The 48,254-nt window shown below is 65.2% G+C and carries 48 protein-coding genes and 1 riboswitch (1 of these 49 running past the window's edge); of the genes, 31 read left to right on the plus strand and 17 right to left on the minus strand.

The window, feature by feature from the left end; all coding sequences use genetic code 11:
• The 3 genes from dgoD to FVF58_RS22090 all read left to right on the plus strand — a co-directional run.
• Positions 1-306, plus strand: partial view of a galactonate dehydratase gene (gene dgoD / locus FVF58_RS22080; protein ID WP_149671965.1) — the end only. It extends 843 nt beyond the left edge of the window; only the last 306 of its 1,149 coding nucleotides appear in the window; its start codon lies off the left edge, out of view; it ends in the stop codon at positions 304-306.
• A gap of 285 nt (positions 307-591) precedes the next feature.
• Positions 592-894 carry a hypothetical protein gene (locus tag FVF58_RS22085; RefSeq protein WP_149671966.1) on the plus strand — a complete coding sequence of 101 codons (303 nt, stop codon included), beginning with the start codon at positions 592-594 and terminating at the stop codon, positions 892-894.
• A gap of 6 nt (positions 895-900) precedes the next feature.
• The gene (locus tag FVF58_RS22090; protein ID WP_149671967.1) at positions 901-1,140 is read left to right on the plus strand and encodes a YodC family protein; all 240 of its coding nucleotides are present in this window, start codon (positions 901-903) and stop codon (positions 1,138-1,140) included.
• A gap of 305 nt (positions 1,141-1,445) precedes the next feature.
• Here the strand turns inward: FVF58_RS22090 and FVF58_RS22095 are convergent, their stop codons facing one another.
• A complete protein-coding gene (locus FVF58_RS22095; protein WP_149671968.1) occupies positions 1,446-2,375 on the minus strand; it encodes a CopD family protein in 930 nt (309 codons plus the stop codon).
• On the minus strand, positions 2,372-2,749 hold the full coding sequence (gene copC, locus FVF58_RS22100) for a copper homeostasis periplasmic binding protein CopC (protein WP_149671969.1): 378 nt from the start codon (positions 2,747-2,749) through the stop codon (positions 2,372-2,374). Before copC ends, FVF58_RS22095 begins: the two co-directional genes overlap by 4 nt.
• A 382-nt stretch (positions 2,750-3,131) precedes the next feature.
• Between copC and FVF58_RS22105 the strand changes: the two genes are divergently transcribed.
• From FVF58_RS22105 to FVF58_RS22120, 4 genes are all read left to right on the plus strand, one after another.
• Positions 3,132-3,863 (plus strand): c-type cytochrome, encoded by a 732-nt coding sequence (locus tag FVF58_RS22105; RefSeq protein ID WP_149671970.1) that lies wholly within the window; start codon positions 3,132-3,134, stop codon positions 3,861-3,863.
• 21 nt (positions 3,864-3,884) lie between these two features.
• Positions 3,885-5,183, plus strand: coding sequence for a c-type cytochrome (locus tag FVF58_RS22110; protein WP_149671971.1), 1,299 nt, complete (start codon positions 3,885-3,887; stop codon positions 5,181-5,183).
• Between the two features lie 132 nt (positions 5,184-5,315).
• A complete protein-coding gene (gene trhA, locus FVF58_RS22115) occupies positions 5,316-5,936 on the plus strand; it encodes a PAQR family membrane homeostasis protein TrhA (RefSeq protein WP_149671972.1) in 621 nt (206 codons plus the stop codon).
• 211 nt (positions 5,937-6,147) lie between these two features.
• Positions 6,148-7,692 (plus strand): DEAD/DEAH box helicase, encoded by a 1,545-nt coding sequence (locus FVF58_RS22120; RefSeq protein ID WP_149671973.1) that lies wholly within the window; start codon positions 6,148-6,150, stop codon positions 7,690-7,692.
• Between the two features lie 45 nt (positions 7,693-7,737).
• On the opposite strand, the gene FVF58_RS22125 is transcribed toward FVF58_RS22120, so the two are convergent.
• The 4 genes from FVF58_RS22125 to FVF58_RS22140 form a co-directional block, all read right to left on the minus strand.
• On the minus strand, positions 7,738-8,274 hold the full coding sequence (locus tag FVF58_RS22125) for a hypothetical protein (protein WP_149671974.1): 537 nt from the start codon (positions 8,272-8,274) through the stop codon (positions 7,738-7,740).
• Between the two features lie 139 nt (positions 8,275-8,413).
• On the minus strand, positions 8,414-9,241 hold the full coding sequence (locus FVF58_RS22130; RefSeq protein WP_149671975.1) for a ferritin-like domain-containing protein: 828 nt from the start codon (positions 9,239-9,241) through the stop codon (positions 8,414-8,416).
• A gap of 321 nt (positions 9,242-9,562) precedes the next feature.
• Entirely contained in the window at positions 9,563-10,927 is a 1,365-nt protein-coding gene (locus tag FVF58_RS22135) for an MFS transporter (RefSeq protein WP_149671976.1), read from the minus strand.
• 308 nt (positions 10,928-11,235) lie between these two features.
• On the minus strand, positions 11,236-12,873 hold the full coding sequence (locus FVF58_RS22140; RefSeq protein ID WP_149671977.1) for a gamma-glutamyltransferase family protein: 1,638 nt from the start codon (positions 12,871-12,873) through the stop codon (positions 11,236-11,238).
• Between FVF58_RS22140 and FVF58_RS51560 the strand changes: the two genes are divergently transcribed.
• The 4 genes from FVF58_RS51560 to FVF58_RS22155 all read left to right on the plus strand — a co-directional run bounded on the left by FVF58_RS51560 (position 12,872) and on the right by FVF58_RS22155 (position 15,358).
• Positions 12,872-13,009: a hypothetical protein gene (locus tag FVF58_RS51560; RefSeq protein ID WP_188130892.1), complete on the plus strand. Its 138-nt coding sequence runs from the start codon at positions 12,872-12,874 to the stop codon at positions 13,007-13,009. The genes FVF58_RS22140 and FVF58_RS51560 overlap by 2 nt on opposite strands.
• 192 nt (positions 13,010-13,201) lie before the next feature.
• On the plus strand, positions 13,202-13,981 hold the full coding sequence (locus FVF58_RS22145; protein WP_149671978.1) for a DeoR/GlpR family DNA-binding transcription regulator: 780 nt from the start codon (positions 13,202-13,204) through the stop codon (positions 13,979-13,981).
• Positions 13,982-14,287: 306 nt separating this feature from the next.
• Positions 14,288-14,485 carry a hypothetical protein gene (locus tag FVF58_RS22150; RefSeq protein ID WP_188130893.1) on the plus strand — a complete coding sequence of 66 codons (198 nt, stop codon included), beginning with the start codon at positions 14,288-14,290 and terminating at the stop codon, positions 14,483-14,485.
• A 204-nt stretch (positions 14,486-14,689) separates the two neighbouring features.
• Complete coding sequence (locus FVF58_RS22155; RefSeq protein WP_149671979.1) at positions 14,690-15,358, plus strand: TetR/AcrR family transcriptional regulator; 669 nt, start codon at positions 14,690-14,692, stop codon at positions 15,356-15,358.
• Between the two features lie 87 nt (positions 15,359-15,445).
• Here FVF58_RS22155 and FVF58_RS22160 read toward each other — a convergent pair whose 3' ends face one another.
• Complete coding sequence (locus tag FVF58_RS22160) at positions 15,446-15,820, minus strand: hypothetical protein (RefSeq protein ID WP_188130894.1); 375 nt, start codon at positions 15,818-15,820, stop codon at positions 15,446-15,448.
• A gap of 213 nt (positions 15,821-16,033) precedes the next feature.
• On the opposite strand from FVF58_RS22160, the gene glpD reads away from it, so the two are divergent.
• The 3 genes from glpD (at position 16,034) to FVF58_RS22175 (ending at position 20,169) form a co-directional block, all read left to right on the plus strand.
• Complete coding sequence (gene glpD, locus FVF58_RS22165) at positions 16,034-17,572, plus strand: glycerol-3-phosphate dehydrogenase (protein ID WP_149671981.1); 1,539 nt, start codon at positions 16,034-16,036, stop codon at positions 17,570-17,572.
• 193 nt (positions 17,573-17,765) lie between these two features.
• Positions 17,766-19,268, plus strand: a complete 1,503-nt coding sequence (glpK, locus tag FVF58_RS22170) for a glycerol kinase GlpK (protein WP_149671982.1) — start codon at positions 17,766-17,768, stop codon at positions 19,266-19,268.
• 214 nt (positions 19,269-19,482) lie between these two features.
• Positions 19,483-20,169, plus strand: a complete 687-nt coding sequence (locus FVF58_RS22175) for an HAD family hydrolase (protein ID WP_149671983.1) — start codon at positions 19,483-19,485, stop codon at positions 20,167-20,169.
• 148 nt (positions 20,170-20,317) lie between these two features.
• Here FVF58_RS22175 and ribB read toward each other — a convergent pair whose 3' ends face one another.
• The 4 genes from ribB to FVF58_RS22195 form a co-directional block, all read right to left on the minus strand.
• Positions 20,318-21,037, minus strand: a complete 720-nt coding sequence (gene ribB, locus FVF58_RS22180; RefSeq protein WP_188130895.1) for a 3,4-dihydroxy-2-butanone-4-phosphate synthase — start codon at positions 21,035-21,037, stop codon at positions 20,318-20,320.
• A 146-nt stretch (positions 21,038-21,183) separates the two neighbouring features.
• Positions 21,184-21,366: riboswitch (FMN riboswitch) on the minus strand.
• 117 nt (positions 21,367-21,483) lie between these two features.
• The gene (locus FVF58_RS22185) at positions 21,484-22,197 is read right to left on the minus strand and encodes a helix-turn-helix domain-containing protein (protein ID WP_246217149.1); all 714 of its coding nucleotides are present in this window, start codon (positions 22,195-22,197) and stop codon (positions 21,484-21,486) included.
• Between the two features lie 313 nt (positions 22,198-22,510).
• On the minus strand, positions 22,511-23,695 hold the full coding sequence (locus tag FVF58_RS22190; protein ID WP_149671985.1) for an MFS transporter: 1,185 nt from the start codon (positions 23,693-23,695) through the stop codon (positions 22,511-22,513).
• 16 nt (positions 23,696-23,711) lie between these two features.
• On the minus strand, positions 23,712-24,110 hold the full coding sequence (locus FVF58_RS22195) for a VOC family protein (protein WP_149671986.1): 399 nt from the start codon (positions 24,108-24,110) through the stop codon (positions 23,712-23,714).
• A 126-nt stretch (positions 24,111-24,236) separates the two neighbouring features.
• Here FVF58_RS22195 and FVF58_RS22200 point away from each other — a divergent pair, with 126 nt between their 5' ends.
• The 7 genes from FVF58_RS22200 (at position 24,237) to lnt (ending at position 32,313) form a co-directional block, all read left to right on the plus strand.
• Complete coding sequence (locus FVF58_RS22200) at positions 24,237-25,211, plus strand: LysR family transcriptional regulator (RefSeq protein WP_149671987.1); 975 nt, start codon at positions 24,237-24,239, stop codon at positions 25,209-25,211.
• A 191-nt stretch (positions 25,212-25,402) separates the two neighbouring features.
• Positions 25,403-26,803, plus strand: a complete 1,401-nt coding sequence (gene miaB / locus FVF58_RS22205) for a tRNA (N6-isopentenyl adenosine(37)-C2)-methylthiotransferase MiaB (protein ID WP_149671988.1) — start codon at positions 25,403-25,405, stop codon at positions 26,801-26,803.
• Positions 26,804-26,849: 46 nt separating this feature from the next.
• A complete protein-coding gene (locus FVF58_RS22210) occupies positions 26,850-27,926 on the plus strand; it encodes a PhoH family protein (protein WP_149671989.1) in 1,077 nt (358 codons plus the stop codon).
• 69 nt (positions 27,927-27,995) lie between these two features.
• Positions 27,996-28,457 (plus strand): rRNA maturation RNase YbeY, encoded by a 462-nt coding sequence (gene ybeY, locus FVF58_RS22215; protein WP_149671990.1) that lies wholly within the window; start codon positions 27,996-27,998, stop codon positions 28,455-28,457.
• 70 nt (positions 28,458-28,527) lie between these two features.
• Entirely contained in the window at positions 28,528-29,244 is a 717-nt protein-coding gene (locus FVF58_RS22220; RefSeq protein WP_149671991.1) for a gamma-glutamylcyclotransferase, read from the plus strand.
• 353 nt (positions 29,245-29,597) lie between these two features.
• A complete protein-coding gene (locus tag FVF58_RS22225; RefSeq protein ID WP_149671992.1) occupies positions 29,598-30,491 on the plus strand; it encodes a CorC family transporter in 894 nt (297 codons plus the stop codon).
• 61 nt (positions 30,492-30,552) lie between these two features.
• A complete protein-coding gene (lnt, locus tag FVF58_RS22230; RefSeq protein WP_149671993.1) occupies positions 30,553-32,313 on the plus strand; it encodes an apolipoprotein N-acyltransferase in 1,761 nt (586 codons plus the stop codon).
• 254 nt (positions 32,314-32,567) lie between these two features.
• On the opposite strand, the gene FVF58_RS22235 is transcribed toward lnt, so the two are convergent.
• The gene (locus FVF58_RS22235) at positions 32,568-33,188 is read right to left on the minus strand and encodes a glutathione S-transferase C-terminal domain-containing protein (protein WP_149671994.1); all 621 of its coding nucleotides are present in this window, start codon (positions 33,186-33,188) and stop codon (positions 32,568-32,570) included.
• A 177-nt stretch (positions 33,189-33,365) separates the two neighbouring features.
• On the opposite strand from FVF58_RS22235, the gene FVF58_RS22240 reads away from it, so the two are divergent.
• The 5 genes from FVF58_RS22240 to purH all read left to right on the plus strand — a co-directional run bounded on the left by FVF58_RS22240 (position 33,366) and on the right by purH (position 39,199).
• The gene (locus FVF58_RS22240) at positions 33,366-34,772 is read left to right on the plus strand and encodes an aminopeptidase P N-terminal domain-containing protein (protein WP_149672017.1); all 1,407 of its coding nucleotides are present in this window, start codon (positions 33,366-33,368) and stop codon (positions 34,770-34,772) included.
• A 6-nt stretch (positions 34,773-34,778) separates the two neighbouring features.
• Positions 34,779-36,074 (plus strand): UbiH/UbiF/VisC/COQ6 family ubiquinone biosynthesis hydroxylase, encoded by a 1,296-nt coding sequence (locus tag FVF58_RS22245; RefSeq protein WP_149671995.1) that lies wholly within the window; start codon positions 34,779-34,781, stop codon positions 36,072-36,074.
• Positions 36,075-36,295: 221 nt separating this feature from the next.
• Positions 36,296-37,357 (plus strand): tRNA dihydrouridine synthase DusB, encoded by a 1,062-nt coding sequence (gene dusB / locus FVF58_RS22250; protein WP_149671996.1) that lies wholly within the window; start codon positions 36,296-36,298, stop codon positions 37,355-37,357.
• On the plus strand, positions 37,354-37,587 hold the full coding sequence (locus tag FVF58_RS22255) for a Fis family transcriptional regulator (protein WP_007180440.1): 234 nt from the start codon (positions 37,354-37,356) through the stop codon (positions 37,585-37,587). Before dusB ends, FVF58_RS22255 begins: the two co-directional genes overlap by 4 nt.
• Before the next feature lie 46 nt (positions 37,588-37,633).
• On the plus strand, positions 37,634-39,199 hold the full coding sequence (gene purH / locus FVF58_RS22260) for a bifunctional phosphoribosylaminoimidazolecarboxamide formyltransferase/IMP cyclohydrolase (RefSeq protein ID WP_149671997.1): 1,566 nt from the start codon (positions 37,634-37,636) through the stop codon (positions 39,197-39,199).
• Between the two features lie 172 nt (positions 39,200-39,371).
• Here the strand turns inward: purH and FVF58_RS22265 are convergent, their stop codons facing one another.
• Entirely contained in the window at positions 39,372-39,611 is a 240-nt protein-coding gene (locus tag FVF58_RS22265; protein ID WP_149671998.1) for a hypothetical protein, read from the minus strand.
• 128 nt (positions 39,612-39,739) lie between these two features.
• Here FVF58_RS22265 and ruvC point away from each other — a divergent pair, with 128 nt between their 5' ends.
• Positions 39,740-40,282 carry a crossover junction endodeoxyribonuclease RuvC gene (gene ruvC, locus FVF58_RS22270; protein WP_149671999.1) on the plus strand — a complete coding sequence of 181 codons (543 nt, stop codon included), beginning with the start codon at positions 39,740-39,742 and terminating at the stop codon, positions 40,280-40,282.
• Positions 40,283-40,488: 206 nt separating this feature from the next.
• Here the strand turns inward: ruvC and FVF58_RS22275 are convergent, their stop codons facing one another.
• Positions 40,489-41,121 carry a LysE family translocator gene (locus tag FVF58_RS22275; protein WP_149672000.1) on the minus strand — a complete coding sequence of 211 codons (633 nt, stop codon included), beginning with the start codon at positions 41,119-41,121 and terminating at the stop codon, positions 40,489-40,491.
• A 158-nt stretch (positions 41,122-41,279) separates the two neighbouring features.
• On the opposite strand from FVF58_RS22275, the gene ruvA reads away from it, so the two are divergent.
• From ruvA to FVF58_RS22290, 3 genes are all read left to right on the plus strand, one after another.
• On the plus strand, positions 41,280-41,861 hold the full coding sequence (gene ruvA / locus FVF58_RS22280; RefSeq protein WP_149672001.1) for a Holliday junction branch migration protein RuvA: 582 nt from the start codon (positions 41,280-41,282) through the stop codon (positions 41,859-41,861).
• A 120-nt stretch (positions 41,862-41,981) separates the two neighbouring features.
• Positions 41,982-43,046, plus strand: a complete 1,065-nt coding sequence (ruvB, locus tag FVF58_RS22285) for a Holliday junction branch migration DNA helicase RuvB (protein WP_149672002.1) — start codon at positions 41,982-41,984, stop codon at positions 43,044-43,046.
• Positions 43,047-43,071: 25 nt separating this feature from the next.
• Positions 43,072-44,013: an oxygenase MpaB family protein gene (locus FVF58_RS22290; protein WP_149672003.1), complete on the plus strand. Its 942-nt coding sequence runs from the start codon at positions 43,072-43,074 to the stop codon at positions 44,011-44,013.
• Positions 44,014-44,141: 128 nt separating this feature from the next.
• On the opposite strand, the gene FVF58_RS22295 is transcribed toward FVF58_RS22290, so the two are convergent.
• The 3 genes from FVF58_RS22295 to tyrS all read right to left on the minus strand — a co-directional run bounded on the left by FVF58_RS22295 (position 44,142) and on the right by tyrS (position 46,702).
• Entirely contained in the window at positions 44,142-44,813 is a 672-nt protein-coding gene (locus FVF58_RS22295) for a histidine phosphatase family protein (protein ID WP_149672004.1), read from the minus strand.
• A gap of 134 nt (positions 44,814-44,947) precedes the next feature.
• Positions 44,948-45,406: a D-aminoacyl-tRNA deacylase gene (gene dtd / locus FVF58_RS22300; RefSeq protein ID WP_149672005.1), complete on the minus strand. Its 459-nt coding sequence runs from the start codon at positions 45,404-45,406 to the stop codon at positions 44,948-44,950.
• Between the two features lie 45 nt (positions 45,407-45,451).
• Positions 45,452-46,702 carry a tyrosine--tRNA ligase gene (gene tyrS / locus FVF58_RS22305; protein ID WP_149672006.1) on the minus strand — a complete coding sequence of 417 codons (1,251 nt, stop codon included), beginning with the start codon at positions 46,700-46,702 and terminating at the stop codon, positions 45,452-45,454.
• Between the two features lie 249 nt (positions 46,703-46,951).
• On the opposite strand from tyrS, the gene FVF58_RS22310 reads away from it, so the two are divergent.
• On the plus strand, positions 46,952-48,082 hold the full coding sequence (locus FVF58_RS22310) for an anhydro-N-acetylmuramic acid kinase (protein ID WP_188130896.1): 1,131 nt from the start codon (positions 46,952-46,954) through the stop codon (positions 48,080-48,082).
• Positions 48,083-48,254 lie beyond the last annotated feature (172 nt).

Consider the following 48,254-nt stretch of genomic DNA (forward strand, 5'->3'; position numbering starts at 1 on the left):
CTTGCGCTGCATTGCCCGCTCGGCCCGATTGCTTTGGCAACCTGCCTGCAGATCGACGCGGTGAGCTACAACGCGTTCATCCAGGAACAGAGCCTCGGGATTCACTATAACCAGGGCAACGACCTGCTCGACTACATCAAGAATCCGGAAGTCTTCAAATACGAAGACGGCTTCGTGTCGATACCGCAAGGCCCCGGCCTCGGCATCGAGGTCAACGAAGAGAAGGTGCGCGAGATGGCGAAGGTCGGGCATCGCTGGCGCAACCCGGTGTGGCGCCACGAGGACGGCAGCGTCGCCGAATGGTAAGTGCGTGAATGCATGCCGCCTGCGGGCGGCATGTTTATTTGCGTTGCGACCGCTCGCCCGTCCACCCGGCTGTTACGGTGACGTCACGCGCGGGGCGTCGCAGTAACGAAACATCCCGGGCCAAACCGGCCGAAACACGCATTCCCCAGCCCTTTCCCCGCCTCGCCCATTCTCGCAGACAGCCTTATCCACCAAGGCTTTCAGGCCGTTGGTTCGGCATCAGACATACGCATGGCCCTCTCCTTGCTGAAATGCCTGCAAACAACACAGGCAGCGGGGAACATCATGGGCGAATTCCTGCCGGACTATCTGATCCGCGAGCAGGCCGCCGTCGGGGCGCTGGCGGCGTTCGGCGTGCTGCGCATCCTCGGCGCGGTGCTCGCGTTCGAACGGGGCTGGCGCATCGCGGTGGTCGAAAAATGCTTCATCGCCGCCGCGCTCGCCTATTGCCTGCCGCAGCTTTTCGACCTGCTGACGCATCTGTACAGTTCGCGCGCCGCCGGCGCCGAACTCGAAGGCAAGGCTGCGGGCTGCGCGATCGCGCTCTTCTGTGCGCCGATCGTCGGCCATCACCTCGGGCTGGAATAAGCGGGCATGCCGGGCGGCCTACTTCTCGCGCGGCTGGCAAAGCGACTCGCGAAGCCCGCGTATGGCCCGGGCGACGTGCTGAAGCTGCGCTCCGGCGGACGCCCGATGACCGCGATATGGAGCGGCCCGGTGCTATTCGCACCGGGCAACTGGCTGATCTGCCAATGGTTCAGCGACGCCGGCGATCTGCAGCAGGAGATGTTTGCGGAGGAGACCCTGCAACGGGCGGACCGCGCCGCGCCGTAATCGTCCACTAGAGAGCAGTAACGGATCTGCTGGCCACTGCCATGCGACCGTGTGTATTGCGCCGCACACTTTTTCTGTGCGGCGTTTTTTTATCTGGCGGGTGCCTGTTGCAAAGGTGAGCGATGTGCGTCGCGCACAGGCTGGCGAGGTAGGCGGTGAAGTACGGCCAGCACGGAAGCTTGCCGTACGAGCCTTCGCTCAGAACGCAAGCGTCCGATGCCCAGACGCTTGCGATTCGAACCCAGAGCCCTCGGCCTGCCGCAAGCCGCGCCCCTCACCCGACTCGATGCGCCACGCCGCCCGCTTCAACCCAGCGCCGCGAACCCCGGCACGCAATGCGACAGCACGGCCGCCGCGGCAAACGCACCGATCATCGCCAGTGCTTCCAGATACAGCACGTTGACGAACGTATGCGCATCCATCGTCGAGGCGGTGCGGCGCAGGCGCGGCAGCGCGAGGAACCGGTTGAGTCCGCCGAGCACCAGCGCCAGCGCGACGAGCACGAGCTTCAGCGTCAGCACATGGCCCCAGGTGCTCAACTGAATCGCTTCGAGCGAGCTGCCCGAGCCGCGCACCGCATTGAAGATGCCGGACAGCAGCACGAGCCCGACCGCCACCACCGACACACTCGACACCTGAGTCGCGGTGCGGATCAGCATCCCGCGCGCGGTCGAAGCGCCAAGCGCCGGCAGAACCGCAAGCCCCGCTGCCATCGCCAGCCCGCCCCAAACGGCGGTGACGAGCACGTGCAGCGTTTGCATGCCGATCGCTGCCGAGGCCACGCCGGCATCGGCCGCATGCCCGAGCGACGCCTTGCCCGCCGCGATCGCGATCACCGCGAGCCACAGCAGCGCATTGCGCAACATGCCCGGCTGACCGGTCAGCGCGGTGCCGAGCAACACCAGCGCGCCGCCGAACGCGACACTCCAGCCGTAGCCGACATGCGTTTGCGTCAGCACGGTCGGCACCACGCCGAACGCGGCGGGCAGCGCGACGCCGCTCATCGAGGCCGCCTGATACAGCAGCCAGCCGAGGTCCGCGAGCACCAGCACGACGCTGGCGGTCAGCATCGAACGATGCGCGCGCAGCCAGGCCGGGCGCGCCGGCGAGATCTGCTGCTGGGCGTCTTTCGCGAGCCACGCGCCGAGCAGCGCCGAACCGACGGCAAACGCAAACGCGACATTCATGAGCGCGGCCATCGCGACCTGCCCGATCCACAGTCCGTCGATGCTCATTTGACGTCGAACGCGAAGTCGCCTTGGGTACGGTGGCCGTCAGAGGCCACTGCGATCCAGTGCACCGCATAGCGGCCCGCGCTCAACTGCGGCAGCGCGAGGCGCATGACCTTGGGATCCTGCTGATCGACTTCCGCTGCAGCGGGCGCTGCGGCCTTGCCGCTCGCATCGGCAAGCGCGATCCTGCTGAAGGCCGGCTCGAGCGGCTCGGTGAAATGGATCGTGACGGCGGCGGGCGCCGCGACTTCGGCGTTGGCCGCCGGTTCGCTCGACGCCAGATGCGCATGCGCAAACGCCGTGGACGTCACAACCAGCGCCGCGGCGCCGAATATCAACGCACGCAGCGCCGGACGGGAAAATTGGATTAGCTTCATGTAAGGCCGATAGCGGATGAACAGGAAAACCATGGCTCGAACCGGGGCGCCCGGTTCGGGGCGCGCCCGGCTCCGGGAGCGGCCGGCAAGCCCGGAAGTGTACGCTTCGATGGTTCTCGCGGACATCGGTTCAACCTGCTTTGTCGATCGGCATGCCGCGAGTCGCGCTGACGGCGTGGAGCGCGTCGCTAATTTTGAGACGACGCAAAGAACCATGAAGGGCTATTCCGCGTCAAACTGTCGCATGGCCGTCACACCCCGGAACCTTCTCACCTGTGGCAAATAGTCACCATCACCCTTCGATGATAGAATGCTGCGTCGCCGCAGCGCCGGCTGCCCTTCACACCGAGCCGCTCGAAGTTCGGTCAGGTCCCCGATTTTGATGGAGTTACGCGTGTCTTCAAGACGCCTTTTCCGCCCGTTGCTCGCCCTTCTGCTGATCGGCTCCGCGGGTGTCTATAGCGCAGCGAAAGCGCAGACTCAACCGAAGGCCCCCGACACGATGGAAGCGCGCGTGCAAGGGTGCACGGCCTGCCACGGCACTCACGGGCAAGGCACCGACAACGACTACTTCCCACGCCTCGCGGGCAAGCCGGCCGACTACCTGTACAACCAGTTGCAGAACTTCCGCGAAGGGCGTCGCAAGTACCCGCCCATGAACTACCTCGTCACGTATCTTTCGGACGACTACCTTCACAAGATCGCCACCTACTTCTCGCAACAGCGTCCGCCGTATCCGACGCCGGCCAAGCCGACGGTGTCGTCGGCAACGCTCGCGCGCGGCCAGCAGCTGGTGCTCAACGGCGACACCTCGAAGCAGATTCCGGCTTGCGTGGCTTGCCACGGCAAGGCGTTGACGGGTATGGAACCGGCTATCCCCGGTCTCGTCGGTCTGCACTCCGATTACATCAGCGCGCAGCTCGGCGCCTGGCGCTCGGGTTCGCGTCACGCCATCGCGCCTGATTGCATGCATACCATCGCCACGCGCCTGACCGACGAAGACGTGAACGCCGTTGCGGCATGGCTTTCCACGCAGCAGGCCCCACAAAACCCCGTGCCGGCTCCGGCCCGCTCGATGAAGACTCCGCTTGCCTGCGGCAGCGAACCGCAATAAGGCACCGGGAGAGACACTCAAATGAAACGCAAGTCTTTGTTCGCCCTCTCGGCAGTCGTCGTGGTTGCGGCTGCCGCACTCGTTCCCGTCCTGTGGTCGGGCGGCGACAACCTGCATAACGGCTCGGCGATGGCAGCAACGCCCGCCGATCAGGCCGAACTGATCAAGAAGGGCGAGTACCTCGCCCGCGCCGGCGACTGTATCGCCTGCCACACGGTGCGCGGCGGCAAGCAGTTCGCCGGCGGCCTGCCGATGGCCACGCCGTTCGGTACGATGTTCACGCCGAACATCACGCCCGACGACCAGTACGGCATCGGCAAGTGGACCCAGGACGACTTCTATCGCGCGATGCACACCGGCCGCTCGAAAGACGGCAGCCTGCTGTATCCGGGCTTCCCGTTCACGAGCTACACGAAGGTCACGCGCGCCGACTCGGACGCGATCTACGCGTTCCTGCGCTCGGTCCCACCGGTCAACGTGCCGAGCCGTCCGCACGAGCTGAAATTCCCGTTCAACCAGCGCAACATGCTGATCGGCTGGCGCACGCTGTTCTTCCGTGAAGGCGAGTTCAAGCCGGACCCGACCAAGTCGGTCGAATGGAACCGTGGCGCGTATCTGATCGAAGGCCTCGGCCATTGCGGCATGTGCCACACGTCGATCAACGCGATGGGCGGTCCGGTCAACTCGGCGGCATTCGCCGGCGGCCTGATCCCGCTGCAGAACTGGTACGCGCCGTCGCTGACGTCGAACCGCGAAGCGGGCCTCGGCGACTGGGACCTCAAGGACATCGCCGATCTGCTGAAGACGGGCGTGTCGAACCGCGGCGCCGTGTTCGGTCCGATGGCCGAAGTGGTTCACAACAGCCTGCAGTACATGACGGACGAGGACATCAATGCGATGGCCACGTACCTGAAGACGATTCCGCAGAAGAGCGAGGCGCCTGAGCCGCTGCAGCTGGAAACGTCGGAGAAATTCGGCGGCGAACTGTTGAAGCAAGGTCAGAAGATCTACGCTGACAACTGCGCGAAGTGCCACGCGGAAAATGGTCTGGGCATGCCGCCGTCGTTCCCGCCGCTCGCGAACAACCAGTCGATCCAGATGCCGTCGGCGGTTAACCCGATCCGCATGGTGCTGAACGGCGGTTACCCGCCGAGCACGGACGCCAACCCGCATCCGTATGGCATGCCGCCGTTTGCGCAGGCGCTGTCGAATCAGGAAGTGGCGGCAGTCGTGACATACATCCGTATGTCCTGGGGCAACCACGGCACGGCCGTGTCGCCGCAGCAAGTGGCCGATCTGCGTTCGGCGCCGCTCGACTAAGCAGCGTTGGTTGCACCTGGGGCGCGGCCTGCGAGATTCGCGGCCGCGCCCTTCGTTTTTTCAGGACCGGTATCATGTGGGCATGTTTGTGCTTGTAGCCGCCCTTATGAAACCGCGCAGGAGGAAAGAGTCGTGCATGTCGGTGAGCGTTTGAACAGCATTACCCACCTCGTCGGCGCCGTGCTGTCGGTGGTGGGGCTGGCGGCGCTCGTCACGATGGGCGCGCTCGACGGCGACGCGTACAAGGTGGTCAGCTTCAGCGTGTACGGTGCGATGCTGTTCGTGCTGTATGCTATCTCGACGCTCTACCACAGCGTGCGCAACCCGCGCGTGAAAGCGGTTCTGCAGAAATGCGACCATTCGGCGATCTACCTGCTGATCGCCGGCAGCTACACTCCGTTCACGCTTGTCACGTTGCGCGGGCCGTGGGGCTGGTCGTTATTCGGCGTAAGCTGGGGGCTTGCCGTTCTCGGCATCGTGCAGGAACTGACGCTCGGGCGACGCACCCGCAGCGTTTCGATGGTGCTGTATGTATTGATGGGATGGCTCGCGCTCGTGGCCGTCCGCCCGCTGCTGCAAGCATTACCGGCAGCGGGTACCGCATGGCTCGTGGCCGGCGGGATCATCTACAGCGCCGGCATCTACTTCTTCATCAACGACGAGCGCATCCGGCACGGACATGGTATCTGGCACCTGTTCGTACTGGCGGGCAGTCTGTGTCAATTCGTCAGTGTTGCGCGCTATGTCGCGTGACATCCACGGCGACGAAATGCAACTTAAGGCCAGTCAACGTGTCTGCATAGCGCGTTGAAGCATTCGGCACGTGTTTGAGCGTGCCGCCGATTTCTCTGCGACCGGAACTGGGCTTTGGCCTCGAACGCGCCATGCGGGCGTGTTCATGCCGCGTTGATGCCCGCCTGGGCCCATATGCGCCGTTCGCGAAACTGCATTGCAAAGAGCATTTATGTCTTTTGATTCCCTCGGCTTGTCCGAACCGTTGGTCCGCGCTGTACACGAACTCGGCTACACCACCCCGACACCGATCCAGACGCAAGCAATCCCCGCCGTGCTCAACGGCGGCGATCTGCTGGCCGGCGCGCAGACCGGCACCGGCAAGACCGCCGGCTTCACGCTGCCCATCCTGCAGCGTCTCAATTCGATGCCCGCGGTCGCCGCGGGCTCGGGCAAGCGCGCGGTGCGCGCGCTGATCCTCACGCCCACGCGTGAGCTGGCCGCACAGGTCGAAGAAAGCGTGCGCGCCTATGGCAAGTATCTGAAGCTGAAGTCGACGGTGATGTTCGGCGGCGTCGGCATCAATCCGCAGATCGGCGCGTTGCGTAGCGGCGTGGACATCGTCGTCGCGACGCCGGGCCGTCTGCTCGACCACATGCAGCAGAAGACCATCGACCTGTCGCATCTCGAGATTCTCGTGCTCGACGAAGCCGACCGCATGCTCGACATGGGCTTCATCCACGACATCAAGCGCGTGCTCGCGAAGCTGCCGCCCAAGCGCCAGAACCTGCTGTTCTCGGCCACCTTCTCCGACGAGATCAAGGCCCTCGCCGACAACCTGCTCGACTCGCCGGCGCTGATCGAAGTGGCTCGCCGCAATACGACGGCGGAAACGGTCGCGCAAAAGATTCACCCGGTGGACCGTGACAAGAAGCGCGAACTGCTCACGCATCTGATCAAGCAGCACAACTGGTTTCAGGTGCTGGTGTTCACGCGCACCAAGCACGGGGCCAACCGACTTGCCGAGCAGTTGACCAAGGACGGCATCACCGCGCTCGCGATTCACGGCAACAAGAGTCAGTCGGCTCGCACGCGCGCGCTCGCGGAGTTCAAGGACGGCACGCTGCAGGTGCTGGTCGCGACCGACATCGCCGCACGCGGCATCGACATCGATCAGCTGCCGCACGTGGTCAACTTCGACCTGCCGAACGTGCCGGAAGACTACGTGCACCGCATCGGCCGCACGGGCCGCGCGGGCGCCACGGGCGAAGCGATATCGCTGGTGTGCGTCGACGAGCTGCAACTGCTGAAGGACATCGAGAAGCTGATCAAGCGTGCGGTGCCGCAGGAAGTGATCGCCGGTTTCGAGCCGGACCCCACCGCGAAGCCGGAGCCGATCCTGCGCCGCGGCCAGGGCGGTGGTGGCGGCGGACGTTCGCCGCGTCAAGGCCAAGGCGCGCCCAAGCGTGACGGCGCCGCTTCGGCGAAGCCGTCGCAACGCTCGGGCCAACGTCCGGCGAACGGTCAGCAGCAGCCGAAGCCGCAAGGCGCGAAGCCGGCCGGCAACGGCGGCCAGCCGCGCCGTGACGGCCAGCGTCACGACGACCGGCCGCGCGCTGTCGCGCATGAAGGCAGCGCCGCGCAGCACGCGCCGCGCAAGCCGCAGGGCACCAAGCCGCAAGGCGGCAACCCAGGTGCGTTGCTCGGCGGCGCGAAGCCGCGCAACGAAGCGCCGCGCGGCGGCTTGCCGACGCGCAGCGGCCAGCGCGGCCGTTGAGCTTCGACGCTGTTGGCCTGCCAGCCGTGGCCCCTCGTCAAGGGGCTAACGGCCGGCTGCGGCGGCGGCTTGCTTCAGGTGCTCGATCTGCCGTTCCCAGCGGTCGAGCACCGCACTTCCCTCTCCTTCCAGTTCGAACGTAATGCCGCTCGTCAGGCGCGCATAATGCACGCTCTGCGCGTCGGCTGTATCAATCGAGCCAATCAGATAGACGAGCCCGCTATCGTCGCCAGTCACACCGGCTAGCGGTGTGACGAGCAACTGCACCTGATAGAAGGCCGCGTCGCAGACAAAGCTGAGCGCGGCGCGGCCGCTTTGCGCAATCGCGCGCGCCGCCCTCGCCTGCGGCCACAACGCCAAACACAGCGTGCGCGAGTCGGGCGCATACAACTCGCCGACACCCAGTAGCGATGTGCGCACATGGCCGTTCGTATCGACGCTCAGCAGCGACGCGGTGAACCCCATCTTGCTCGCCAGCGATGAACCGTCGAACAACGCGCGCACGGCATCGGGCCATTCATCGAACACGCTTTGTTCGAGCGGAGACGCGGGTGTGGATCCGGGTGCGGAGGAATCGCTCATGCTGTCGATCCGGTTGAAGGTGGGCAAGGCTCAATCATGCCTCGAAAAAAGAATGGCCCGCATTGGCGGGCCATTTATCGTTGTGTCATCGGGTCGCCTGGTCGTCGCGTGGTCGCGCGTTGTGTCCTCTATCCGCTAATCAGCGAAAGAACACATGCTGCGTGATCTTCGCGAGCGGATAGTGCACGCCCGGCTGAATTTTCGCCGGAATATCGAGCGGCTTGAGCAGCATCTTCACGCACATGTCGGCGGAAAGATTGCGCCGCACCAGCGCACTGATCCGCGCGACGCGGTCGCGGTTATACGCCGAATCATGCACACGCTCCGGATAGCGGATTGCGAACACGTGGCGCAGCGCGATCTCCGAGTCCTCGTTCTTGATCTCCAGCACGCGGCGCATCAACGCGCCGAGCACTGCGAGACGGCCGTTACCTTCAATCCTGTTGTACTTCTTGAAGAACTTGAAAAAGTGCTTGTAGTGACGGACTTCGTCGGTGCGGATGTTGTCGGTGATCTGCTTGAGCACCGCCTCATCCGAACATTCGCCGATCGCGCGATACAACGTCGCCGTGCCCGTTTCCACCACACAGCGCGCGACCATTTCGAGCGCGCGGGTCTTTTCGAAATCTTCGAACGAGCAGGTCAGCGAATATTCGTCCATGAAATTGCGGAACGCAGTATCCCAGTCGAATTCGGGCCACACGTAGGCCACATACGTCTTGAGCGCGCGGCCATGCTGCATTTCCTCCGGCTCCCACTCGTTGTTGAGCCAGGCTGAAACTTCGGGATCGTCGTTGAAGAACGTGCTTAGATTACTCGTGTAAAGATCGGTGCCGCTTTCAATGAACGAAGCCGCGCACAGGAGCAGCAATAGATCTTCGTTAGCGACGGCCTTTTGCCGATCAATGCGGGTGAGGTCGATGTCCTCGATCCGCCAGGGCATGACATGGTTCAGCTCGGTGTGCATCGTGTCTTGCTCCGAATGCTGTATCGACTCGTGAAGCATGCTTGAAACCGCCGCACTCGCTGTGCGGTTCGCCGTGCCGGATACAGCGCTTGAATTAGAGTTGACCCCTTCTATTTGCATCTTAGCCGGTGTTTGTCAACTCTGCCGATAACCACAGCACAGACCATGCCGAGCCGCTGCAGTTCCAATTCGAAAGTAGTCGAAATGTTCGGCCGTAAAAAAAGCCAGCTCGAAGAGCTGGCTTTGAGTTGGGCACGAGGCCCCGCGAGTCGCGTGTGGCGAGCCCGGCGCGGCGTCCATGAGCGCCGCGCCGGCATGCGCTCAGGCGAGCTGAATGCTGCGCACGGAACCCGCCCGGCGCATGCGCCACGCGACGATGATCAGCGACACGCCCGACAGCAAAGCGGCAAGCAACACGTAGTAACTTGGCGCAAGCTTGTCGCCGGTCAGATGAATGAACGTCTCGACGATGGTCGGCGCAAACCCGCCGAAAATCGTCACGCCGATGCTGTAGCCGATCGAAAGACCCGTCGAGCGCACGTGCGTCGGAAAGATCTCCGACATCAGCGCAGGCATCGGTCCGGAGTAAGCGGCCTTGAAGATACCGGCCGTGCCTTGCAGCACCAGCAGCCAGCCGATCGTCGGATGCGACTGTAGCCATGCAAACATCGGATAGATCAGCAAGCCCATCAGGATCGACGTAGTCAGCATGATGCGAATCCGGCCGATGCGGTCGGACAATGCACCCATCACCGGCGAGAGGAGGAACTGCAGACCGCCGTTGAGGACCACCACGCCGAACGATGCGGCCGCGGGCATGTGCAACTGCTTGACCGCGTACATCGGCATATAGAGTTGCAGCACATACACGCCGACCGTCGACTGCGCGACGATGCCGATCGCAAGCAGCAGGTTGACCCACTGCCTGGAAAACGACGCGCTCTGCTCTTCGCTTGCGGCCTTGCTCGCGCCGGCCGCCTCGCGCGCTTTGCGCAAGGCGAGGAACTCCGGCGTCTCGTCGAGATGCGAACGGATGTAGAAGCCCACCGGCCCGACCAGCAAACCGAACACGAACGGCAAGCGCCAGCCCCAGCTATTCAGATGCTCGGGCGGCATCCACGCAGTCAGCAGGGAGCCGAAGGCCGCGGCCGTGATCGCCGCCAGCCCCTGGCTCGCGAACTGCCAGCTCGCGTAGTAACCGCGGCGCGAGGCGCTGTGCTCGACCATGAAGGCCGTCGCGCTGCCGAACTCGCCGCCCACCGCAAAGCCTTGCACGAGTCGCGCGAGCAGAACCAGCAACGGCGCCGCCATGCCGATCGACGCATACGGCGGCATCACCGCCATCGTGAAGGTGCCGACCATCATCAGCGCGATGGCGAGCGTGAGCGCCGCCTTGCGGCCTTTGCGGTCGCCGTAGATGCCCAGCACGATGGCGCCCAGCGGACGCATCAAGAACGAGATGCCGAAAGTGGCGATGGCGAGCAGCGTCGAGAGCCACTCGTCCTGCATCGGGAAAAACTGTTTGGCGATGATGGTCGCGAAGTAGCCGTAGACCAGAAAGTCGAACCACTCGAGCGCATTGCCGACCGATGACGAAAACACGATTCGCCGCACCATCGCTTTGGAAAGCGGTGCGGGCGATGAATCCGGCGAAACTGTCGCGGATGGCGACGGGGGGGTGTGCATGATGTCTCCTGCGTTAGCGGCTGTCTTATGTGTGGTGTGTGTGGTGAGCGTGATGGAACTGATGCCGCGGGCGCGTCGTGTGCCCGGTTTCGCGCGATGCCGGCGCTCGCGCGCAGTCCGCCTGGCTTGCACGTCAGAGGTACGTCAATGCGCACTGCCGACGGAATGCTGCGACGCACGGCGCGATGCGCGGCACCGTGCCCGCTGCGTCGAGAAACCCATAAACTCAACGCGGCGCCGCCCGCACGCCGCGACCCGCGGCGTCCCCGGGCACGCGCGCAGACAGCGCCGCGCCGCGCGTTCGCGGTTCAGAACCCCGCGGCCAGCCCGTCGCGGCGGCTGTCGCTAGCCGCCACGTAGCCACGCTCCGGATCGTTGCGATCGAGCTTCCAGATGTACTGGCCGGAGCCGAAGTCCATGTACGGATCGTCGACCGACTTGATCGTGTGGCCGAGCTTCTGCAACGCCTCGGCGGTCTTCGGATCGAGCGTCGATTCGATGTCGATCGTGAAGTCGCGATTGACCTTCCAGCGCGGCGCGTCGCACGCGGCTTGCGGCTGCTGGCCGTAGTCGAGCATTCGCACGATGGATTGCAGGTGACCTTGCGGCTGCATGTCACCGCCCATCACGCCGAAGCTCATCACCGCTTCCTGCTGGCCGTTCACCTGCTGCGTGAGGAACGACGGGATGATCGTATGGAACGGCCGCTTGCCGCCTTCCACCACGTTCGGCGACTTCGGGTCCATCGAGAAGCCGCAGCCGCGGTTCTGCATCGCGATGCCGCTGTCCGGCACCACGATGCCCGAGCCGAAGCCCATGTAGTTCGACTGGATGAAGCTCACCATCATGCCGCGCTCGTCGGCCACCGACATATAGATGGTGCCGCCCGCCTTCGGCATGCCGAAGTCGAACTGCGTGGCGCGCTTGTGGTCGATCAGCTTCGCGCGCGACGTGAGGTACGCGTCGTCGAGCATCTGCTCGGGCGTGACTTCCATCGAGCGCGGATCGGCGACGTAGCGGTAGACATCGGCGAACGCCAGCTTCATCGCTTCGATCTGCAAATGCTGCGATTCGACGTTGTCGACCGCCAGTTCCTTCACATCGAATTTTTCGAGGATGCCCAGCGCGATCAGCGCCGCGATGCCTTGGCCGTTCGGCGGAATCTCATGCACGGTGTAGCCGCGATAATCCTTGCCGATTGGCTCGACCCAGTCGGCGCGGTAGTTGCGCAGATCGTCGAGCGTGAGCGCGGCACCGCCTTCGCGGGCGAATGCCGCGATCTGCCCGGCGATCTCGCCTTCGTAGTACGCGCGCGGGCCTTGCTCCGCGAGCTTGCGCAGCGTCTTCGCGTGGCCGGGGAAGCGCACCAGTTCGCTCACCTCGGGCGCGCGGCCGCGCGGCATGAAGGTTTGCGCGAAGCCCGGCAGGTCTTTCAACTCCGGCACGGCCGCGGCCCACTTGTAGGCGACGATGCTCGCCACCGCGTGACCGCGCTCGGCGATCTCGATTGCCGGCTCCATCAGGTCGGCGAACGGCAGCGTGCCGAACTTTTGATGCAGCGCTTCCCAGCCCGCTATCACGCCGGGCACCGTCACCGCATCCCAGCCACGCTTGGGCTGCTTCGCGAGGCCGTTTTCCTCGCCGTACTTGCGCTTGAAGTAGTCGACGTTCCACGCGGCCGGCGACACGCCCGACGCGTTCAGACCATGCAGCTTCTTGCCGTCCCACACCAGCGCGAACGCGTCGCCGCCAAGGCCGCACGACACCGGCTCGACCACGGTGATGGCAGCGGCCGCCGCGATCGCCGCATCGACGGCATTGCCGCCTTTCCACAGCATGCGCAAGCCCGCTTGCGCGGCGAGCGGATGCGAGGTCGAAACGATGTTGCGCGCGAATACAGGCAGACGCGGCGTCGGATAGGGGTTTTGCCAGTTGAAGCCAGTCATGTCGAACACTCTCGAAGGCGCGGTCCGGCTCGGGGAATACGCCGGAAACCAGGGGAAAACACGTAAACGCGGCAATCCGCGAAACTCCGGATTGCAGCGCGAACCGGCCCAAAAAACAAATTCATTTATCAAATGAATAAATGAGCTCGTTGCCTGAATGGAGGTTTGGGCGAGCGTCACCCGGTTTATGCGTGTTGCACGCGTTGGCGGACAAGGGGTTCGATGGTCTTACAATACCCGCAACCGTTCATGCCTGACCCGCCTTCCCGCCTTGCGCAGGGGGTCGGCGGCGGGCCGAGCCGACATTCATCCCACGACCCGACACCCAATGACCCGAGACCCCCGCCTGACTCTCAACGCCCGGCAACAGGAATTGCTGGAGTGGGTGCAACGCGACGGCTTCGTGACCGTGGACGACCTCGCGTCTCACTTCGACGTGACGCCGCAGACGATCCGCCGCGATGTCAACTGGCTCGCCGACATGAACCTGCTGCGCCGCTACCACGGCGGCGCCAGTCTGCCGACCAGTTCCGAGAACGTCTCGTACACCGCGCGACAGCGAATGTTCCATGACGAGAAGCGACGCATTGCGGCACTAGTGGCCACTCACATTCCGGATCAGGCGTCGCTGTTCATCAACCTCGGCACCACCACCGAGGAAGTCGCCCGCGCGCTCAACCGGCATCGCGGGCTGCGCGTGATCACCAACAATCTGAACGTCGCCAGCATGATGAGCGGCTATCCGGATTGCGAGGTGCTGGTGACGGGCGGCATCGTACGGCCGTGGGACAAAGGGATCGTCGGCGAACTGGCGATCGACTTCATCCGCCAGTTCAAGGTGGACTTCGCGATCATCGGCACGTCGAGCATAGAAACGGACGGCACGCTGCGCGATTTCGACACCCGCGAAGTGCGCGTGGCCGAGGCGATCATCGAGCACGCGCGCACGGTGTTCCTCGCCGCCGACAGCTCGAAATTCGGCCGCCCTGCGCTCGTTCGCCAGGGCCATCTCGACCAGATCGATGCGCTCTTCACCGACGCCGCCCCGCCCGCCGAGATGGTCGAAACGCTCGCCGCCGCCAACTGCCAGGTGTACGTCGCCGGGTAGGTCGCGCGCCTTGAAATCATGTTGCAGCGCACGCAAAACTTCGAGTGAAATCAAGGATCTGGCCGCGAATCCGGACCGCCTCCGAGGCACCAAATTGTCAAACGGAATATTAACCGGGGCATGTTTGGTGTTTGACACACGGTTGACTACACTCCAGTTCCCGGCGTCCGTTCCGCATTCTGCGTAGCGCCGGTTGAGTGAATCTGTCGTGTGAGCCGTACTTCCCGCCTGATCTTCCCGCGGACTTCACTGGCACCCGCCAGTTGCCGGCAAGGCCGTCCGCGTTTGCTTGACATGGAGAGAAAGATGCTGAGTCCGCATGAATTCGCCACGCTGTTGCTCGTCAAGGACGCCCCCAATCAAGTCGACATGGGCCGAGAAGAACTCGACGCACTGCTGGAACGCCAGCTGGTGCAACTCGAAAGGCTCGCGTCGGGCAATGAACAATGGCGCGTGACGGAAACCGGCGACAACGCGTTGCGGGCCATCAAGCGTCTTTCCTAGTGTCATAGGGCCTGTCGCTGCCGTCTGCAGCATGCGACCGGCCTGGCAGTGACGGCAGGGTGCGTTGAGTTCCCGCGCATCCTCGGCCTCTTCGAACCGCAATGATTTTCTTCGCACGACAAGGCCGCCGCCCCGGCGGCCGATTTGTTGTGCACGGGTCATTTACACAGTAAATTGACGCGACGGACTTTCAACCCTTCGCGCATGCCCAAAACCCTCTCCGCCGACGACATCCAGCAATTTCGCGAGGCCATGCGCCGCGTGGCCGAGAACGCCTTCGCCACGCGCGGCGCCCAAGGGGTGACGATGCGCGAGCTGGCTAAGGAACTCGGTTGCAGCGCAATGACGCCGTACCGCTACTTCCGCGACAAGGACGAGATTCTCGCCATGGTCCGCGCCGCGGCGTTCAACCGCTTCACGGCCCGCCTCGAAGCCGCCGCGAAAAACGCTCCCGCGACCGATCATTCGCCGGTGAGCGAGGCCTACGTCGCGTTCGCACTCGACGAACCGCACGCCTATCGTTTGATGTTCGATCAAACGCCGCAGCAAGGCGCTTATCCGGAACTCGTCGCCGCGTCGCAACGTGCGTGGCGCCTGCTCGGCGCGCACTTCGAAGGACTCGTCGCGGCTGGCGTGCTGGAAGGTGACCCGCAGTTGATCGGCTACGCGTATTGGGTGAGTCTGCACGGCTTCACGATGTTGGCGCTCGCCAACCAGTTGCCGCTGCCCGAGGCGCAACAAGCCGCCGCGAACGCGGATAAAGCAAACGAAGCCGGCACCGCCCCAACCGCCCATCCCGCGCCGACGCGCGAAGCGGTGTTTGCGCAGATCCGCCGCATGCTGTGGCGCGGCGCGCAGCCGCAACGCGGCTGACCCCGCCCACCGACCGCACGACTCAGTGCGCGCGAAGCACAGCAGTCAACGCACGCCGCTCGTCAAAACAAAACTCGAACGCCCCGCTCAACCGCTGCGCAAGGTCGGATCGACCGCCGCGCGCCAGCTCAATGCCTTCGCCCGCTGTTCGGTGAAAAACTCGACCCACCGATTGCGCACCTGCGGGTCGGTGCTCACGCCCTCGCTCGCATGACGCTGGGCGATCGACGCCTGGAACGCGCAGAACTCGTCCTTCGACACCCTGCCGCGCCGGGTCGCCACGTAAGCATCGAACATCGCCGCGTAGACACCTTGCGCGTCCTGCCCGTAGTCAACGGTCTGGGCCGTGCACATCTGCTGCAGCGCCTCGAACGACGGCGCGCCCCTCGTTCCAGTCAGGCTCGGCGAGCTGACGCATCCCGCAAGCAGCGCAGTGGCGCCGATCATCAAAAGTCCACGCATTGATCCACCTCGATATGGCCGTGCCGAAAGTATCGTCCGTGGCCGCGCGTTGCGCCACTCCCCTAGCCGATCGGACAAGAGCCGTTCAGATAAAGCGAACTTTACTTTTTCGAATATGTTCATTAGAGTTCGAAAACGAACATGATCTGTTCGGCGGATTTTCCAAACGACTTTTCAAGCGCAACATCAACGCGCAACCCAGAGGACCAGCAGGTGACGCAAGGCTCGAAATACGATTTGCTCGTCGTAGGCGGCGGGATCAACGGCGCTGGCATCGCACGCGATGCGGCCGGCCGCGGCCTGTCGGTGATGCTGTGCGAACAGGACGATCTGGCCTCGCACACGTCGTCGGCCAGCACCAAGCTGATTCACGGCGGCCTGCGCTACCTCGAATACCGCGAGTTCGGACTGGTGCGCAAAGCGTTGCAGGAGCGCGAAACGCTGCTGCGCGCGGCGCCGCACATCATGTGGCCGCTGCGCTTCGTGATGCCGCACATGCCCGATCTGCGTCCGGCCTGGTTGATCCGCGCGGGCCTGTTCCTGTATGACCATCTCGCCAAACGCGAACTGCTGCCGGGTTCGCGCGGCATCACGATGCGCCACCATCCGGCGGGCGCGCCGCTGGTCGATTCGATCAAGCGCGGTTTCGTGTATTCGGACGGCTGGGTCGACGACGCGCGTCTGGTCGTGCTGAACGCGCTCGATGCGCAGGAGCGCGGCGCGACGATTCTCACGCGCACGAAGCTGATCAGCGCGGTGCGCGCCGGCGGCGAATGGCGCGCGCAACTGCAGCGCGCGGACGGCACGACCTTCGACGTGCGTGCCGCCTCGATGGCGAACGCCGCGGGCCCGTGGGTCGGCCAACTGTTGCAGGGAGCGCTCGGCCGTGAGGCGACCAGAAGTGTGCGCCTCGTGAAAGGCAGCCACATCGTCACCCGGCGCCTGTTCGAACACGACCACGCGTACATCTTCCAGAATCCCGACAAGCGGATCATCTTCGCGATTCCGTACGAACACGATTACACGCTGATCGGCACCACCGACCTTGAATATCGCGGCGACCCGTCGCAAGTGGCGATCGACGCCGGCGAAACGCAGTACCTGTGCGACTCGATCAACCGCTACTTCAAACAGAAGATTTCGGCGGCCGACGTGCGCTGGACCTATTCCGGCGTGCGTCCGCTGCTCGAGGAAGAAGGCGCGGACAATCCGTCTGCGGTCACGCGCGACTACTCGCTCGAACTCGACGCCCCCCCGGGCGAAGCGCCGCTGTTGTCGGTGTTCGGCGGCAAGATCACGACCTTCCGCAAGCTCGCGGAGCAAGCCGTCGACACGCTCGCGCAGGCGTTGCACAATGGCGCGCCCGCGTGGACCGTCGCTGCGCCGTTGCCCGGCGGCGATATGGCGCATGCCGACTTCGAGCGCTTCCTGAGCGGCTTCAGTCAACAGCATGCGTGGCTGCCGGCCGATCTCGCGCACCGCCTCGCGCGCGCCTATGGCACGCGCGTCTCGCGGGTGATCGGCGATGCGCGTTCGGTGGCCGACCTAGGCCGCGCGTTCGCGCCGGGTCTTTACGAAGCCGAACTGACCTACCTGCGCGACACCGAATGGGCACGCAGTGCTCAGGACGTGCTGTGGCGCCGTTCGAAACTCGGTCTGCACGTCGAACCGGGCACGCTCGATTCGGTCTCGCGTGAGATCGACGCCTGGTTCGCGCGTGAACCGGCGCGGCAGAGTGCCTGGACTGCATAGAGGCGCAGGGTCGGGAATCACAAAGCAGCGCAACGCGGCACGCGCTACATGCTCGACCCCGACCCATTCACCCCTTCCGGCTGGACCCCACCGGGCTGCACAATCACATCCAGTTGCCGTCCGCTGAAAACAACAGGCCGTTCCCGTCGCCGGTCAGCCGCGCGGGGATTCGCAAACGCATGGAGAAGAGACAATGCAGGATCAGTACATCCTCGCGCTCGACCAGGGCACCACCAGTTCGCGTGCGATGCTGTTCGACCGGCGCGGCGGTATCGTGTCGATCGCTCAGAAAGAATTCCAGCAGATCTATCCGCATCCGGGTTGGGTCGAGCACGATCCGCAGGAAATCTGGTCGACCCAGGCGGGCGTCGCCGCGGAGGCCGTGACGCGCGCCGGCATGAACGGCACCTCGATCGCCGCGATCGGCATCACCAATCAACGCGAAACCACGATCGTGTGGGATCGCGAAACCGGCCACCCGGTCTATAACGCGATCGTCTGGCAGGACCGCCGCACCGCCGACTTCTGCGACGAACTCAAGGCGCAAGGTCTCGAAGACAGGGTCCGCGCGAAAACTGGTCTGCCGATCGACTCGTATTTCTCGGCGACCAAGATCCGCTGGATTCTCGACAACGTCGCAGGCGCGCGCGAGAAAGCGCAACAAGGCCGCCTCGCGTTTGGCACGGTCGACAGCTGGCTCGTGTGGAACTTCACCAAGGGCGGCCTGCACGTCACCGATGTGACCAACGCGTCGCGCACGATGCTGTTCAACATCCACACGCTGAAGTGGGACGACGAACTGCTCGACGCGCTCGATATTCCGCGCAGTATGCTGCCGGAAGTGCGGGCGTCGTCGGAGGTATACGGGCCGACCAAGACCACGTTGTTCGCTTCGAAGATTCCGCTCGCGGGCATCGCCGGCGATCAGCACGCCGCGCTGTTCGGCCAGATGTGCACGCAGTCCGGCATGGTGAAGAACACCTACGGCACCGGCTGCTTCCTCGTGATGAACACCGGCGACAAGCCGATCGAATCGAAGAACAATCTCGTCACTACGATTGCGTGGCAGATCGGCGACAGGATCGACTACGCGCTCGAAGGCAGCATCTTCATCGGCGGCGCGGTGGTGCAATGGCTGCGCGACGGCCTCGGCATCATCAGGAATGCCGGCGAGATCGAAACGCTCGCGCGCGGCGTGCCCCATTGCGACGGCGTGTATCTGGTGCCTGCGTTCGCCGGCCTCGGCGCGCCGCATTGGAACGCGCGCGCGCGCGGCACGCTGTTCGGTGTGACGCGCGGCACGAGTTCCGCGCATATCGCACGTGCCGCGCTCGACTCGATCGCCTATCAATCGCTCGACGTGCTGAAGGCGATGGAAGCCGACTCCGGCATTCGCATCGGCGAATTGCGCGTGGACGGCGGCGCCTGCGCGAACAATCTGCTGATGCAATTCCAGGCGGACATTCTCGGCGTCGACGTGGTGCGGCCGAAGGTGGCGGAAACGACCGCGCTGGGCGCGGCTTACCTGGCCGGTCTCGCGGTCGGCTACTGGGAAAATGTCGACGAGCTGCAAAACCAGTGGAAGCTCGAGCGGCGCTTCACGCCTGCGCTGCCGCATGCCGAGGTCAAGGCATGCCTGGATGGCTGGCAGCGAGCGATCCGCGCCGCGAAAGCGTGGGCGGATACGCCTGGCTGATCGGATCGTGGCGGTCGTTGAAGTCGTTCTGGCCGGCGACCGGCTTCAGACATCGCGACCCCGCGGGCCCGGCGGCGCGGCGCCTCCAGCCATACCTGACTCGCGCCGATCCAGAATCCAGCGGCATCAAAGCACGTATCATGACGTTTTCCATTCCGGCGCCCGAGCTTGCAACCGTCTTTGCTCGCGCGCGTTCCGCTTTCCGTTTCCTGGCATGATCGACCACCTCATCTGTGACTGCGACGGCGTTCTCGTCGACAGCGAAATCATCGCTGATCGCGTGATGCTCGAAACGCTCACTACTACTTTCCCCGGCTTCGACTTCGAACCCGTCGTCAAAACCGCCTTCGGTCAGCAGACCTCACGCTTTCTCGCAGGCATCGAGACGTCCTTCGACATCACGTTGCCCGCCGACTTCCTCGACACCATCGAACACAACGTCGAGCTGGCGCTCGCAGCATCGCTCAGCCCGATCAACGGTGTGCGCGACGCGCTGCAACGCGTGACGCTGCCGGTCGCGGTCGTGTCGAACAGCCGCATGTCGCGCGTGAACGCATCCGTGCGGCGCGCGGGTTTGCAGCAGATTTTCGGCGAGCGGATTTTCAGCGCTGAACAGGTGGCGCGGCCAAAGCCTTATCCCGACGTGTATCTGTTTGCCGCGCAAACGCTGGGGGTGGAGCCGTCGCGCTGCGTCGTGGTCGAAGACAGCGTCGCGGGCCTGAACGCGGCACGCGCGGCGGGGATGAAGACGATCGCTTTCGTCGGCGCGAGCCATATTCCAGATGGCTATGCGGACGCGCTGCGCAAGATGGGGATGACGCGCATCATGATGCACATGGACGAATTGCCCCCGCTGGTCGAAGCCGGCGTGCGCGGCGAGTTTGGGGATGTGCAGTCGTAGCGAGCGGTAGCGCGCGCAGCTTCGTGCCTGTAACGCGGGCCTGCGCGGCGGCAACAAAAAAGGCCAATTCTCTATGAACCGGCCTTTTCCATTCTGGCAACGTGCGTCACGTCGTCCCCACTGGGCAACGAGCTACGCGCGACTTGCATCAAGCTTCGTCGGCGACACACTCGCGCGCCTGCGCGAGCGACGCGCGAAACTCCACCAGTTCGGCGATCGTCAGCATCGGCAGATTGTGTTGCGCGGCGAAACGTTGGACGTCCGCACCACGCGTCATCGTGCCGTCCGCGTTCATCAGCTCGCACAGCACGCCAGCCGGCTTCAGCCCAGCGAGAATCGCCAGATCGACCGTGCCTTCGGTATGGCCGCGGCGCGCCAGCACGCCGCCGGGCATCGCGCGCAACGGGAACACGTGGCCGGGGCGCACGATGTCGGCGGGCTTCGCGTTATCGGCAATCGCGGCGCGAATGGTCGTCACGCGATCGAGCGCGGACACGCCGGTCGTCACACCGTCGCGTGCTTCGATCGACACCGTGAACGCGGTGCCGTGACGGCTCTCATTGTTGACGGCCATCGGCGGCAGTTCGAGCGCGCGGATCTTGTCGTCCGGCAGGCACAGGCAAACGATGCCGCTGCATTCGCGGATCAGCAGCGCCATGGTTTCGACGGAAAGACGCTCGGCCGACACGATCAGGTCGGCTTCGTTCTCGCGGTCATGGTCGTCTTGCAGGACCACGGCGCGGCCGTCGCGCATCGCTTGCAGCGCGGCGGCAATACGCGGCGGAACGGCTTCGGTGTCGAGCAGCGGGAGATCGGCGAATGCATCCGGTGCAAACGTCGACGGAGCAGGAAAAGTAGCAAAGGACATAGTTGAAACGCTCATCGCAAAAGTTAGGCGAAAAACGTTTCAGGGCATTGCAAACAGACAACGACGCACCGCCGAGCGCCGCACGCGGCGACGCTCGCACACCGCCTCGACCACCGGCGGTGTCACGGAAACGCACATGACTATCTGCACATCTTCTTCCATCCGGACTGTGACCGTCGGCTCTGGCTTCGCACCAGATCTGCTGACCCCGCGTGGCCCCCGATATTCCGAAGACCATACGACGCGGGCGCTCGCGGGCTCACCGGCTCACGCTGTCGCGCTGCCGGCATACCGCCGGTGGGGAATTGCACCCCGCCCTGAAGACGCACTGATTGCCGGATAAACCGGCTGGCGAAGCATACAACAGTCGCGCGAGACCTGCAGCGCAACCCTACTGACCCGATGGAGGCTCTGAACGGCGAGCGCCTGCATCGGGCGAAATGCAATCAGACCGGCGTGGCCGCGCGCGCCGCTTCATGTGCCACTTCATGCCGCGCCTCGTTCTGCACCGGCACGTCCCAGCGCGGTGGCGTCTCCGCCTTCAACGTCACGCGAAACGCGCGCGCTTCGGTGTCGCCCGGGTTGCGCAGACTATACGGCTGATCGGCGTCGAACACGATCGCGTCGCCGGTCGCGAGCAACTGGCGCTGATCGTGCACACTGACTTCCAGCGTGCCTTCGCTGACCACCAGGTTCACCGTCGTGCCGGGCGCGCGGCGCGTGCCGGCTTCGGTATGCAACGGCGCGATGCGCAGCTCGTGGAACTCGGCGGCAGTCGGCTCGGACTCCGGATACAACGGCCGGGCCGAATAGCGCCCGTTCGCGCTGACGACGCGCGCCGAGCGCTCCGCCGGCAAATGTTCGAAACCATTGGTCGCGTGACGCCGCAGAAAGGCCGCCACCGACACCTTCAACGCCGCCGCCACCTTGCACAGCACCTTGATGGACGGCACGCTGCGCGCCGACTCGATTTGCGCCAGCATCGCCCGCGACACGCCGGACGCGCGCGCCAAGGCGTCGAGCGACAGTTGCCGTTCGGCGCGCAAGCGGGCCAGGTTCACGCCGACCAGCTGTTCCAGTGCATCGAAGGGTTCGGCGGCACGCCGCGGCGCATCGGTATCGGCCGAGGGATCGCGAACCAGCGCGAGCGGGGAATGCATGATTGCCTCCAAAGCGCCGCCGGGCGGCGCGCTAGCAGTTAGTGGAAGCAAGATAGCATCGCGTCCCGCCACGCCCAACGAAGTTATCTTCACACTGTTATCAGCATTGCGGAGGATGGTTCTCGCAAAGCTTGTGCGCATTTTTCATATGGGCGAGCGGGGCCGCCGATTCGCGGGATCGCAGGTCATCACGCGCACATTTGCCTTGGGCGTGGTGCGTGGCGAATCGCGGCGCAAGGTCGGCAAACGAGCACGTACACTCAAAACCGCGCTCTGCTTGCGGCGAGTGCTCACCACGCCGCGCGCTCGCAGTTCACACCCGCTCCTGCACGCTCACGCCCCGCGCCACCGCCGATACCGGCGCATCCGCACGCGCCGCGAACCACGTCAGCAGGAACGCGGCCACGCTGACCGCCGCCGCGACCCATGGCAAGGTATCGAGCGCATGGCCGTGATTGATCACCAGTCCGCCGAGCCACGCGCCACCCGCATTGCCCACATTGAACGCGCCGATGTTCAGCGTCGACGCCAGATTCGGCGCCGCGGCGGCCTTCTCGACCACACGCATCTGCAACGGCGGGACGGTGGCGAACGCGGCAATGCCCCACACGAAAATCGTGATCGCCGCGGCCACCGGCGAATGGCCGGTGCGCGCGAAGAGCGCCATCACCACCGCGAGCGCGGCCAGAATGCCCATCAGCGAAGGCATCAGTGCGCGGTCCGCGAGCTTGCCGCCCACCGTGTTGCCGATCGTCAGCCCTACGCCGAACAGCACCAGAATCAGCGTCACGCCGCGCGGCGAGAAGCCGCTCACCTGCTCGAGAATCGGCGCGATGTAAGTGAACACGACGAACACGCCGCCAAAGCCGAGCACCGTCATCATGAGCGCGGTCCAGACCTGCGGGTCCTTGAGGACGCGCACTTCATGACCGAGACCGACCGGGGCGGCATCGTGACGATTCGGCACCAGCGCCGTGACACCCGCGAGCGACAGCACGCCGAACCCGCTGACGATCCAGAACGCCGCACGCCAGCCGAACTCCTGCCCGATGAAGGTGCCGAACGGCACGCCGAGCACGTTCGCGAGCGTCAAGCCGGTGAACATCAACGCGATCGCGCTGGCGCGCTTCTCGGCCGGCACGAGCGAGGCCGCCACCACCGCGCCGATGCCGAAGAACGAACCATGCGCGAACGAGGTCACCACTCGCGCGACCATCAGCACGGAATAGCTCGACGCAATCGCGCACAGCGTATTGCCGACGATGAACACACCCATCAGCAACTGCAGCGCGAGCTTGCGCGGCATCTTGCTGGTGATCACGGCGAGCAGCGGCGCGCCGACCGCGACGCCGAGCGCATAGCCGCTCACCAGCAAACCCGCCGATGGAATCGACACGGCCAGATCGTGCGCGACCTCGGGCAGCAAGCCCATGATGACGAATTCGGTCGTGCCGATCGCGAATGCGCTGATCGCTAGCGCAAGTAGTGGCAGGGGCATTTCTCTTCTCCAGATTTCAAGGTTGGGCGTGATGCAAAGCGATCACGAATTCGATGACCACCCCCGGCGCGAGCGCGACGAACAGTTGTTGTTCGGCGGGATGCACGCCCATTTGCGGGACTCGCGCGCTTTGGTAGCCGACGCCGGCCGGATCCAGGCGGCCCAGCAGCGCCTGCCATTCGGCCGCGGTCTCCAGCCGGAAAGCGAGATGGTCGATGCGCGGCGCCGCCGGGCCGGACACGGCAGGCGCCGTCGCGGCGATCAGATGGAGCGCCGGCCGGCCGTTCAGATACAGCCAGTGGCCGTCGACCGAAAACGGCGGACGCGCGCCTTCAGTGAGTCCGGCGATGTCGACGAAGAAACGTCGGGCGGTGTCGGGATCGCCGGTGACGATCGTCGCGTGATCGAGTTGCATGGCTTGCTGCCGGCACTTGCGCGCGCGGCACCAGGGTTTTCGAGGAGTGGATTGTCGGGGCAAAGCTTTGATTTGAGAATTGGCGTAGCATTTGAATCATTTTCAAATCTAATTTGAAGGCCGACGATGGATAACCTCGGTGACATCCGCCTGTTCGTCGAAGCGGCGCAGCAAGGCAGCCTGTCGGCGGCGGGCCGCAAGATGGGGCTGACGCCGGCCGCCGCGAGCGCGCGTCTCGCCAAGCTCGAAGCCGGGCTGAAGGCGCGCCTGTTCGAGCGCACCACGCGCCAGTTGCGGCTCACCGACGAAGGCCGCCTCTACCTGAATTGCTGCCGCCAGGCGCTGCAATCGCTCGACGACGCCGAAGCCGCACTGCAAGCCGGCCAGGGCGTGGTGCGCGGCAAGGTGCGGATTTCCGCGACCTCCGACTTCGGCCGCAATCTGCTGATGCACTGGCTCGACGAATTCAACGCGCTCTACCCGGAAGTGCAGTTCGCGCTGACGCTGTCGGATTCGCTGTCGAATCTGGTGCAGGAGGACATCGATCTCGCGATCCGTTTCGGCGTGCCGGCCGACAGCTCGCTGGTGGCCCGCAAACTGGCGCCGAACCGGCGCGTGCTGTGCGCGTCGCCGGACTACATCGCGCGCAAGGGCGAGCCGAAGGACCCGCAGGATCTGGCCAATTTCGATTGCATCGTGCTGGGCACCGCGTCCGGCCCGGCGAACGAATGGCGCTTCACGCGCGGCGACGACGTGCAGAACTACACCGTGCCGCTCGACTCGGCCCGCGAAACCAACGACGGCGCGGTCGCCCGCGAATGGGCGCTGCGCGGCTACGGGATCGTGATCAAGTCGATGTGGGATGTCGAAGCGGACCTGCGCGCCGACGGTCTGAAGATCCTGCTGCCGCAGTGGCGCTACCCGGATGCGCCGTTGCACGCGCTCTATCACCGCAATCGCTTCATGGCGCCGCGCGTGCGCGTGCTGCTGGATTTCCTGAGCCAGCGTTTCGCGCAGGTGTCGGGCGAACTGGAAAGCCTGCTGGGCTTGCCGCCGGAGCGGCCACGCGCCGGTGCGGGCGGCGAAACCCGCATTCCGTGAAGGGCTATAATGTTGCGTTACGCAGCAGACGTGCATCGCGGATCAAGCAGGCGGAACGCAAATAAGCCTCCACCGGCTCGAAGCGGCCCAAGCGCCGCCCTACGGCCTTCTCCAGCGCTGCCCGCACGTCCGGCCCCCTTCACTTTTTTAAACGACGCCCCCAGATTAACCACTGCGACCGGCGAAATTCGATGACCAAGAAAGTTTATGTAAAGACCTTTGGCTGCCAGATGAACGAGTACGACTCCGACAAAATGGTCGACGTACTCGGCGCGGCTGAAGGGCTCGTCAAGACCGACACGCCGGAAGATGCCGACGTGATTCTGTTCAACACCTGCTCGGTGCGCGAAAAAGCGCAGGAAAAAGTCTTCTCGGACCTCGGCCGCGTGCGCGAGCTGAAGGAAGCGAACCCGAACCTGATCATCGGCGTGGGCGGCTGCGTGGCGAGCCAGGAAGGTGCGTCGATCGTGGCGCGCGCGCCGTACGTCGATCTGGTGTTCGGTCCGCAAACGCTGCACCGTCTGCCGCAGATGATCGACAAGCGCCGCGAAAGCGGCCGTGCGCAAGTCGACATCTCATTCCCCGAAATCGAAAAGTTCGATCACCTGCCGCCGGCGCGCGTCGAAGGCCCGAGCGCGTTCGTGTCCATCATGGAAGGCTGCAGCAAGTACTGCAGCTATTGCGTCGTGCCGTACACGCGCGGCGAGGAAGTGTCGCGGCCGCTCGACGACGTGCTGACCGAAATCGCCGGCCTCGCCGACCAGGGCGTGCGCGAAGTCACGCTGCTCGGCCAGAACGTCAACGCGTACCGCGGCGGTTTGACGCTCGGCTCGTCCGAGATCGCCGACTTCGCAACGCTGATCGAATACGTCGCCGACATTCCGGGCATCGAACGGATTCGCTACACCACCTCGCATCCGAAGGAATTCACGCAGCGCCTGATCGACACCTACGCGAAGGTGCCGAAGCTCGTCAGCCACCTGCATCTGCCGGTGCAGCACGGCTCCGACCGCATCCTGATGGCGATGAAGCGCGGCTACACGGTGCTCGAATACAAGTCCGTGATCCGCAAGCTGCGCGCGATCCGCCCTGACCTGTCGCTGTCCACCGACATGATCGTCGGCTTCCCCGGCGAGACCGAAGAAGACTTCGACAAGATGATGGCGCTCGTGCACGAAATGAAGTACGACACCAGCTTCTCGTTCATCTACAGCCCGCGTCCCGGCACGCCGGCCGCGAACCTGCACGACGACACGCCGCGCGAAGTGAAGCTCAAGCGTCTGCAGCACCTGCAGGCGACCATCGAGGAAAACGTGCAGCGCATCAGCGATTCGATGGTCGGCAAGATCGAGCGCATTCTGGTCGAGCGCCCGGCGCGCAAGGACCCGAACGAACTCGCGGGCCGCACCGAGAACAACCGCGTAGTGAATTTCCCGGCGCCGCTCGCGTCGCACGCGCGGCTGATCGGCCAGATGGTCGACGTGAAGATCGTCCTCGCGTACCCGCATTCGCTGCGTGGCGAGCTCGTGCTAATGCACGACGACTCGCGCCCCGAAGCAAGCGCCCTCGGGGCAGCCACCGCCGCCCACTAAGCCACGCGCCCCCGCGCATCGAAACCGACAGGATCGACCCACCGCCTTGAAGACCACTCAGCAGCATCTGGAATTCACCGCACCGCGCGACGACAACACGCGGCTCGCCAACCTCTGCGGACCGCTCGACGAAAATCTGCGGCAGATCGAGCAGGCGCTCGACGTGACCTTGCAGCGCCGCGCTCACCGCATCACGATCCGCGGGCGCGGCGCGAAACTCGCGCTCACCGCGCTCGAGAACTTCTACAACAACGCGCTCGACCCGCTGTCGGTCGACGACATCCAGCTCGCGCTCGTCGAAGTGCGGCACCCGGCGCGCCATCGGCCGAACGGCAACGGCGACGAAGCCGGCGACCCGCGTTTCCACGGCAATCCGGATCATCCGTTCGACGAGCCCGCCGACGCCGCCGACGCCAACGATGACGACCTCGCCGAACTCGGCCCGAAGCTGTACACGCGGCGCGCGGATCTGCGCGGCCGCACGCCGGCGCAGCGCGAGTACCTGAAGCAGATCGTCTCGCACGACGTGACCTTCGGCGTCGGTCCGGCCGGCACCGGCAAGACCTATCTCGCGGTAGCCTGCGCGGTGGACGCGCTGGAGCGCGACCAGGTCAAGCGCATCGTGCTAACGCGGCCCGCGGTCGAAGCGGGCGAGCGTCTCGGCTTCCTGCCGGGCGATCTGGCGCAGAAGGTCGATCCGTATCTGCGGCCGCTTTACGACGCGCTGTACGACCTGCTCGGCTTCGACAAGACCGCCAAGATGTTCGAACGGCAGATGATCGAAATCGCGCCGCTCGCGTACATGCGCGGCCGCACGCTGAACCACGCGTTCATCATCCTCGACGAGGCGCAGAACACCACGCCCGAGCAGATGAAGATGTTCCTCACGCGGATCGGCTTCGGCTCGAAGGCGGTCGTCACCGGCGACACAACCCAGGTCGACCTGCCGCGCGGCCATAAGAGCGGGCTGATCGAAGCACAGCAGGTGCTCGCGGACGTGCGGGGCATTGCGCTCACGCGCTTTACCAGCGCGGACGTGGTGCGCCATCCGCTGGTCGCGCGAATTGTGGAGGCGTACGATGCGCATTCGCAGAAAACCGCCAGTCCGGCGGATTCGCGCTGATCGCGCTGATTCGCGTCCACTGAACCTGCCGCCGCCACCCACGCGGCGGATGCAACACAACGAAACCGCATGAGCCGCGCCCCGAAACTGACGTTGAATCTGCAATTCCCCGCCGCCAAAACCTGGCCGGAACACAAGGCGCTGCTGCCGCGCGCCACCGTGGCCGGCTGGATCAAGGCGGCGCTGTTCGCGGACGGCGAACTGACCGTGCGTTTCGTCGATGCCGAAGAAGGCCGCACGCTGAACCGCACCTATCGCGGCAAGGACTACTCGACCAACGTGCTGACCTTCGCCTACGCGGAATCGGAAGACGATCCGGTGACGGGCGATCTGATCCTCTGCTGCCCGGTGGTCGAGAAAGAAGCCACCGAGCAGGGCAAGCCGCTCATCGCGCATTACGCGCATCTGCTGGTGCACGGCACGCTGCACGCGCAAGGCTACGATCACGAAGTCGAAGAGGAAGCCGAGGAAATGGAAGCGCTCGAAACCGAAATCCTCGGCAAGCTCGGGTTTCCCGATCCGTATCAATAGGCGCCGATCACCACCGCGTCGCCTACCCGCCACCCCCGCCACCCAGGTCATCCTCATTCGAACCGACACCGTGAGCACCTCGTCCCCTGAAGCCGACACCCGAACGCCCTGCCCGGACTACCCGCCGGTGCTCGGCGAATCGCGGCTTCTGACCGACGAGGAATTGCGCGCGTCGCTCGAATCGACGTTGCGCGACTGGGACCGCAAGAGCGACCTGTGGCTGTTCGGCTACGGGTCGTTGATCTGGAACCCCGGCCTGCCCACCGTCGAAGCGACCCGCTCGAAGGTGCACGGCTATCATCGCGGGCTGTACTTGTGGTCGCGCGTGAATCGCGGCACGCCGGAGCAGCCGGGCCTCGTGCTCGCGCTCGATCGCGGCGGCTCGTGCACCGGCATCGCCTTCCGGCTCGCGGCCGAAGGCTCGATGCCGCATCTCGAAGCGCTCTGGCGACGCGAAATGCCGATGGGCTCGTACCGTCCGGCATGGCTGCCGTGCGTGCTCGCCGACGGCCGGCGCGTCGACGCGCTGGCGTTCGTGATGCGCCGCGACGTGCCGAGCTACACCGGCAAGCTACGCGACGAGGTCATCAAGACGGTGCTCGACTGCGCGAGCGGCCGCTACGGCACCACGCTCGATTACGTGAGCCGCACCGTCCACGCGCTGCGCGAAAGCGGGATGCCCGACCGCGCGCTCGAAGCGCTGCTGGGACGCTGCAAAGAGGAAGGCCGCGAGCGTGAGGCGGTTCGGCAAGCCGGACAGGCCTCCGGGAACGGGTCGAGGCAATGAACGCAAGACGGCGCGTCTGATTGGCTCGCTGCGACCAATGACCGGTTAGCCCGCCGGCGGCGCTGACTGTTTTCGCAAGCCGCGCGGCGCAACCGCCGCCACTCACAGCCCGCAACGCGCCACGCGGACACCGGCCAGGCCGCAGCCCATCGCCGCCGCACCCAGCATTTTTTGCTCAAAAACGTTTTTCCGCGCGTAATCAGTTAGGATTGACCCACGCCCCGCCGCTCGCGACGGAGCCGCTTCGCCCTGCTTCACCCATCGCCCAGCCCGGCGGGACACGGTCCTGCCACGTGCCTGGTGTATCCTTAATGCTCTGCAACAGCGCGCCCAGTCTTGCCGGGCGCACTACCATGAACGACACGTATCCCAGTCGACGCCCAACCGACAAACCGCAGGAAAAGCGCTCGCTCCTCGAGCGTCTGACCGACTTCATCTCGCCCGAGCCCGACTCGCGCGCCGAACTTCTGGAAATTCTGCAGGACGCGCACGAGCGCAACCTGATCGACGCCGACTCGCTGTCGATGATCGAAGGCGTGTTCCAGGTGTCCGAACTCAGCGCGCGCGACATCATGGTGCCGCGTGCGCAAATGGACGCGATCAACATTGCGGACAATCCCGCCGAATTCATCCCCTACGTGCTGGAAAAAGCGCACTCGCGCTATCCGGTCTACGAAGGCAATCGCGACAACATCATCGGCGTGCTGCTCGCCAAAGACCTGCTGCGCTACTACGCCGAAGAAGAATTCGACGTGCGCGGCATGCTGCGCCCCGCCGTGTTCATCCCCGAGTCGAAGCGCCTGAACGTGCTGCTGCATGACTTCCGCGTGAATCGCAATCACCTCGCGGTGGTGGTCGACGAATACGGCGGCGTGGCCGGCCTGATCACGATCGAGGACGTGCTGGAGCAGATCGTCGGCGACATCGAGGACGAATACGATTTCGACGAGGAAAGCGGCAACATCATCGCGTCGCCCGACGGGCGGTTTCGCGTGCGCGCGCTGACCGAGATCGAGCAGTTCAACGAAACCTTCGGCACGCACTACTCGGACGAGGAAGTCGACACGATCGGCGGGCTCGTCACGCATCATTTCGGGCGGGTCCCGCACCGCGGCGAAAAGGTCCGCCTCGACGATCTGATCTTCGAGATTCTGCGCGGCGACGCCCGCCAGATCCATATGCTGCTGGTGCGCCGCGATCCGCTCGCCGGCCAGCGCGAGCGCGACGCGCAGCACGTGCAAACCTGAGCCGCGTGGTTTGCCGGCTCCTTCACCCGCTTCTTCAACTCCTCACGCCGACCGCGCAACAATGGCCGACCCGATGACTTCCCGTTCGCGCCCCGGCGTGAGCGCTCCCACCGCCTCCGCCGACGAACCGCGCGGCCGCACGCTGCCTCGCTGGCATTACCTCGTCGCGCTGGCCGCGGGCGCGGCCAACACGCTGTCCTTCGCGCCGACGCCGCACGGCGGCTGGCTGCAACTCGCGATCTTCGCGTTCTTCTTCGCGTGGCTCACGCGCACCACGGGCTGGAAGAGCGCCGCGCTGACGGGCGGTGCATTCGGCTTCGGTAATTTCATGACCGGCGTGTGGTGGCTGTACGTCAGCATGCATGACTACGGCGGCATGGCCGCGCCGCTCGCGGGCGCGGCGGTCGTGCTGTTCTCGCTGTACCTGGCGCTCTATCCGGCGCTCGCCGCGGCCATCTGGTCGTTCTGCGCCGGCCACGCGCGCAACGGCGCAACCGACGACTCCCCCCCGTTCTCGCCGACCTGGCACGGCTCGCTGGCTTTCGCGAGCGCGTGGGCGATCGGCGAGTGGTTGCGCGGCACCGTGTTCACCGGCTTTCCGTGGCTCGCGAGCGGTTATGCGCAGGTGGATGGGCCGTTGGCCGGGTTCGCGCCGGTGGTCGGCGTCTATGGCGTGGGCTGGATGCTGGCGCTGGTTGCCGCGCTGATCGTGCAGGCGCTGCTGGCGTGGCGCCCGCTGCTTCCTTCGCGCGAGCCGCGCGGCGCAACGAGCGCCGACGCCGGCCGCAATGACGACGGCAAAGGCGACGGCAAAGGCGACGGCAACAACGCGCCCCGAAGCCTGGCGCGCAGCATAGTGCCGGGCGGCGTCGCGCTGGCGCTGATCGTGGCCGGCCTGCTGCTGCCGCTCGTCCAGTGGACTTTGCCGGCCAACGCGCCGCTGACGGTGCGTCTGCTGCAAGGCGACGTCAAACAGGAGATGAAGTTCGAGGAAGCCGGCATGCGCGCGGCGATCGACCAGTATCAGCAGATGATCACCTCGAAGCCGGCCGACCTGATCGTCACGCCGGAAACCGCGATTCCCGTGCTCGCGCAGCAATTGCCCGCGCCGTTTGCGGCGAAGGTGCGCGAATTCTCCGACTCGACCGGCAGCGCGATCCTGTTCGGCGCCATCGGCGGCACGATCACGCCGGAAGGCCAGGTCATCGACTATACGAACAGCCTGTTCGGCGTCACGCCCGGCTCGCACGACGTGTACCGCTACGACAAGCATCACCTCGTGCCGTTCGGCGAATTCGTGCCGTGGGGCTTCCGCTGGTTCGTCAATCTGATGAATATTCCGCTCGGCGACTTCTTCCGCGGCGCGCCGGTGCAGAAGCCGTTCATGGTCCACAACCAGCCGGTCGCGGTGAACATCTGCTACGAAGACATCTTCGGCGAAGAGATTGCGCGGACCATCCGCGAGAGCGACACGCCCGCCGGCGTGCTGGTCAACTCGACCAATCTTGCCTGGTTCGGCGACACGATTGCGCTGGATCAGCATCTGCAGATCGCGCGCATGCGCACGCTGGAAACCGGCCGCCCGATGCTGCGCGCGACCAACACCGGCATGACCGCCGCGATCGACGCCAACGGCCGGGTGATCGGACGCCTGACGCCGTACACGGTCGGCTCGCTCGACGTCAAGGTGCAAGGTACTTCCGGCAATACGCCGTATGTGACGAGCGGCAACAACACCGTGCTGGCGGTATCGGTGCTGCTGCTGGCGTTCGGCTTCGCGTTCGGGCCGGGGATCACGCGGCGTCGCAACGGCAAGCAATGAGGCGCGCTGGGTTCCGATAACCCGAGAGAAGCCGCATGCATGCGCGCCGCCGCTCAGGCGTGCTGCTCATGCATCCGTTTCCGCACGCTGTTCCTGCATCGAGCCGCGCGGCGACACCGGGTACGAAACGCGCCCGCAAAAAAAATGCGCCTGACGAGCAGACGCATTTTCAACTCAAACACATGCTTCCATTCGAGCTTTCAGGAGCTTGAACACACCCCTTCAACCCCTATTGCCGCGATCGAGCGCGTCGCTCAGTCCGCCGGCACGGTGTCGATGAACGACTGACGCAGTGAAAGCTTCTGGAAATGCTTGTCCAGGTTCGGATGCGATTCGCGCCAGTTCAACTGGGGCATACGGAAGTCGAGATAGCCCAGCGCGCAACCCACCGCGATGTCCGCGAGCGTGTAGTGATTGCCCGCGCACCACGGCTTGCTGCCGAGCCCCTGCGCCATCGCGATCAGACCTTCGTCGATCTTGCGCTGCTGCCGCGCGACCCACGCGTCCACCCGCTGCTCGGCCGCGCGCTGCGTGCCTTCGAGGCGAATCAGCACCGCCGCGTCCAGCACGCCGTCCGCGAGCGCTTCCCAGCAACGCACTTCGACGCGTTCGCGCCCCGACTGCGGAATCAGCTTGCCGACCGGCGACAGCGTATCCACGTACTCGCAGATCACCCGCGAATCGAACACGGCTTCGCCATCTTCCATGACCAGGCACGGCACCTTGCCGAGCGGATTGAAGGTGTGAATCCGGGTATCCGGCGCCCAGACGTTCTCGGGCACCAGTTCGTAGTCGATCTTCTTGTCGGCCAGCACGATTCGCGCTTTACGCACGAAGGGGCTGCCGAGCGAACCGATGAGTTTCATCATGACCATCTGCCTTTAACTGAATCCGGCGAAAGTATAAGTGCTAGGAGGTCTTCACGAGCATCGCGCCGTCCGTTCGCAAGCGCCACGGAGCCGCGTTGTGGATGGATTGCAACATGCCGGCGGCCGTCTTGCCAGCCGGCGTTGCGCAAAATGACTGCACGCATTGGGCGCTACAATCGCACGATGAACCAGCCGACCGAACCCACCATCGCCATCGACGTCTACCGCACGCGCCGCGAGCGCGTCCTCGCCGCGCTGCGCGCCGCGGGCGGCGGCGTCGCCATCGTCCCGACCGCGCCGGAAGCGCTGCGCAACCGCGACGCCGACTACCCGTACCGGCACGACAGCTACTTCTATTATCTGACCGGCTTCACCGAGCCCGAAGCGCTGCTGGTGCTCGATGCAAGCGCCGCACCCGGCGAGCCGGCCTCGGTGCTGTTCTGCCGCGAGAAGAACATCGAGCGCGAAACCTGGGAAGGCTTCCGCTTCGGCCCTGACGGGGCGCGCACGGCGTTCGGCTTCGACGCCGCGTTCGCGATCGGCGAAATCGACACGCACCTGCCGCGGCTCATCGCCGACAAACCGGCGCTGCATTACGCGCTCGGCACGTCGGCGCAACTCGACGAACGAGTGCGCGGCTGGCTGGACGCGGTGCGCGCACAAGGACGCAGCGGTACCGTTGCGCCAGCCGCCGCGCGCGATCTGCTGCCGCTGCTCGACGAGATGCGGCTGGTCAAGGACGACCACGAACTCGCGATCATGCGCCGGGCGGGGCAGATTTCCGCCGCCGCGCATCGCCGCGCGATGGCCGCGTGCCGCCCCGGCGTGCGCGAATATGAACTCGAAGCCGAACTGCTCTACACGTTCCGCAAATTCGGCGCACAGGCGCCCGCTTATACGTCGATCGTCGCGGCGGGCGCGAATGCCTGCGTGCTGCACTACCCGGCCGGCAACGCGATTGCCCAGGACGGCGACCTGATCCTGATCGACGCGGCCTGCGAACTCGACGGCTACGCGTCGGACATCACTCGCACCTTCCCGGCGAGCGGCCGCTTCACGCCGGCGCAGCGCGAGCTGTACGACATCGTGCTGGCCGCGCAGCAGGCCGCGGTCGACGCCACCCGCGCCGGCGCCACCTTCGACGATCCGCACCAGGCCGCGCTGCGCGTGCTGTCGCAGGGCCTGCTCGACACCGGCATCATCGAACGCACGAAATTCGCGTCGGTCCACGACGTGCTTGCCGAGCGCGCCTACGCGCCGTTCTACATGCACCGCACCGGCCACTGGCTCGGCATGGACGTGCACGACGTCGGCGACTACCGCGAGCGCGACGCGACGCGCGACGAAGCGGGCGCATTGCCGTGGCGCACGCTGCGCGCGTCGATGACGCTGACCATCGAGCCCGGGCTGTACATCCGTCCAGCCGAGGGCGTGCCCGAGCGCTACTGGAACATCGGCATCCGCATCGAGGACGACGCGATCGTCACGCCGACCGGCTGCGAGCTGATCACGCGCGACGTGCCGGTAGCCACAGACGAGATCGAGGCGCTGATGCAGGAAGCCCGCGCGGCCCATGAAACGAGGAAGTAATCCGCAATGAACGACGCCTCTCCGTCGACGGTGATTCTGAAGCCCGCCGCGACCGATCATTCCTTCGACTTCGACGTGACGATCGTCGGCGCCGGTCCGGTCGGGCTCGCGCTCGCCGGCTGGCTGGCGCGGCGCAGCGTGACGCACACGCTGAAGATCGCGCTGATCGACGCGCGCGAGCCGGAAGATTCGATCGCCGATCCGCGCGCTATCGCCGTATCGCACGGCAGCCGGATGATCCTCGAGCCGCTGCGCTGGCCCGCCGACGCCACCGCGATCCAGCGCATCCACGTGTCGCAGCGCGGCCATTTCGGCCGCACGCTGATCGATCACAGCGAGCATGGTTTGCCGGCGCTCGGTTACGTGCTGCGGTACGGCTCGATCGTGCACGGTCTTGCCGAGGCGGTCCACGCGACCTCGGTCCACTGGTTCCGCTCCACGTCCGCCGCCGCGCCGCTTCAGGAACACGACGGCGTGACGCTGCCGATCGAAACCGCAGGTGTCACGCGCAAACTGCGCACGCGGATTCTGGTGAATGCGGAAGGCGGATTGTTCGGCGACCTGAAAGCGCGCAAGGGTGCGAGCATCGGCGTCGACAAGCACGTGGAAGCCGCAGGCAAAAGCCTGGCCAATGCCGCGGCGGGGAACCTGGCCGGCAAAGGCACGCGTGACTACGGGCAAACCGCGCTGGTCGGCACGGTCACCGTGTCCGCGCCGCAACCGCACGTGGCGTGGGAGCGCTTCACATCGGAAGGCCCGATCGCGCTGCTGCCGATGGGCGGCGTGCGCGGCGCTGACTACGCGCTGGTCTGGTGCTGCGCGCCCGACGCAGCCGCGCGCCGCGCGCAACTCCCCGACGACGCGTTCCTGCGCGAACTCGGCGCCGCGTTCGGCGACCGCATGGGCCGCTTCACGCAAATCAAAGGGCGCGCGTCGTTCCCGCTGGGACTGAACACGGTCGAGACGCTGGTGAACGGCCACGTCGTCGCGATCGGCAACGCGGCGCAGACGCTGCATCCGGTGGCGGGTCAAGGCCTCAATCTCGGCTTGCGGGATGCGCACGCGCTCGCCGACGCATTGTCGGCGGAAGGCCCGACGCCGCTCGCCCTCGCGACCTTCGCGCAACGCCGCGCGCTCGACCGGCGCATGACGATCGGCGCCACCGACATCCTCGCGCGCCTTTTCACGGTCGACTTCGCGCCGCTCGCGATCATGCGCGGCCTCGCGCTCACCGCGCTCGAGTTCGCGCCGCCGGTGAAAACCGCGCTGGCACGCCAGATGATGTTCGGACAACGCCGCTAGGCGCACCGCCAGCCCGCGCGCCGCGGCTTTTTCAAGCAGCCCGCGCAAGGCCGCCGGTTCTATGAACCGGCGCACTTTCATAGAAGATTTAACGGGTTAGGACACGCACCTGGCGGGTGCCGGTTGCCTGTTAACGCTAAAATGGCAGTTTTCCCTCGCATTTTCGCGGTGCTTCGATTGTCGAATCCTGGGCAGTCCGTCGCACGCGCGTCGTCCACGTCATGCCCACTCTCGGCTCCCACAATCTGCGTAACAACCTGTTCGTCGCCCCGATGGCCGGCGTGACCGATCGACCGTTCCGGCAGCTGTGCAAGCGGCTGGGCGCGGGCTATGCGGTGTCGGAAATGGTCGCCTCGAACGCGCAGCTGTGGAAAAGCGAAAAGACCATGCGCCGCGCCAATCACGCGGGCGAAGTCGAGCCGATCGCCGTGCAGATCGCCGGCGCCGATCCGGCGATGATGGCCGAAGCGGCCCGCTACAACGTGGCGAACGGCGCGCAGATCATCGACATCAACATGGGCTGCCCGGCCAAGAAGGTGTGCAATGTGGCCGCGGGTTCCGCTCTGCTGCAGAACGAGCCGCTGGTGCAGCGCATCGTCGAGGCGGTGGTGGGCGCGGTGGGCGTCGGGCCCGACGCGGTGCCCGTCACGCTGAAAATCCGTACCGGCTGGGACCGCGACAACAAGAATGCATTGCGCGTCGCGCATCTGGCCGAAGCCGCCGGCATTTCGATGCTGACCGTGCACGGCCGCACGCGCGCCGACCTGTACCACGGCGACGCCGAATACGAGACCATCGCCGCGGTGAAGGCGTCGGTGCGCATTCCGGTGGTGGCCAACGGCGACATCACAACGCCGCAAAAAGCGCGCGAGGTGCTTGCCGTCACCGGCGCCGACGCGATCATGATCGGCCGCGCCGCGCAGGGGCGCCCGTGGCTGTTCCGCGAGATCGAGTATTTCCTGCAAACGGGCGAGTTGCTGCCGCCGCCGCGCATCGACGAAATCCAGCAGGTGATGAACGAGCATCTCGAAGATCACTACGCGTTCTACGGCGAATTTACAGGTGTCCGCACTGCGCGCAAGCACATCGGCTGGTACACTCGCGGCCTTTCCGGCGCCAATGTGTTCCGGCATCGCATGAATACGCTGGACACCACGCGCGAACAACTCCTCGCCGTCAACGAGTTCTTTGACGCACAAAAGGCGCTCTCCGACCGCCTCGTCTACGTCGACGAAACGCCCGACAGCAAGGGCGAGGACCCTACCGACCTACTAGCAGCATGAGCAAGAACAATATCGAACAATCTGTCCGCGACAGCCTGGGGATGTATTTCCAGGACCTCGACGGCTCCAATCCGCACGATGTCTATGACATGGTGATTTCGTGCGTGGAAAAACCCCTGCTCGAGGTGGTGCTCGAGCAGGCCGGCGGCAATCAGTCGCTGGCCGCCGAGTATCTCGGCATCAACCGCAATACGCTGCGCAAGAAGCTGCAACAGCACGGTTTGTTGTAGTTTCTTCGCGCCCCGCCACGTTTCTCTTCGGCTTTTCGTCTTCATCATGATCAAGCAAGCGCTCATCTCCGTTTCCGACAAGTCGGGCATCGTCGACTTCGCGAAGTCGCTGTCCGACCTCGGCATCAAGATCCTGTCGACCGGCGGCACCGCGAAACTGCTCGCGGACGCGGGCCTCTCCGTCACCGAAGTCGCCGACTACACGGGCTTCCCGGAAATGCTGGACGGGCGCGTGAAAACGCTGCATCCGAAGGTGCACGGCGGCATCCTCGCGCGCCGCGACCTGCCGGAACACATGGCGGCGCTTGAGAAGCACGATATTCCGACCATCGACCTGCTGGTCGTGAACCTCTACCCGTTCGTGCAGACCGTGTCGAAGGAAGAGTGCTCGCTGGAAGACGCGATCGAGAACATCGACATCGGCGGCCCGACCATGCTGCGCTCGGCCGCGAAGAATCATCGCGACGTGACGGTGGTGGTCGACCCGGCCGACTACGCGCTGGTGCTCGAAGAAATGCGCGCGAACAGCAACGCGGTGTCGTACAAGACGAACTTCCGCCTCGCGACCAAGGTGTTCGCGCACACCGCGCAATATGACGGCGCGATCACGAACTATCTGACGAGCCTGACCGACGAGCTGCAACACGCGTCGCGCAATGCTTATCCGGCAACCTTCAATCTGGCGTTCAACAAGGTGCAGGACCTGCGCTACGGCGAGAACCCGCATCAGAGCGCCGCGTTCTACCGCGACCTGAGCGCGCCGGCCGGCGCGCTGGCGAACTACAACCAGTTGCAAGGCAAGGAACTGTCGTACAACAACATCGCGGATTCCGACGCGGCGTGGGAATGCGTGAAGACGTTCGACGTGCCGGCCTGCGTGATCGTCAAGCACGCGAATCCGTGCGGCGTGGCAGTCGGCACGGATGCGCACGAGGCATATTCGAAGGCGTTCCAGACCGACCCGACCTCGGCGTTCGGCGGCATCATCGCGTTCAACCGCGAAGTGGACGAAGCGGCCGCGCAAGCCGTGGCCAAGCAGTTCGTCGAGGTGCTGATCGCGCCGTCGTTCAGCGCCGCAGCGCGCCAGGTGTTCGCGGCGAAGCAGAACGTGCGTCTGCTGGAAATCGCGCTGGGCGAAGGCCATAACGCGTTCGATCTGAAGCGCGTCGGCGGCGGCCTGCTGGTGCAATCGCTCGATTCGAAGAACGTGCAGCCGCGCGACTTGCGCGTGGTGACCAAGCGTCATCCGACGCCGAAGGAAATGGACGATCTGCTGTTTGCATGGCGCGTCGCGAAGTACGTGAAGTCGAACGCGATCGTGTTCTGCGCGAGCGGCATGACGCTCGGCGTCGGCGCCGGCCAGATGAGCCGCGTGGACTCGGCGCGCATCGCCAGCATCAAAGCGCAGAACGCCGGTTTGACGCTGACGGGTTCGGCGGTGGCGTCGGATGCGTTCTTCCCGTTCCGCGACGGCCTCGACGTGGTCGTCGCAGCAGGCGCAAGCTGCGTGATTCAGCCGGGCGGCTCGATGCGCGACGACGAAGTGATCAACGCAGCCGATGAGCACAACATCGCGATGGTGGTGACCGGCGTGCGTCACTTCCGTCATTGAGGCAGGGTTGGCTAGCGGTTGTGCTGCCGCGTGCATGCTGCATGTCGCGGCGGACGTCGCTGAGTAAGCGCTGAGCTTCACAAAAATGGCCTGGTGGAACTTCCGCCGGGCCGTTTTCTTTTCAGGCCGCTCTTTGGGGCGCATCCCTTTGCTTTATCCTGCTGCGCGCCGCTCAATCGTCCGGTTCTTTTCTCGCATAGCCGTTCTTCACCTCCGGATGCTGGCTGATATACGTGCCAAGCCCCTGTCCGCGCCGCGCGAGGCGCTTTAACACGGCAAGGTGCCGCGCGCCGACACTCGCCTCTGTGTACCAATAGACGATGCCCGGCCTGAAGCGGACCTTGACGAAATCGTCGCCGAGTTCATACGCGTCGACGCCCGAGTCGCCGCTAAGATTCCAATAGCGCTCCATCTGCGATTGCCTCCTCGCAACGCCTCCAGCAGCTTTTATTCCGCCGATCCCGCCGTCTGCAGGCCGCCATCCGGCGTGCGTGTTGTAGTATCGCAGGCACCTGGCTTTTACCGCATTCGCGGCACCTCATGAGAATTCTCGGCATCGACCCCGGCCTGCGCGTCACCGGCTTCGGCGTGATCGACCAAAACGGCCACACGCTCAGCTATGTCGCGAGCGGCGTCATCAAAACCGCCGACGCCGATTTGCCGTCGCGGCTTGGCACCATCTTCGAAGGCATCTCGACGCTGATCCGCCAGCATTCGCCGGATCAGTCGGCGATCGAAAAAGTGTTTGTCAACGTCAATCCGCAATCGACGCTGCTGCTCGGCCAGGCACGCGGCGCGGCGATCTGCGGGCTGGTGGCGGGCGGCGTGCCGGTTGCCGAATACACCGCGCTGCAACTGAAGCAGAGCGTGGTGGGCTACGGCCGCGCGACCAAGGAGCAGATGCAGCAGATGGTGGTGCGGCTGCTCAATCTGTCCGGCGTACCCGGCACCGACGCTGCCGACGCGCTCGGCATGGCGATCTGCCACGCGCATGGCGGTTCGACGTTGAGCACGCTGGGCGGCATCGCGCCTTCGCTAGCGAAGAAAGGGCTACGGGTGAGGCGCGGGCGCCTGGTGGGATAGCGCGGCAGTGGGCCGCTTTCGTGTTCCACAGCACGCCACGGGCATGACTCACGGGTCGCGGGTCGCGGGTCGCGGGTCGCGGGTCGCGGGCAACCATGGTTTGCCGCTCGCGCCCCGGCGGTCAAAACCGGCTTACGCCACAAGCCTCGCGTCCAGCAACAGCCTGCGGTTCGCGATCACGCGCCTGCGCCCCTCGCCCGACGCGTTCAACTCCGACTGGCCAGCGCGAGACGGCATGCCAGCCCGGCAAACACCGTCCCCAGCAAATACTGCGGCGTCCGCGACGGCCGGCGCCCTGCCGACAGCTTGCGGCTCAACTTGCTCGCCATCAGAATCACCGCGCCGTTCACGCAAAAGCCGATCAGGTTCAGCACCGTTGCCAGCACCATGATCTGCAACGCGACGGAACCCGCTTCGGGCCGCACGAATTGCGGAAACAACGCGAGCACGAACAGCGCAACCTTCGGATTCAGCAAATTGGTGAAGAGGCCCTGGCGAAAAACGCGGCCGACCGGGTAACGGCTCATCGACGCATTCGGCGTCAGCACCGTGCCTTGCGTGCGGACCGTTTTCCAGGCGAGATACAGCAGATACGCAGCGCCCGCGAAACGCACGGCGTCATAAGCCATCGGCACCGCCAGGAAGAGTTGCGACAAACCGAACGCCGCGGCCAACGCGTGACAGTACGTGCCGACCAGAATACCGGCCAACGACGCGAACCCTGCCGAACGCCCTTGGCTCACGCTTCGCGAGGCAATCAACAACATGTCGGGTCCGGGCGTGGCGGTCAACGCGAGACACGCGCCTGCGAATAGCGCGAGAGTGGTCAGGCTCAGCATGGAAGCTCCTTCTGGGTGAATGGGTTGAGAACCCGCCAAAAGGGATCTCAGTCTATGCACCCGGCTCATGCGGGTCAACGTCGATCGACGCGATTGCGCATCGCGCGACGCGCACTCGCTGCGCTACACTCGCCCTTTCTCTCGAGATTGAATTCGCCATGATCGGTCGCATTGCCGGCGTTCTGCTGGAAAAAAACCCGCCGCATCTGCTCGTCGACTGCAACGGCGTCGGTTACGAAGTCGACGTGCCGATGAGCACGTTCTACAACCTGCCGTCGAACGGCGAGCGCATCGTGCTGCTCACGCAGATGATCGTGCGCGAAGACGCGCATCTGCTCTACGGCTTCGGCACTGCCGAGGAACGCTCGACCTTCCGCGAACTGCTGAAAATTTCCGGCATCGGCGCACGCATGGCACTCGCGGTGCTATCGGGCATGAGCGTGCACGAACTGGCGCAGACCGTCACGATGCAGGACGCGGCGCGCCTCACGCGTGTGCCGGGTATCGGCAAGAAGACCGCGGAGCGGCTGCTGCTCGAACTGAAGGGTAAGCTCGGCGCGGACCTGGGCGCGATGGCGGGCGCGGCCTCGCCGTCCGGTCATGCGTCCGACATCCTCAACGCGCTGCTCGCGTTGGGCTACTCCGAGAAAGAAGCGTTGGCGGCCATCAAGAACGTGCCGGCCGGCACAGGCGTCTCCGAGGGCATCAAGCTCGCGTTGAAGGCGTTGTCGAAGGCTTGACGCGGATCTCGCGACTCGACGACATGTGCGGGTCGACAGAGCTTCGCACAAGCCCCGGCTGATCGCACCCTGGCTGTTCGGCCGGGTTTCGCGCTGGACTCCTCGCGGTACAATGACCGGATGATCGAAACCGACAAACTCGCCGCCGAGCGCATCATCGCGGCCACGCCCGTTTCGCCGAACGAAGAAGCGTTCGAGCGCGCGTTGCGCCCGCGCCAGCTCGAAGAATATGTCGGGCAGGAAAAAGTGCGCGGTCAGCTGGAAATTTTCATCGAGGCCGCCAAACGCCGTTCCGAATCGCTCGACCACGTGTTGCTGTTCGGGCCGCCGGGTCTCGGCAAAACCACGCTCGCGCACATCATCGCGCGGGAGATGGGCGTCAATCTTCGGCAGACGTCAGGACCGGTGCTCGAACGCGCCGGCGACCTCGCCGCACTGCTGACCAATCTCGAAGCCAACGACGTGCTGTTCATCGACGAAATCCACCGGCTCTCGCCGGTCGTCGAAGAAATCCTGTACCCGGCGCTCGAGGATTATCAGATCGACATCATGATCGGCGAAGGGCCTGCCGCGCGCAGCGTGAAGCTGGACTTGCAGCCGTTCACGCTGGTCGGCGCAACCACGCGCGCGGGCATGCTGACCAATCCGCTGCGCGACCGCTTCGGCATCGTCGCGCGACTGGAGTTTTACAACGCCGAGGAGCTGGCGCGCATCGTCACGCGCTCGGCGTCGCTGTTGAACGCGCAGATTCATCCGGACGGCGCGTTCGAAATCGCCAAACGCGCGCGCGGCACGCCGCGTATCGCAAACCGCCTGCTGCGCCGCGTGCGCGACTTCGCCGAGGTGAAAGCGGACGGCAACATCACCGCGCAAGTGGCCGATGCCGCGCTGCGCATGCTCGACGTCGATGGGGTCGGCTTCGACCTGATGGACCGCAAGCTGCTCGAAGCCATCCTGCACAAGTTCGACGGCGGCCCGGTCGGCGTTGACAATCTGGCGGCGGCCATTGGCGAAGAGCGCGACACGATCGAGGACGTGCTCGAACCGTATCTGATCCAGCAAGGCTTCCTGCAACGCACGCCGCGCGGCCGCGTCGCCACGCTGCTGACCTACCGGCATTTCGGTCTCGCCGCGCCGGACGCGTCGAGCACGCTGCCCGGCCTGTGGGATGCGGCCGCGCAGTGAGCAGCACGTAGCGAGGCCGCTCAGGATGTCCGACCAGACGACGGGGCGTTCCGGCTCATCCAGTGGGATCGCCCAGTTGCTCACACGCAGGCTCCGCTCGAAACTGGCCGCCGGCGTCACGCATCTGACGAGCGGCAGCGGCCCGACTCTCGACTATTCATCGCCGCCCGGCGATCCGGGCCTGTTCGGGCCCGACTCCGTGTGCTGGAAAGTCCACGCCGACTTCACGTCGATGATGACGGGCGGCATCAGCGCGTTGCTGCTTCAGGCGTTGCACCCGTTGGCGCTCGCCGGCGTGTGGGACCATTCGACCTTCCGCACCGATATTCTCGGGCGCCTGCGCCGCACGGCGACCTTCATCGCCGGCACGACATACGGCAACCGGCACGATGCGTTGGCGCTGATCGAACGCGTCAGGCGCATCCATCTCGGCGTCAGCGGCACCGCAGCGGACGGACGGACGTATCACGCGAGCGAACCGGCACTGCTGACGTGGGTGCATGTCGCCGAGGTGTCGAGTTTCATGACTGCGCACTTGCGTTATGTGAATCCGCAACTATCCGTGGACGCGCAGGATCAATACTTCGCGGAAACGGCGCGCATTGCCGAAATGCTCGGCGCGGAGAACGTTCCGCGCTCGCGCGCCGAGATCGACGCTTATCTGGGGGCCATGCGGCCTGCGCTGGTGGCCAGCGAGCGCACGAGCGAACTTGTGAGGATTCTGATGAGTGCGCCCGCCCCGAGCATGGCGATGCGGCCCGCCGGCACGTTGATGCTCAGCGCCGGTGTTGATCTTCTGCCGGACTGGGCGCAGTCGATGTTGGGATTCGAGCGCTATGCGGCGCTGCGCCGGACGTTCGCGAGGCCGGGCGTGCGGCTCGTCGCGCCAATCATTCGCTGGGCGCTGGTGAACGGGATATCGAAACGCGCGCGCCGGCGCGTGGCTGCGACGCACGAACCGCATTGACGCGGGCTGCGGCTACGCGCACACACCGCTCAGTCAACCTGCGCCCGGCGCTGCTCCATGGCACGCTACGTCGTTCGACGTGACCGCGGCAAACACCTCCGTTCAAACCGCGCGCAGCGCTTCTACGCTCAACGCCCCGGTTCCGGAACCTTCCTGAAACCATCGTCCGCAGCAGGCGCGTCGAGATGCGCAATGTCCGCCCACGAGACGATCGTCGCCGCACCGTGATCGAAATCCACCACATTCAGACTGGTGTTGAGCAGCGGGTAATGACGCGGCGCGTCGAGCGGCAAACCACACGCGAAACGGCGCACGCAATCGAGCACGCCGCCATGCGCGACACAAGCGATCCGCTCGCCCGGATGCGCGGCGACCAGCGGCTCGATCGCATGGACCACGCGATGGTAGAACACGCGCTGCGACTCGCCTTCAGGCGGCGCAAAACCAGGATCGCGGGTTTGCCAGTGCGCGTATTCATCGGGAAAGCGCAGCGCGATCTCGTCGCTGTCATGTCCCTGGAAAGCGCCATAGGACCGCTCGCGCAGACCTTCGCGCAGTTGCAGCGGCAAGCCTAGCGCGTCGGCGATGGGCTGCGCGGTCTGCTGCGCGCGTTGCAGATCGCTCGAATAGATTGCATCGAGGCGAGCGCCCTGTTTCGCCTCGTCGGCGATGCGGCGCGCGAGACGTTGCGCCTGGGCCAACCCGGTGGTCGCGAGCGGAATGTCGATGTGACCTTGAATGCGCTTGATGCGGTTCCAGTCGGTCTCGCCGTGCCGGATGAACAGAATCTGCGTAGTCATGAGATAGGAGTGGGCGCCGTTCGCCGGTTATGCCGAGCCGCTATTGTCGCAAAAACGGCTGGAGGGTAAGACGCGCGCATAGTGGCGCGCGTCGGAGGATAGCGAACGAGGCGTCTCGTTCGCCGGATGCAGGCTCAGGCGTTCGTCTGCAACCAGAACGTGACCGGCCCGTCGTTGACGAGCGACACCTGCATATCCGCGCCGAACTCGCCCGTCTCGACGATTGGATGCTTCGCGCGCGCGGCCGCCACGAAGTAGTCGAACAGGCGCTTGCCTTCATCCGGCGGCGCGGCCGGCGTGAAGCTCGGGCGCAGGCCGCTGTTGGTGTCCGCCGCCAACGTGAATTGCGACACGAGCAGCAGGCCGCCCGCGCGTCCCGCGCCATCGAGATTCTGCACGGAGACATTCATCTTGCCCGCCGCGTCGCTGAACACGCGATAGCCAAGCACCTTGGCGAGCAGCCGGTCGGCGGCCGCCTCGGTATCACCGCGTTCCGCGCACACGAGCGCGAGCAGACCCGCGTCGATTGCACCGGTCACCCGGTCGGCTACGCGCACTTCGGCGCGGCGCACGCGTTGGATCAGCGCGATCATCGGCTGTTCGACTCTGCTGGCAACGGTCGATGCGTCACCGAGCGATCACGCCGTAAGCGTGACGCGTGCAAAGCGGCGCTTGCCCACCTGCACCACGTACTCACCCGCTTCGACCTTCAGCCCCTTGTCGGAGACGGTCGCGCCGTCGATCTTCACGCCGCCCTGCTCGATATTGCGCAGCGCTTCGCTGGTCGACGGCACCAGGTTGGCCTGCTTCAGCAACTGGCCGATCGCGAGCGGTGCGCCGGCCAGCGTCACCGCCGGGATATCGTCCGGCACGCCGCCCTTCGCGCGATGGTTGAAGTCTTCGAGCGCGCGCTCGGCGTCGGACTGCGTGTGAAAGCGCGCGACGATTTCCTGGCCGAGCATCACCTTGAAATCGCGCGGATTGCGGCCCGCTTCGATCTCTTTCCTGAAGCCCGCGATTTCGTCCATCGGACGGAAAGACAGCAGTTCGAAGTAACGCCACATCAGCGTGTCGGAGATGCTCATCAGCTTGCCGAACATGTCGGTCGGCTTCTCGCTGATGCCGATGTAGTTGTTCTTCGACTTCGACATTTTCTCGACGCCGTCGAGCCCTTCGAGCAGCGGCATCGTCAGGATGCACTGCTGCTCCTGGCCGTACTGCTTCTGCAACTCGCGGCCGACCAGCAGGTTGAACTTCTGGTCCGTGCCGCCGAGTTCGAGGTCGGCATTCAGCGCGACCGAGTCGTAGCCTTGCATCAGCGGGTACAGGAACTCGTGAATCGAGATCGGCACGCCGCCCTGGAAACGCTTGGTGAAATCCTCGCGCTCCAGAATCCGCGCCACCGTGTAGCGCGACGCGAGCTTGATCATGCCGTCGGCACCAAGCGGCATCGACCATTCGCTGTTGTAGCGGATCTCGGTCTTGTCGCGGTCGAGCACGAGCGCGGCCTGCTCGAAATACGTCTTCGCGTTCGATTCGATCTGCTCGCGCGTGAGCGGCGGGCGCGTCGCGTTACGGCCCGACGGATCGCCGATCAGCGACGTGAAATCGCCGATCAGGAAGATCACCGTGTGACCGAGATCCTGCAACTGACGCATCTTGTTCAAGACGACCGTATGGCCGATGTGAATGTCGGGCGCGGTCGGATCGAGCCCGAGCTTGATGCGCAGCGGCTTGCCGGTCGCCGCGCTCTTCGCGAGTTTTTGCGCGAATTCGTCTTCGATCAGCAGTTCGTCGACTCCGCGTTTGGTGACGGCGAGGGCGTGACGGACTTCGTCGGTGACCGGAAAGGCGGAAGCGGGGCTAGGCTTGGTGGACTCGGTGCTCATGCTGGAAACGTGAAGTCGCGAAAAAGGGAGATTGTCCCATAGATACGCGCCGACGCGCCCACTGACGCGGCGACGAACGAGTCACAAGCGAGCATAGCTGCCTACAGGCATACCGACCGCGCGCTGGTGGCGCGCGTTTCGCGCGGCGCGGCGCGCCGTGCCGGCGGCGTCGACGCGCTCATATTCGACCGCGCTTGCGCCGATAATCTGCTAAAACGGATCGCAATGACCCTCGACAGGAGCAGCAACGTGGCGCAACACCCAGCAGACGGTGTCTACTTCGGATTGATGTCCGGAACGAGCATGGACGGTGTGGACGGCGTGGCCGTCCGATTTGAGGAAGGAAAGTCGCCGGTGGTGCTGGCCGAGGCGTTTGTCGGCTTCTCCGCGGGGATACGCGAGGCGCTGTTCGCGCTCCAGCAACCGGGTGACAACGAGATCGAGCGCGAAGCGCTGGCCGCCAATGCGCTCGCCACGCGCTATACGGTGTGCTGCCACGAACTGCTGCGCGGCAGCCGCGTGTCCGCCACGGAAGTGCGCGCGATCGGGGCGCATGGGCAGACGGTGCGGCATCGGCCGGAAAAAGGCTATACGCGGCAGATCAACAACCCCGCGCTGCTCGCGGAAATGATGCACATCGACGTGGTCGCCGATTTCCGCAGCCGCGACGTAGCGGCCGGCGGCCAGGGCGCACCGCTCGTGCCGGCCTTTCACGCCACGGTGTTCGGCGCGAAGGACGAGACGCGGGTGGTCTGCAACCTCGGCGGCATCAGCAACATCACGATCCTGAACGCGACGGGCAGCGTGCGTGGCTTCGACTGCGGACCGGCGAACGCGCTGCTCGACGAATGGGCGCAGCGCCACCTCGGCAAGCCGTTCGACGAAAACGGTCATTTCGCGGCCGGCGGTCAGGTGGATCGCAAGCTGCTGAATGCGTTGCTCGACGAGCCGTTTTTCTCGCAGCAGCCGCCTAAGAGCACCGGTCGCGACCTGTTCAATCCCGAATGGCTCGACGCGAAGCTCCAGCCGTTCGCCGCGCTCACCCCCGCCGACGTGCAGGCGACGCTGGTCGCGCTGACAGCGGTGACGGTCGCGCGTGAAATCGAGCGGCACGCGTCCGACGCGAGGGCGGTCTATGTGTGCGGCGGCGGCGCGCGCAATCCGGAGATTCTGAAGGCATTGCAGCAGGCGCTGGAGGACAGCGGCGTGAGCGGTGTGCCGGTAATGACGACCGATGCGCTCGGCGTGCCGCCAAGCCAGGTCGAACCGCTCGCGTTCGCGTGGCTGGCGATGCGTTGCATCGCGCGGCTGCCGGGCAATCTTCCGGCCGTCACCGGCGCGGCCGCCGAACGCGTGCTCGGCGCCATTTACCCGCGTTGACTACGGCCCCGTATTACGATTCGGGCGGGCAATAAAAAACGGGGTCGAGGCCCTAATGCCGTTCAGTTAAGCGACTGAACGGCATTTTTTTGTGGCGCAAAGTGGTTGTAAACGTGACGCAGGGGTGTTAACTTTCATCGCCATGCTGGTCGATGATCTACGCCCACTCGTC

The organism is Paraburkholderia panacisoli (genome assembly GCF_008369935.1).
Lineage (GTDB): Bacteria > Pseudomonadota > Gammaproteobacteria > Burkholderiales > Burkholderiaceae > Paraburkholderia > Paraburkholderia panacisoli.

Excerpts from the sequence above, each read along its gene's own strand:
- FVF58_RS22125 (WP_149671974.1), bottom strand. The coding sequence starts at position 8,274 with ATGAGCGATTCCTCCGCACCCGGATCCACACCCGCGTCTCCGCTCGAA.
- FVF58_RS22095 (WP_149671968.1), bottom strand. The coding sequence starts at position 2,375 with ATGAGCATCGACGGACTGTGGATCGGGCAGGTCGCGATGGCCGCGCTC.
- FVF58_RS22225 (WP_149671992.1), top strand. The coding sequence starts at position 29,598 with ATGAACGACACGTATCCCAGTCGACGCCCAACCGACAAACCGCAGGAA.
- FVF58_RS22195 (WP_149671986.1), bottom strand. The coding sequence starts at position 24,110 with ATGCAACTCGATCACGCGACGATCGTCACCGGCGATCCCGACACCGCC.
- ruvA (WP_149672001.1), top strand. The coding sequence starts at position 41,280 with ATGATCGGTCGCATTGCCGGCGTTCTGCTGGAAAAAAACCCGCCGCAT.
- FVF58_RS22175 (WP_149671983.1), top strand. The coding sequence starts at position 19,483 with ATGATCGACCACCTCATCTGTGACTGCGACGGCGTTCTCGTCGACAGC.
- FVF58_RS22155 (WP_149671979.1), top strand. The coding sequence starts at position 14,690 with ATGCCCAAAACCCTCTCCGCCGACGACATCCAGCAATTTCGCGAGGCC.
- FVF58_RS22150 (WP_188130893.1), top strand. The coding sequence starts at position 14,288 with ATGCTGAGTCCGCATGAATTCGCCACGCTGTTGCTCGTCAAGGACGCC.
- FVF58_RS22105 (WP_149671970.1), top strand. The coding sequence starts at position 3,132 with ATGGAGTTACGCGTGTCTTCAAGACGCCTTTTCCGCCCGTTGCTCGCC.
- miaB (WP_149671988.1), top strand. The coding sequence starts at position 25,403 with ATGACCAAGAAAGTTTATGTAAAGACCTTTGGCTGCCAGATGAACGAG.
- FVF58_RS22135 (WP_149671976.1), bottom strand. The coding sequence starts at position 10,927 with ATGCACACCCCCCCGTCGCCATCCGCGACAGTTTCGCCGGATTCATCG.
- FVF58_RS22185 (WP_246217149.1), bottom strand. The coding sequence starts at position 22,197 with ATGCATTCCCCGCTCGCGCTGGTTCGCGATCCCTCGGCCGATACCGAT.
- FVF58_RS22090 (WP_149671967.1), top strand. The coding sequence starts at position 901 with ATGCCGGGCGGCCTACTTCTCGCGCGGCTGGCAAAGCGACTCGCGAAG.
- dusB (WP_149671996.1), top strand. The coding sequence starts at position 36,296 with ATGCCCACTCTCGGCTCCCACAATCTGCGTAACAACCTGTTCGTCGCC.
- glpK (WP_149671982.1), top strand. The coding sequence starts at position 17,766 with ATGCAGGATCAGTACATCCTCGCGCTCGACCAGGGCACCACCAGTTCG.
- ruvC (WP_149671999.1), top strand. The coding sequence starts at position 39,740 with ATGAGAATTCTCGGCATCGACCCCGGCCTGCGCGTCACCGGCTTCGGC.
- FVF58_RS22145 (WP_149671978.1), top strand. The coding sequence starts at position 13,202 with ATGACCCGAGACCCCCGCCTGACTCTCAACGCCCGGCAACAGGAATTG.
- ruvB (WP_149672002.1), top strand. The coding sequence starts at position 41,982 with ATGATCGAAACCGACAAACTCGCCGCCGAGCGCATCATCGCGGCCACG.
- lnt (WP_149671993.1), top strand. The coding sequence starts at position 30,553 with ATGGCCGACCCGATGACTTCCCGTTCGCGCCCCGGCGTGAGCGCTCCC.
- FVF58_RS51560 (WP_188130892.1), top strand. The coding sequence starts at position 12,872 with ATGTCGAACACTCTCGAAGGCGCGGTCCGGCTCGGGGAATACGCCGGA.
- copC (WP_149671969.1), bottom strand. The coding sequence starts at position 2,749 with ATGAAGCTAATCCAATTTTCCCGTCCGGCGCTGCGTGCGTTGATATTC.
- FVF58_RS22255 (WP_007180440.1), top strand. The coding sequence starts at position 37,354 with ATGAGCAAGAACAATATCGAACAATCTGTCCGCGACAGCCTGGGGATG.
- FVF58_RS22190 (WP_149671985.1), bottom strand. The coding sequence starts at position 23,695 with ATGCCCCTGCCACTACTTGCGCTAGCGATCAGCGCATTCGCGATCGGC.
- FVF58_RS22085 (WP_149671966.1), top strand. The coding sequence starts at position 592 with ATGGGCGAATTCCTGCCGGACTATCTGATCCGCGAGCAGGCCGCCGTC.
- FVF58_RS22110 (WP_149671971.1), top strand. The coding sequence starts at position 3,885 with ATGAAACGCAAGTCTTTGTTCGCCCTCTCGGCAGTCGTCGTGGTTGCG.
- FVF58_RS22160 (WP_188130894.1), bottom strand. The coding sequence starts at position 15,820 with ATGCGTGGACTTTTGATGATCGGCGCCACTGCGCTGCTTGCGGGATGC.
- purH (WP_149671997.1), top strand. The coding sequence starts at position 37,634 with ATGATCAAGCAAGCGCTCATCTCCGTTTCCGACAAGTCGGGCATCGTC.
- FVF58_RS22265 (WP_149671998.1), bottom strand. The coding sequence starts at position 39,611 with ATGGAGCGCTATTGGAATCTTAGCGGCGACTCGGGCGTCGACGCGTAT.
- FVF58_RS22275 (WP_149672000.1), bottom strand. The coding sequence starts at position 41,121 with ATGCTGAGCCTGACCACTCTCGCGCTATTCGCAGGCGCGTGTCTCGCG.
- dtd (WP_149672005.1), bottom strand. The coding sequence starts at position 45,406 with ATGATCGCGCTGATCCAACGCGTGCGCCGCGCCGAAGTGCGCGTAGCC.
- FVF58_RS22130 (WP_149671975.1), bottom strand. The coding sequence starts at position 9,241 with ATGCACACCGAGCTGAACCATGTCATGCCCTGGCGGATCGAGGACATC.
- FVF58_RS22235 (WP_149671994.1), bottom strand. The coding sequence starts at position 33,188 with ATGGTCATGATGAAACTCATCGGTTCGCTCGGCAGCCCCTTCGTGCGT.
- FVF58_RS22140 (WP_149671977.1), bottom strand. The coding sequence starts at position 12,873 with ATGACTGGCTTCAACTGGCAAAACCCCTATCCGACGCCGCGTCTGCCT.
- FVF58_RS22200 (WP_149671987.1), top strand. The coding sequence starts at position 24,237 with ATGGATAACCTCGGTGACATCCGCCTGTTCGTCGAAGCGGCGCAGCAA.
- tyrS (WP_149672006.1), bottom strand. The coding sequence starts at position 46,702 with ATGAGCACCGAGTCCACCAAGCCTAGCCCCGCTTCCGCCTTTCCGGTC.
- FVF58_RS22245 (WP_149671995.1), top strand. The coding sequence starts at position 34,779 with ATGAACGACGCCTCTCCGTCGACGGTGATTCTGAAGCCCGCCGCGACC.
- FVF58_RS22120 (WP_149671973.1), top strand. The coding sequence starts at position 6,148 with ATGTCTTTTGATTCCCTCGGCTTGTCCGAACCGTTGGTCCGCGCTGTA.
- ybeY (WP_149671990.1), top strand. The coding sequence starts at position 27,996 with ATGAGCCGCGCCCCGAAACTGACGTTGAATCTGCAATTCCCCGCCGCC.
- FVF58_RS22295 (WP_149672004.1), bottom strand. The coding sequence starts at position 44,813 with ATGACTACGCAGATTCTGTTCATCCGGCACGGCGAGACCGACTGGAAC.
- FVF58_RS22290 (WP_149672003.1), top strand. The coding sequence starts at position 43,072 with ATGTCCGACCAGACGACGGGGCGTTCCGGCTCATCCAGTGGGATCGCC.
- FVF58_RS22240 (WP_149672017.1), top strand. The coding sequence starts at position 33,366 with ATGAACCAGCCGACCGAACCCACCATCGCCATCGACGTCTACCGCACG.
- ribB (WP_188130895.1), bottom strand. The coding sequence starts at position 21,037 with ATGTCCTTTGCTACTTTTCCTGCTCCGTCGACGTTTGCACCGGATGCA.